47 protein-coding genes and 1 pseudogene are annotated in these 57,382 nt (G+C 68.4%); 21 read left to right on the top strand and 27 right to left on the bottom strand.

Features of this window, described 5'->3' with window-relative positions:
• Nucleotides 1-225 precede the first annotated feature (225 nt).
• Nucleotides 226-876 (bottom strand): NADPH-dependent FMN reductase, encoded by a 651-nt coding sequence (locus LGM42_RS31860; protein WP_226234311.1) that lies wholly within the window; start codon nucleotides 874-876, stop codon nucleotides 226-228.
• Between the two features lie 310 nt (nucleotides 877-1,186).
• Nucleotides 1,187-1,492, bottom strand: coding sequence for an NIPSNAP family protein (locus tag LGM42_RS31855; protein WP_226234310.1), 306 nt, complete (start codon nucleotides 1,490-1,492; stop codon nucleotides 1,187-1,189).
• Nucleotides 1,493-1,771: 279 nt separating this feature from the next.
• Between LGM42_RS31855 and LGM42_RS31850 the strand changes: the two genes are divergently transcribed.
• Nucleotides 1,772-2,560, top strand: a complete 789-nt coding sequence (locus LGM42_RS31850; RefSeq protein ID WP_226234309.1) for a GNAT family N-acetyltransferase — start codon at nucleotides 1,772-1,774, stop codon at nucleotides 2,558-2,560.
• A gap of 165 nt (nucleotides 2,561-2,725) precedes the next feature.
• Here LGM42_RS31850 and LGM42_RS31845 read toward each other — a convergent pair whose 3' ends face one another.
• Entirely contained in the window at nucleotides 2,726-4,081 is a 1,356-nt protein-coding gene (locus LGM42_RS31845) for a DUF3999 domain-containing protein (protein ID WP_226234308.1), read from the bottom strand.
• Entirely contained in the window at nucleotides 4,078-7,455 is a 3,378-nt protein-coding gene (locus LGM42_RS31840; RefSeq protein ID WP_226234307.1) for a DUF2339 domain-containing protein, read from the bottom strand. The genes LGM42_RS31845 and LGM42_RS31840 overlap by 4 nt, the downstream gene beginning before the upstream one ends.
• A gap of 487 nt (nucleotides 7,456-7,942) precedes the next feature.
• Here LGM42_RS31840 and LGM42_RS31835 point away from each other — a divergent pair.
• The 6 genes and pseudogenes from LGM42_RS31835 to LGM42_RS31815 form a co-directional block, all read left to right on the top strand.
• A pseudogene (locus tag LGM42_RS31835) lies at nucleotides 7,943-9,231 on the top strand (quaternary amine ABC transporter ATP-binding protein); the annotation flags it as partial.
• Nucleotides 9,224-10,120, top strand: coding sequence for a choline ABC transporter permease subunit (choW, locus tag LGM42_RS31830; RefSeq protein ID WP_059575424.1), 897 nt, complete (start codon nucleotides 9,224-9,226; stop codon nucleotides 10,118-10,120). The pseudogene LGM42_RS31835 and the gene choW, both read left to right, overlap by 8 nt.
• Nucleotides 10,121-10,227: 107 nt before the next feature.
• A complete protein-coding gene (locus tag LGM42_RS31825; RefSeq protein ID WP_059575422.1) occupies nucleotides 10,228-11,226 on the top strand; it encodes a GlxA family transcriptional regulator in 999 nt (332 codons plus the stop codon).
• Nucleotides 11,227-11,330: 104 nt separating this feature from the next.
• Nucleotides 11,331-12,278 (top strand): choline ABC transporter substrate-binding protein, encoded by a 948-nt coding sequence (locus LGM42_RS31820; RefSeq protein WP_060314054.1) that lies wholly within the window; start codon nucleotides 11,331-11,333, stop codon nucleotides 12,276-12,278.
• Between the two features lie 169 nt (nucleotides 12,279-12,447).
• Complete coding sequence (locus LGM42_RS33130; protein ID WP_264168444.1) at nucleotides 12,448-12,576, top strand: hypothetical protein; 129 nt, start codon at nucleotides 12,448-12,450, stop codon at nucleotides 12,574-12,576.
• Nucleotides 12,573-13,199, top strand: coding sequence for a trimeric intracellular cation channel family protein (locus LGM42_RS31815; RefSeq protein ID WP_226221300.1), 627 nt, complete (start codon nucleotides 12,573-12,575; stop codon nucleotides 13,197-13,199). The genes LGM42_RS33130 and LGM42_RS31815 overlap by 4 nt, the downstream gene beginning before the upstream one ends.
• An 8-nt stretch (nucleotides 13,200-13,207) precedes the next feature.
• On the opposite strand, the gene LGM42_RS31810 is transcribed toward LGM42_RS31815, so the two are convergent.
• Nucleotides 13,208-13,633, bottom strand: a complete 426-nt coding sequence (locus LGM42_RS31810; RefSeq protein WP_060314061.1) for a PACE efflux transporter — start codon at nucleotides 13,631-13,633, stop codon at nucleotides 13,208-13,210.
• Between the two features lie 146 nt (nucleotides 13,634-13,779).
• Here LGM42_RS31810 and LGM42_RS31805 point away from each other — a divergent pair, with 146 nt between their 5' ends.
• Nucleotides 13,780-14,724 (top strand): LysR substrate-binding domain-containing protein, encoded by a 945-nt coding sequence (locus tag LGM42_RS31805; RefSeq protein WP_226234306.1) that lies wholly within the window; start codon nucleotides 13,780-13,782, stop codon nucleotides 14,722-14,724.
• Here LGM42_RS31805 and LGM42_RS31800 read toward each other — a convergent pair.
• The 3 genes from LGM42_RS31800 to LGM42_RS31790 form a co-directional block, all read right to left on the bottom strand.
• Nucleotides 14,711-15,859, bottom strand: a complete 1,149-nt coding sequence (locus LGM42_RS31800) for a WD40/YVTN/BNR-like repeat-containing protein (RefSeq protein ID WP_226234305.1) — start codon at nucleotides 15,857-15,859, stop codon at nucleotides 14,711-14,713. The genes LGM42_RS31805 and LGM42_RS31800 overlap by 14 nt on opposite strands.
• Nucleotides 15,860-15,933: 74 nt before the next feature.
• Nucleotides 15,934-16,203 carry a MoaD/ThiS family protein gene (locus LGM42_RS31795; protein WP_104012525.1) on the bottom strand — a complete coding sequence of 90 codons (270 nt, stop codon included), beginning with the start codon at nucleotides 16,201-16,203 and terminating at the stop codon, nucleotides 15,934-15,936.
• Between the two features lie 112 nt (nucleotides 16,204-16,315).
• Nucleotides 16,316-17,005: an aspartyl/asparaginyl beta-hydroxylase domain-containing protein gene (locus LGM42_RS31790; RefSeq protein WP_226234304.1), complete on the bottom strand. Its 690-nt coding sequence runs from the start codon at nucleotides 17,003-17,005 to the stop codon at nucleotides 16,316-16,318.
• A 211-nt stretch (nucleotides 17,006-17,216) separates the two neighbouring features.
• Between LGM42_RS31790 and LGM42_RS31785 the strand changes: the two genes are divergently transcribed.
• Complete coding sequence (locus LGM42_RS31785; protein WP_059575591.1) at nucleotides 17,217-17,561, top strand: DUF4148 domain-containing protein; 345 nt, start codon at nucleotides 17,217-17,219, stop codon at nucleotides 17,559-17,561.
• 71 nt (nucleotides 17,562-17,632) lie between these two features.
• Nucleotides 17,633-17,908 (top strand): DUF4148 domain-containing protein, encoded by a 276-nt coding sequence (locus LGM42_RS31780; RefSeq protein WP_226234303.1) that lies wholly within the window; start codon nucleotides 17,633-17,635, stop codon nucleotides 17,906-17,908.
• 216 nt (nucleotides 17,909-18,124) lie between these two features.
• On the opposite strand, the gene denD is transcribed toward LGM42_RS31780, so the two are convergent.
• The 8 genes from denD to LGM42_RS31740 all read right to left on the bottom strand — a co-directional run bounded on the left by denD (nucleotide 18,125) and on the right by LGM42_RS31740 (nucleotide 26,298).
• Nucleotides 18,125-19,096: a D-erythronate dehydrogenase gene (gene denD / locus LGM42_RS31775; RefSeq protein ID WP_226234302.1), complete on the bottom strand. Its 972-nt coding sequence runs from the start codon at nucleotides 19,094-19,096 to the stop codon at nucleotides 18,125-18,127.
• A 28-nt stretch (nucleotides 19,097-19,124) separates the two neighbouring features.
• Nucleotides 19,125-19,901 (bottom strand): 2-oxo-tetronate isomerase, encoded by a 777-nt coding sequence (otnI, locus tag LGM42_RS31770; RefSeq protein WP_226234301.1) that lies wholly within the window; start codon nucleotides 19,899-19,901, stop codon nucleotides 19,125-19,127.
• A gap of 75 nt (nucleotides 19,902-19,976) precedes the next feature.
• Entirely contained in the window at nucleotides 19,977-21,302 is a 1,326-nt protein-coding gene (locus LGM42_RS31765) for an MFS transporter (protein WP_226234300.1), read from the bottom strand.
• 122 nt (nucleotides 21,303-21,424) lie between these two features.
• On the bottom strand, nucleotides 21,425-22,066 hold the full coding sequence (locus LGM42_RS31760) for an aldolase (RefSeq protein WP_059643797.1): 642 nt from the start codon (nucleotides 22,064-22,066) through the stop codon (nucleotides 21,425-21,427).
• A complete protein-coding gene (otnK, locus tag LGM42_RS31755; protein ID WP_226234299.1) occupies nucleotides 22,063-23,361 on the bottom strand; it encodes a 3-oxo-tetronate kinase in 1,299 nt (432 codons plus the stop codon). Before otnK ends, LGM42_RS31760 begins: the two co-directional genes overlap by 4 nt.
• 19 nt (nucleotides 23,362-23,380) lie before the next feature.
• Nucleotides 23,381-24,271 (bottom strand): L-threonate dehydrogenase, encoded by an 891-nt coding sequence (ltnD, locus tag LGM42_RS31750; RefSeq protein ID WP_059575397.1) that lies wholly within the window; start codon nucleotides 24,269-24,271, stop codon nucleotides 23,381-23,383.
• 58 nt (nucleotides 24,272-24,329) lie between these two features.
• Nucleotides 24,330-25,034: a FadR/GntR family transcriptional regulator gene (locus LGM42_RS31745; RefSeq protein ID WP_226234298.1), complete on the bottom strand. Its 705-nt coding sequence runs from the start codon at nucleotides 25,032-25,034 to the stop codon at nucleotides 24,330-24,332.
• 190 nt (nucleotides 25,035-25,224) lie between these two features.
• Nucleotides 25,225-26,298 (bottom strand): GlxA family transcriptional regulator, encoded by a 1,074-nt coding sequence (locus LGM42_RS31740; protein ID WP_059643859.1) that lies wholly within the window; start codon nucleotides 26,296-26,298, stop codon nucleotides 25,225-25,227.
• A gap of 286 nt (nucleotides 26,299-26,584) precedes the next feature.
• Here LGM42_RS31740 and LGM42_RS31735 point away from each other — a divergent pair, with 286 nt between their 5' ends.
• From LGM42_RS31735 to LGM42_RS31705, 7 genes are all read left to right on the top strand, one after another.
• Entirely contained in the window at nucleotides 26,585-27,970 is a 1,386-nt protein-coding gene (locus LGM42_RS31735; RefSeq protein ID WP_059575392.1) for an L-serine ammonia-lyase, read from the top strand.
• Between the two features lie 15 nt (nucleotides 27,971-27,985).
• A complete protein-coding gene (locus LGM42_RS31730) occupies nucleotides 27,986-29,230 on the top strand; it encodes a sarcosine oxidase subunit beta family protein (RefSeq protein ID WP_034204196.1) in 1,245 nt (414 codons plus the stop codon).
• Nucleotides 29,231-29,255: 25 nt separating this feature from the next.
• Nucleotides 29,256-29,555 (top strand): sarcosine oxidase subunit delta, encoded by a 300-nt coding sequence (locus LGM42_RS31725; RefSeq protein ID WP_011547035.1) that lies wholly within the window; start codon nucleotides 29,256-29,258, stop codon nucleotides 29,553-29,555.
• The gene (locus LGM42_RS31720; RefSeq protein WP_226234297.1) at nucleotides 29,552-32,563 is read left to right on the top strand and encodes a sarcosine oxidase subunit alpha family protein; all 3,012 of its coding nucleotides are present in this window, start codon (nucleotides 29,552-29,554) and stop codon (nucleotides 32,561-32,563) included. Before LGM42_RS31725 ends, LGM42_RS31720 begins: the two co-directional genes overlap by 4 nt.
• On the top strand, nucleotides 32,553-33,185 hold the full coding sequence (locus LGM42_RS31715) for a sarcosine oxidase subunit gamma (RefSeq protein ID WP_226234296.1): 633 nt from the start codon (nucleotides 32,553-32,555) through the stop codon (nucleotides 33,183-33,185). The genes LGM42_RS31720 and LGM42_RS31715 overlap by 11 nt, the downstream gene beginning before the upstream one ends.
• Nucleotides 33,182-33,622 carry a dihydroneopterin aldolase gene (locus LGM42_RS31710; protein WP_226234295.1) on the top strand — a complete coding sequence of 147 codons (441 nt, stop codon included), beginning with the start codon at nucleotides 33,182-33,184 and terminating at the stop codon, nucleotides 33,620-33,622. The genes LGM42_RS31715 and LGM42_RS31710 overlap by 4 nt, the downstream gene beginning before the upstream one ends.
• 64 nt (nucleotides 33,623-33,686) lie before the next feature.
• Nucleotides 33,687-33,902: a hypothetical protein gene (locus LGM42_RS31705; RefSeq protein WP_226234294.1), complete on the top strand. Its 216-nt coding sequence runs from the start codon at nucleotides 33,687-33,689 to the stop codon at nucleotides 33,900-33,902.
• Nucleotides 33,903-33,929: 27 nt separating this feature from the next.
• Here LGM42_RS31705 and LGM42_RS31700 read toward each other — a convergent pair whose 3' ends face one another.
• From LGM42_RS31700 to LGM42_RS31675, 6 genes are all read right to left on the bottom strand, one after another.
• On the bottom strand, nucleotides 33,930-34,616 hold the full coding sequence (locus LGM42_RS31700; protein WP_226234293.1) for a lytic transglycosylase domain-containing protein: 687 nt from the start codon (nucleotides 34,614-34,616) through the stop codon (nucleotides 33,930-33,932).
• A 158-nt stretch (nucleotides 34,617-34,774) separates the two neighbouring features.
• Nucleotides 34,775-35,170, bottom strand: coding sequence for an NAD(+)--rifampin ADP-ribosyltransferase (gene arr, locus LGM42_RS31695; protein ID WP_226234292.1), 396 nt, complete (start codon nucleotides 35,168-35,170; stop codon nucleotides 34,775-34,777).
• A gap of 32 nt (nucleotides 35,171-35,202) precedes the next feature.
• Nucleotides 35,203-35,970 (bottom strand): ABC transporter permease, encoded by a 768-nt coding sequence (locus LGM42_RS31690; protein WP_226234291.1) that lies wholly within the window; start codon nucleotides 35,968-35,970, stop codon nucleotides 35,203-35,205.
• Entirely contained in the window at nucleotides 35,967-36,920 is a 954-nt protein-coding gene (locus tag LGM42_RS31685) for an ABC transporter ATP-binding protein (RefSeq protein ID WP_226234290.1), read from the bottom strand. The genes LGM42_RS31690 and LGM42_RS31685 overlap by 4 nt, the downstream gene beginning before the upstream one ends.
• The gene (locus LGM42_RS31680; protein WP_226234289.1) at nucleotides 36,917-38,095 is read right to left on the bottom strand and encodes an ABC transporter permease; all 1,179 of its coding nucleotides are present in this window, start codon (nucleotides 38,093-38,095) and stop codon (nucleotides 36,917-36,919) included. The genes LGM42_RS31685 and LGM42_RS31680 overlap by 4 nt, the downstream gene beginning before the upstream one ends.
• Nucleotides 38,092-39,015 carry an ABC transporter substrate-binding protein gene (locus LGM42_RS31675; RefSeq protein ID WP_226234288.1) on the bottom strand — a complete coding sequence of 308 codons (924 nt, stop codon included), beginning with the start codon at nucleotides 39,013-39,015 and terminating at the stop codon, nucleotides 38,092-38,094. Before LGM42_RS31675 ends, LGM42_RS31680 begins: the two co-directional genes overlap by 4 nt.
• A 166-nt stretch (nucleotides 39,016-39,181) precedes the next feature.
• Here LGM42_RS31675 and LGM42_RS31670 point away from each other — a divergent pair, with 166 nt between their 5' ends.
• Nucleotides 39,182-40,111: a 2-hydroxyacid dehydrogenase gene (locus LGM42_RS31670; protein ID WP_124658480.1), complete on the top strand. Its 930-nt coding sequence runs from the start codon at nucleotides 39,182-39,184 to the stop codon at nucleotides 40,109-40,111.
• A 234-nt stretch (nucleotides 40,112-40,345) separates the two neighbouring features.
• Here LGM42_RS31670 and LGM42_RS31665 read toward each other — a convergent pair whose 3' ends face one another.
• On the bottom strand, nucleotides 40,346-42,316 hold the full coding sequence (locus LGM42_RS31665) for a Xaa-Pro dipeptidyl-peptidase (RefSeq protein ID WP_060314110.1): 1,971 nt from the start codon (nucleotides 42,314-42,316) through the stop codon (nucleotides 40,346-40,348).
• A 553-nt stretch (nucleotides 42,317-42,869) separates the two neighbouring features.
• Between LGM42_RS31665 and LGM42_RS31660 the strand changes: the two genes are divergently transcribed.
• Entirely contained in the window at nucleotides 42,870-43,682 is an 813-nt protein-coding gene (locus LGM42_RS31660) for a hypothetical protein (RefSeq protein WP_226234287.1), read from the top strand.
• A 26-nt stretch (nucleotides 43,683-43,708) separates the two neighbouring features.
• Here LGM42_RS31660 and LGM42_RS31655 read toward each other — a convergent pair whose 3' ends face one another.
• Complete coding sequence (locus LGM42_RS31655) at nucleotides 43,709-44,977, bottom strand: lipoprotein-releasing ABC transporter permease subunit (protein WP_226234286.1); 1,269 nt, start codon at nucleotides 44,975-44,977, stop codon at nucleotides 43,709-43,711.
• A 302-nt stretch (nucleotides 44,978-45,279) separates the two neighbouring features.
• Between LGM42_RS31655 and LGM42_RS31650 the strand changes: the two genes are divergently transcribed.
• Both LGM42_RS31650 and pbpC read left to right on the top strand, forming a co-directional pair.
• On the top strand, nucleotides 45,280-51,276 hold the full coding sequence (locus LGM42_RS31650; protein WP_226234285.1) for an MG2 domain-containing protein: 5,997 nt from the start codon (nucleotides 45,280-45,282) through the stop codon (nucleotides 51,274-51,276).
• A 54-nt stretch (nucleotides 51,277-51,330) separates the two neighbouring features.
• A complete protein-coding gene (gene pbpC, locus LGM42_RS31645) occupies nucleotides 51,331-53,754 on the top strand; it encodes a penicillin-binding protein 1C (protein WP_226234284.1) in 2,424 nt (807 codons plus the stop codon).
• Between the two features lie 21 nt (nucleotides 53,755-53,775).
• On the opposite strand, the gene LGM42_RS31640 is transcribed toward pbpC, so the two are convergent.
• From LGM42_RS31640 to LGM42_RS31630, 3 genes are all read right to left on the bottom strand, one after another.
• Nucleotides 53,776-55,182 carry a methyl-accepting chemotaxis protein gene (locus LGM42_RS31640; RefSeq protein ID WP_059575353.1) on the bottom strand — a complete coding sequence of 469 codons (1,407 nt, stop codon included), beginning with the start codon at nucleotides 55,180-55,182 and terminating at the stop codon, nucleotides 53,776-53,778.
• Between the two features lie 228 nt (nucleotides 55,183-55,410).
• Nucleotides 55,411-56,481, bottom strand: coding sequence for a porin (locus LGM42_RS31635; RefSeq protein ID WP_059575351.1), 1,071 nt, complete (start codon nucleotides 56,479-56,481; stop codon nucleotides 55,411-55,413).
• A 212-nt stretch (nucleotides 56,482-56,693) separates the two neighbouring features.
• The coding region (locus LGM42_RS31630) for an AMP-binding enzyme (protein WP_226234283.1) at nucleotides 56,694-57,382 on the bottom strand (689 nt) is incomplete at its 5' end.

The following is a 57,382-nucleotide window of genomic DNA, read 5'->3' as shown; positions in this document are numbered from 1 at the left end:
GCGGAAAAAGTTCGGACTTTCAGCGTACGCAAACCCGCCGGTCGGGTGAACCAATCTTTCGGCCAATGCAAATGACGCGGCGGGCTGAATCGTTATCGGGGCGGGACGCGGAACGGTGTTGTCGGGAGCCGGGACGACGCGCCCGCATGTCGGCACGCGTCGGAAGACGCGCCGCGCGCCCTCGTCGAATCCTGTCGAGCGAGGGCGCGCGGCGGAATGCGGGGATTACTGGTTGGCGACCTTCAGCACGGGGGCGAGCGCATCGACCGACGCCGCGTGCGAGGACGCCCGATGCGACGCGAACGCGAGCGCGAATTCGGCCGCTTGCGCGCCGACCGTCTCGAGTTGCGCGACGACCTTCGGATCCGAGCAGCTGTCGGCGCTCTCGAAGCGCGTTTCCAGCGTGTTGACGGTCGCGCCGAACGGCGTCGGCCAGCCGCGCAGCGCATGGACGATCGAGCGCAGCGACGTCAGCACGGTGCCGGCCGCCTGCCAGCCGTAGGCGGTGACGATCAGGCCGACCGCGCGGCCGTCGAGATACGGGCGTTCGTCCGCGCGCAGCTCCTCGAGCGTGTCGAGTGCGTTCTTCACGAGGCCGGACACGCCGCCGTGATAGCCGGGCGTCGCAATGATGATCGCGTCGGCCTGGCGCACCGCGTCGATCAGCTCGCGCTGCGCGTCGGTCAGCGTCTTGTGTTCGGGGGCGTAGTGCGGCAGCGTGTGCAGGAACGGGCCGTCGAACAGGCGCGTACGCGCGCCGGCGGCCTGCGCGCCGCGCAGGGCGAACGACAGCGCGCGTTCGGTGGACGACGCGGCCCGGGTGGTACCGCCGATGCCGACGACGAACGGGCGGCGGTGTTGATCGAATGCAGTCAAGGGGCGCTCCTGGGAGTGGCTTGCCCGGCTAAGCACAGGCTTAAAACCAGATGGTAACGACCCCGTCGCCACTCTGAAAACGACTTTTCGTTCTATCGATATGCCGCGCGGCGGGGCAATCGTGTGCGCGGCCGCGCAGATCGATAGCAGAAATGCTTGGTTGGGACGGTGCACCACGGTCGATAAGATGGGTGCGTCTCCTCCATGATGTCTCTACTGACATGGGTTGGCCCCGCCACGCGGATGCGGCGGGGCTTTTTTTCGTCCTCGGCCGGAAAACGGGGCCCGATGCGTGCCGCGGCGTGGCCGGTTACGCGAACACTGGCCGGAAGAAGCTGCGCTCGTAGCTGACGATGCAACGCGTGTCCTCCGCGTAGCGGAACGCGGCCTGGCAGGGCGGGTCGTCCTTCGAGCGTTCGCGGTAGCGCTCGTAGTCGGCGAGGCTCGGGAACGAGAACATTGCCAGCGCGATGTTGCTCGCGCCTTCGGATGGCAGGAAATAGCCATGATGCGTGCCGCCGAACCGTTCGACGAGCGGAATCCACATCTTGCCGTAGGTCTCGAATTCGACGAGTTTGTACGGGTCGACGACGTAGCGAAGGAAGCAGGTGATCATGGGCGCTCGCGATGCAGTGGCGGAGCCGCGAGTCTGGAGCGCGGGGCGGCACGTGTCAACGGCGTGCACGCCGGCGTCGGTTTCATTGCTTGATGCGTTGCTTGCGCGAGCAACGATCGGCACTTCGATGTGTTCGCCATGACGTGCGCACAGCCTCGAAATACACCGTACTCGCCACCTCCGCCAGCCGTGCTACCCGTGGATTTTTACGACATTTTTTCTTGCGACGGCGACCGGCGCGCTCCTAGACTTCGGGCATCTTCACCACGGAGCATGGCCATGTCGATACCCTGGAACGCGATCGCCGAACCCACCGCCGCCGCGCCGCTTTCCGCAGGCGCCGATCGGGTGATCGTCCGGCGCTTCGATCCGGCAATCGACAGCTACGCACAACTCACGCCGATGCTGCACCGTGCGTTCGCGCGGCTCGGTGCGATGGGGCTCAACTGCACGTGCGTCGATCAGGACGAAGACGTCACGCGCCACCGTGCGGAAGCAGGCGAGTGCTACGTCGCCGTGTGCGGCGGGCGCGTCGTCGGCACGGCCACGCTGTACGCGACCGATCCGTCGTCGGCCTGTTCGCTATACCGCCGTGAAGGCGTCGCGAGCGTGCGCCAGCTGGCGGTGGACCCGGCTTGCCAGAGCCGCGGGATCGGCGCGTTGCTGCTGTCGTTCGCCGAGCAGTGGGCCGTGTCGCGCGGCTATGCGCTGCTCGCGCTGGATACGCCGCATCCCGCCGCGCACCTGCTGGCGTTTTACGGCGCGCAGGGCTTCGAGGTGGTCGACGTGATGCGCTTCGCCGGCAAGCGCTACGACAGCGCGATCCTGTGCAAGCGGCCCGTTGCACGCCCCGTGCGCCGGGTGTCGTCGGCGTCGCGGCTGGCTGCGCGTGTGGCGGCAGTGCGGCGTGTCCTGCATGCGTGGGCGCCGCGCATTGTCGTGTTGGCCCGGCGCGAGGCGGGTTTGCGTCGCGCCGGACGTTTCGCGGCGCGCCGCGCGGCCGGTGCGGCCAGTTGCCGGTCGTCGCCGTGGCGGCCGCGTCAGCACGGCCGTTTCGTGGCCCGATAGCGGCGGGCGGACTCCGGTTCGTGCCGTTCGCCCGTCGCGTGGGCTTCACGCGAGGACGGGACGCGGGCCACTCGACCAATCGGCGCAATCACGCGTTCCGATGGCCAGGAGAACGAACCGGCTCGACGAACGGCGCGCCAAGCGGCACGCAACTGCTTGCGTACGTCACTCGTCGCGGCCGCGGGCGTCGCCGCCGCCTTTCGCAAGGCGCCACGCGATCGTGCCGAGCATGCCGACCGCCACCACCAGCGCGCCCCACAGCACGTAGCGGCGCGCGGCGTCCGTGTCGGCGGCGGCCACCGGCGCGACCGCCGACGCCGGCAGCGCCGCGCCGACGCGCGCGGGCCGTACTTCGGGCGCCATGCCGACCAGCAGTGCGTCGCGGCTCACGGCCGACGACCCGAGCGACGCGTCGCCGACGCCGAGCGTAAACGGCGGCGCGCCGCGCGCGACGAAGGTCAGCGCGGCCGGATGCCAGCCGATCGCGACGGCCGGCTGCCCGCCGCCGAGCCCCCCGTTGCGCATGTCGACGACGATTCGCCATGTGCGGTCCGTATTCGCGACGAACTCGAGCGGCGGATTGCGCTGCTCGCCGCCCTTGCCCTGCAGCCGGAACAGCACGGCGCCCGCGACGTCGCGCCACGGCGCCTGTGCGTCGGCACGGCTTTGCAGCGCCGCGCGTGCGACGGTGTTCGGTTGCGGCAGGCCGATGCGCACGCGGTCGACCGGATACGCGCCGTCGGTGTCGAACAAATACTCGCCCGGCGCACGGCCGGCGCGTACCCGCACGGCGTCGCGCCACTGACGCGGCGCGGATGCCGTATCGGTGCCGCGAGCGTCGCGCGGATGCGTCTCGACGTCGATCGACGCGATCGCAGGCGCGTCGTCGAGCCAGTCCAGCCGCAGGTAGCGCGGCGCGGCGCCGTCGAGCGCGATGCGCTCCTGCACCAGCATGTCGCTGCCGCGGCCGACCTTCAGCAACTGCGTGCTGCCGAGCGGCCGCCAACTGCGCAGGTCGTCGCTGGCTTCGACGGACACACGCCCCTGGTAGCTGTCGTCGCTCACGTGCACGAGCAGCGCATCGATGCTGCCGTCGGTATGCGACAGGTCGACGAGGTCCGCGCCGTGCGTGGTGTGCGAAGGCGTCGCGACGGCCGCGCGCAGCGCGCCGTCCGGGCCGACCGTCACGCCGAGCGGCGCGTTGGCGTTCCCGGCGCGGGCGGGCGGCAGCGGAAACCAGTGCACCGGCGTGCGGGACGGCGGCACGGCAGGAGCGGCGGCGGGCGCGTCGAGCGAGTACGGCACTGGCTCGCCCGCGCCGTTGAAGATGCGCACGTCGCCGAGATCGTCGCGCCGGCTCGCCGCATACACGGGCTGCGGCACGGTGAGCTGGTAGTACGCGGCGCTGCCGTCGAGGTCGAGCGCGAAGCGCTGCGCGACGCGGGCTGCGTTCGGGGCATCGCCGGCCGCCGCGAACGACGCGAACAGGCTCAGCCCGAGCAGGGCGGCGAATCGTTTCATGGCCGGCCGTCCTGTTGCGCGGCTGCCTTCGGCGGCAGCGGCGAGAAATAGCCGATCAACAGCAGCAGCACGCCGATGCCGATGAACGACACGATGCGCTCGATGCCGGTGACATGCGACAGGTCGAACAGGAACAGCTTGACGACCGTGAGCGCGAGCAGCGCGGCGCCGACGAACCACAGCGGCCGCAACCCGCGGCGCGTGGCCCAGATCGCGATCGCGAGCGCGCAGACCGTCCAGTACACGGATACCGACGCCTGCACGAGCGTCGATTCGGCCATCGCGCGGAATTCATACGGCACGCCGGCCCAGTGATGCAGCGTGCGCAGCAGGATCGCGTTCAGCCACAGGAAGCCGGTCGCGCCGGCCGCACCCAGCAGCTCGACGCGGTACCTGCCGAACGACCAGCCGAGCTTGCGCGCGCGCACGAACCACGACGCAGCGAGCGCGTAGACGACCGCGAGCACGAGATCGAGCGGATTGAACAGCGGCACGCGCGCCCAGCTTCCGCCGTCCTGCGTGAAGTTCGCGTAGAACGTCCACGCCCACATCACGACGATCAGCGGCAGCGACGCGAACGCGCAGAGACGGGCGATGCCGTCGCGGCGCGTGAGCCACATCCCGGCGAACGCGAACAGGCTCCAGCCGACCATGAACACCTGCTGGACGCCGAACGACGAGACCACGGTGTCGATGTCGTAGCCCAGGTGGAAGCGGTGATGCAGCGTGCGCAGCATCAGCGCGTTGAACCACAGGAACACGGTCGCGATCGCCGCATAGTCGACGACGCGCGGATGCCACGCGATGCCGAGCGTTTTCAGGCGGCGTAGCCACGCGGCGAAGGCGACGAACACGAGACCCTGCGCGACGTCGAGCGGATTGAGCAGCGGCAGCCAGAAAAGCGGCGCTGCGTCGCCGTCGCTGACCGTGCTGGCGAGGCTCCACAGCCACAGCAGCGCGGCGAGCGGCGCGGCCCCCCACACCTGATACGCGCGCGGGAACGCCGCGACGGGCCAGCGCAGGCGCGAGCCGGGGCCCGACACGAGCAGGAGCAGCGCGCCGAATCCGTATGCCCATGCGCTCCAGCTCCACGCGCCTTCGGGGACGAACGCGTGCAGGCGCCAGAAGCCTTCGAGCGAGAGCAGCCCGCACAGGGTCCAGAACGTCAGCGTATGCAGCGGCGCGAGGATGCCTGCTGCAACGGCCGGCGCCGCGTCGTTCGCGGCAGCGGCGCGGCCCGTGTCGCGCGACTGGCGCCACAGCAGCGCGAGCCCCGCACCGACGGCCAGCGGCCACGCGAACGCACCCATGCCCGACAGCGGCGCTTCGTGCGCATCGAACACGCGCAGCGCGAGCAGCGCCAGCACCGGCGTGAGCGCGAGCGCGGGCCATTCGGCGAGCGGCCATGCGAGCCGGCGGCGTGCGACATGCGCGAGCCACGCGGTACCGGCCGCGAACAGTGCGGTCGTATCGACGACGAAGCGATCGGCATGCAGGTCGACGTGGCGGCTTGCGTGGACCAGGATCTCGTGCAGCCCACCGCTGACCCACCACAGCAGCCCCCACGCGGCGGCCGCGACACCGATCTCGGGCATCCATGCGTGCCATGCGCGCGCTTCGCCGCGCCCGTGCAGCCACCAGCCGGTGAACAGGCCGGCGAGCGCGATCAGCAGCATCGCGATGGTCGGGCCGTTGAGCACGGGCAGCGCGGTCGCGTCGGCCGGCGCGAGCAGGCTCGTGAAGAACGCGCCTGCCGCGGCGAGCTGCATCAGCAGCCCGAAGCCGAATGCGAGCAGGCGCTTCTGGCGCACGCCGAGCCACACGACGGCCGCGCCTTCGATGGCCCACGCGGCGCTGGTCGTCGGCCCCGAGAACGCGAGCGGCACCGCGAGCGTCGCGAAGATGACCGCGAGCGCGAGCATCGATTCGAACAGCAGCCCGAGGCGGTCGCGGCGCCGCGCGAGCCATGCGGCGACCGCGACGTAGAACGCCGACAGCGCGACCGCGCTCCACGCGAGCGCGAACGGCATGCCTTTCACGAGCGACGCCTGCAGCGCGGTCGCGACGATCGGCGTGCCGAACACGAGCGTGCCGTCCACGTAGTGCCGCAGCGCGAGTTCGCGTTTCACCGCATACAGCAGCGCGATACCGACATACATCAGGAAGAACAGGACGAGGAACGGCTCGGTGCTCGCGAACAGCGCGGGGCGATAGGCCGTCACGCCCCACGCGGAGCCGATCGTGAACGTGAACACGAAGCCGAGCAGGTTCAGCGGGCGCCAGGCCTTGAACCACGCGATCGCGAAAATGCCCGCGTTCAGCAGTGCGTAGTAGCTGAACAGCGCGACATGGTTGCCCTGGCCGGTCGACAGCAGGATCGGTGCGAGGAAGCCGCCCGCGCTGCCCATGAACGCGAGGGGCAGCGCGTTCTGCCGCACCGCGAGGAACGCGCTCAGCGCGCAGATCGCGACCATCAGCGGGAACGCGGCGCCGACGGGCAACAGCGCATAAAGCTTGGTCGCGGCGAAGATCGTCAGGTACAGGATGCCGACGCCGCCGCCTTGCAGCACGAGACCGTATGCGGCGCGGCGCGCTCGCACGCGCCAGCCGATCGCGAGCAGCGCGGCCGCGGCGAGCGCCGTGCCCGCGAGGCGGAATTCGATCGGCAGCATGTCGTTGTCGGCCGCGTACTTGAGCAGGAACGCGACGCCGAAGAACAGCACGATGATCCCGACACGCACCACCGTGTTGCCGCCGAGCAGCCAGTCGCGCGCGGCGCCGAACGCGCGTTCGGCGAGGCCGGGTTCGCGCGGCGCAGGCGGTACGGGCGGAGCCGCGCGGCTCGCGGTGGCGGGTGCGCTGGCGGTGGTGTGGGCGTGAGCGGACGCAGTGGCGGTGCGTGCCGTGGTTGCCGGTGCGGGAGCCGCTGCGGGTGCCGGCGTCGAAGCCGATGCCGGTGTGTCGACCCGTGCGGCGGCAGGTTGTTGGGCGGGCGTGGCCGGAACGTGGGCCGGTAGCGGCGCGGAGGCACCGGCCGACGCCGTTTGCGCGAGGCCGCCGGAGGTCGCCGCGCCGGCCTTCGCGCCCGCCAGTTGCGCGCGCAGCGAATCGAGTTCGCGCGTGAGCGTGTCGACGGTGGCTTCGAGGCGCGCGACGCGATCGGCGAGGGGTAACGGGGTGGGAGGCGGCGCCGCGGAGATCGCGAATGAATCGGGCGCGACGGGCGCGTGACGGAGCTTGCGTTGCCGCAGCGCATGCCCGACGCAGAACCCGACGGCGGCCCCGAGCAGCGAGCCGCTTCCGGCCGAGAAATCCCCGATCAAGGCGGCGATGCCGCCCACGATGAAGCCGATTACGGCGAATGCCCAGTTCAACGCCTTGCTCCCTCTCACTATCGTTATCGTCCTTCGATCGCGGATCGCACCGGATCGAGGCGGTTTCAGCACGGCCGGCAGGCGAACCGGCATGCGCGCGTCGTACGGCCGGGCCCTCGTGCGAAAGGCCCGCGACGGCGTCGCGATTGGCGTGTTTGCGGGGAATGTATCACAGCGCGCATGCTCCGATTTGCGGGGTTGGCGTGGTATCGCGGCGTGCGCCGTCCGGTGTCGCCATCCGGCTTTCTGCACGGTCATGCTTTTTACCGACGAATGCAGTGCGCGTTTTCGTCTGAACGAATCGACGCCGGAACGGACGTGAACTTGTCGCAAAACGACGCGTGCCCGATACGCGCTGGCGCAAAACCTCATGTGATGCGCGCCGCGTTGCTGCGCACAAGTCCGGCGCGGAATGCCCGCCGTTGCGGGCCGTGCGCGTATTGCGCCGCCGCAATCGGCTGCGCGGCCCGCCGGGCGGGGCTGCGGGCCGTGTCGTATTTGCGCAAGCGTTTGTCGTAATTCGTCGGCAGGCCGGGGTTTTTTCTGGCAACTATGTAGGCACGCTATGACAAGCGCGAGTCCCCGCTACACGAGGAGAAGGTTTCGATGGATGCCCCCAAGGTTGTGGTCGAAGGTCTGTGCAAGGTGTTTGGAAGCAATCCCCAGCAGGCGCTCGACATGCTCGCCGCCGGCGCGACGAAGGACGATGTGCTCAAGCGCACCGGTCAGGTCGTCGGCGTGCACAACGTCTCCTTCGATGTGCAGGAAGGCGAAATTTTCGTGCTGATGGGCCTGTCCGGCTCCGGCAAGTCCACGCTGATCCGCCTCGTGAACCGGCTGGTCGATCCAAGCGCCGGCAAGGTGCTGATCGACGGGCTCGACGTCGCGTCGGCGCGCCGCTCGGCGCTGACCGCGCTGCGCCGCAAGGACATGAGCATGGTGTTCCAGTCGTTCGCGCTGATGCCGCATCGCACCGTCGTGTCGAATGCCGCGTTCGGCCTCGAAGTCGCGGGCATGGGCAAGAAGGAGCGCGAGCGCCGTGCGATGGAAGTGCTCGAGCAGGTCGGCCTCGCGCCGTTTTCACACAAGCTGCCGTCCGAGCTGTCGGGCGGCATGCAGCAGCGCGTCGGCCTCGCCCGCGCGCTCGCCGTGAACCCGTCGCTGATGATCATGGACGAGGCGTTCTCCGCACTCGATCCGCTCAAGCGCCGCGAGATGCAGGACGTGCTGCTGCAACTGCAGAAGGAGCAGCGCCGCACGATCATGTTCGTGTCGCATGATCTGGAGGAAGCGCTGCGCATCGGCAACCGCATCGCGATCATGGAAGGCGGCCGCCTCGTGCAGGTCGGCACGCCGCAGGACATCATCGCGAATCCGGCGGACGACTACGTGCGCGCGTTCTTCGACGGCATCGACACGAGCCGCTACCTCACCGCCGGCGACTTGATGCAGACGGGCGCCGTGCCGCTCGTGTCGAAGTGCGATGCCGCGAACGTCGCGGCGTCGCTGAACGGCAGCGCCGAATACGCGTTCGTGCTCGATGCCGCACGCAAGATTCGCGGCTTCGTCACGCGCGAGGCGCTCGGTCAGGACACGCCGTCGGTGCGGCCGATCGAAAGCATCCGGCGCGATGCGTCGCTCGAACATGTCGTCGCGCGCGTCGTCGCGAGCCCGAATGCATTGCCCGTCGTCGACGACGACGGCTGCTACTGCGGCTCGGTCGATCGTGCGCTCATCCTGAAGGCCATCACGCGTTCGCGAGGCTCCCATGTCTGAAATGATTCCGCTCGGTACCTGGGTCGACCAGTCCGTTCACTACCTGCTCGACCACGACGCGAAGACGTTCGACGCGATCGGTCAAGCGATCGAAGGGCTCGCCGCATTCGTCGAGCATGGCCTGCAGGCGATCCCGATGTGGCTGATGATGGCGATCTTCATCGGCGTCGGGCTGTGGCGGGTGGGCTGGCGCTTCGCGCTGTTCACGACCGCGTCGCTGCTGCTGATCTTCGCGACGGGCTTCTGGGACCAGACGGTCATCACGCTCGGCCTCACGCTGTCGTCGACGATCATCAGCCTCGTGCTCGGCATCCCGCTCGGGATCTGGGCCGCGAAGAGCAAGTGGGTGGCCGCGATCGTGCGGCCGATCCTCGACCTGATGCAGACGATGCCGGCCTTCGTCTACCTGATTCCGGCCGCGATGCTGTTCGGTCTCGGCCGCGTGCCGGGGATCCTGTCGACGGTGATCTTCGCGATGCCGCCGGCCGTGCGCCTCACGAGCCTCGGCATCCGCCACGTGAACCGAGAGATCGTCGAAGCCGGCCAGGCATTCGGCTGCACGCCGTGGCAACTGCTGTACAAGGTGCAGTTCCCGAACGCGCTGCCGTCGATCATGCAGGGTGTGAACCAGACGATCATGATGGCGCTGTCGATGGTGATCATCGCGTCGATGGTCGGCGCGGGCGGCCTCGGCAACGACGTGCTCGCGAGTATCCAGCGCCTCGACATCGGTCTCGGCTTCGAAAGCGGTCTGTCGGTCGTGCTGCTCGCGATCATTCTCGACCGCATCACCGAGAGCTTCGGCCGCGCGCCGGGCACTGCGAAGGCGCCGCTGTTCTCGGGCCTCAAGCAGCTCTTTCGCGTGAAGGCTTCGCCCGCGCAGGCCTGATCTCCGGCGGCCGGCAACGCGCCGGCCGCTCACCCTGAATGGATAACGGCTCCCGCGGCTTCGGCCGCGGGGCTGGCTCCCCGCAACCTCCTCGCCAGGAGACCGATGTGACGTCCGCCGTCGCTGTCGCGCCCGCCGCCTGCGTTTCACCGGTTTCGTCCCTCGCCCATTTCGGCTTTCTGACGCTGCCGAACTTCTCGATGATCGCGTTCTCGAGCGCGGTCGAAGTGCTTCGGATGGCGAACTACGTCGGGCGGGCGGATCACTACAAGTGGTCGATCTACTCGCTCGACGGCGCCCCCGCGCATGCCAGCAACGGCATCGCGGTGCGGCCCACGCAAGCGCTCGACTACGACAACCTGCCCGACGTGATGATCGTGTGCGGCGGCATCCGCATCCGCGACGTGGTCGACGACGGCGCGCGAGATACGCTCACGGCACTCGCCGAACGCGGGCTGCCGCTCGGCGGCATCTGCACGGGTGCGTACGCGCTGATGTCGAGCGGGCTGCTCGACGGCTATCGCTGCACCGTGCACTGGGAGAACCTGTCCGCGCTGCATTCCGAATTCCCGCAGGTGGGTTTCGCCGACGAGTTGTTCGTCGTCGATCGCGACCGCCTGACCTGCACCGGCGGCACCGCGCCGCTCGACCTGATGCTGAACCTCGTCGGCATGCGGTTCGGCCAGCAACTGGCCGCGCAGGTCTCCGAGCAGTTCATCCTCGAGCGCATCCGCAGCTCGACCGATACGCAGCCGATTCCCGTCGATGCGCGGGTCGGCTTCTCGCGTGCGGAGCTGATCGAGGTCGTGCGGCTGATGGAGGCGAACATCGAGGAGCCGCTGTCGCTCGAGGAGCTCGCGCGGCTCGTGCGGTTGTCGCAGCGGCATCTGCAGCGCATGTTCAAGGTGTACCTGAACGTGTCGCCGACCCACTATTACCTGACGCTGCGCCTGAAGCGCGCACGCGACCTGCTGCGCACGACCGATGCGTCGATCGCACGCGTGACGGCGGTCTGCGGCTTTCATTCGCCGTGTCATTTCAGCAAGGCATACCGCGCGCAGTTCGGCCATGCGCCGAGCTACGAGCGCCGGCTGCCGGGGCGCTGAGCCGGGGCAATCGGACGGTCCGCGACGTCGCCGGGATCGCGGCGCGCGGCTTCAACAAACGATCCCGCATTCAAGCAAACGACATCACTTTGAGGAGAAGCAAGATGAAGCGCCTATTGATCGCAGCGGTGTGCGGAATCGGGATGACCGCGCCGATGTCGGCCGTTTATGCGGCCGATCCGCCCGTGTGCAAGAACGTGCGCTTCGCGGATGTCGGTTGGTCCGACATCGCGGCGACCACGGGCCTCGCGTCGACGATGCTGCAGGGGCTCGGCTACAACCCGACGAAGACGATCGCGTCGGTGCCGATCACGTTCGCGGGGATCAAGAGCAAGCAGATCGACGTGTTCCTCGGCTACTGGTCGCCGACGATGGACCCGATCATCCAGCCGTTCACGAAGGCCGGCACGATCAAGGTGCTCGCGACGCCGAACCTGACCGGCGCGAAATACACGCTCGCGGTGCCCGACTACGTGTACCAGGGCGGCCTGAAGTCGTTCGCGGACATCCAGAAGTACGCGGACAAGCTCAACGGCAAGATCTACGGGATCGAGCCGGGCAACGACGGCAATGCGCTGATCAAGAAGATGATCGACGGCAACCAGTTCGGCCTCGGCAAGTTCAAGCTGGTCGAGTCGAGCGAGGCCGGGATGCTGGTCGAGGTGAATCGCGCGATCCGCGACAAGCAGTGGATCGTGTTCCTCGGCTGGGAACCGCATCCGATGAACGTGCAGATGAAGATCGACTACCTGACCGGCGGCGACGACGTGTTCGGCCCGAACTACGGCGAAGCGAAAGTGCTGACGGCGACGCCGCCCGACTACGCGCAGCGCTGCCCGAACGTCGCGAAGTTCGTGTCGAACCTGCAGTTCACGACGGCGATCGAGAACCACGTGATGGTGCCGATCATGAACAAGCAGGACCCGAACAAGGCCGCCGCCGCGTGGCTGAAGGCGAACCCGGAGGCGCTCGACAAGTGGCTGGCCGGCGTGACGACGATCGACGGCAAGCCGGGCCTGCCGGCGGTGAAGGCGTATCTCGGCGCGCATTGACGGTGACGTGTCGGGCTGGGCGGCCGCGGCCCGAAGCCTGACCTGAATGTTGAGCCGGCGTAAGCAGGGCGACCTGCTTGCGCCGGCTTTTTGCTGCCCGCTTCATGCTCCGCCCGACGGTCGCCGGACGATGCGCTAGACTGCTCGATCCCCGATCGAGGAGACGGCAATGACCCGCAACCCGCTTGATGCATCCGGACGGCAACACGCGGCCGGCACGCGGCTGAATGGCGCGACCGCTTCGGCCGACGCAGGCTGTCACCGCGCGCTGCCGTACCGCGGCCAAACCTTCGCATGAAGCGCATCGAGCAAGTCGTGCTCGCGGCCGATCTCGCGGGCACGGCGGTGTTCGCGATCGAGGGCGCCAATGCGGCGATCGGCGCCGGACTTGACCTGTTCGGGGTGATGGTGCTGTCGCTCGTCGTCGCGCTTGGCGGCGGCGTGATTCGCGACCTGCTGATCGGCGCTCGCCCGCCGAGCGCCGTGAGCGACTGGCGTTATCCGGCGCTCGCGTTCGCCGCAGGACTGTTCGCCTTCGTGTTTCATGCGCGGGTCGCGTCGTTTTCGCCGTCGCTGCTGACGATGCTCGATGCGGCCGGCCTCGCGCTGTTCGCGGTCGCGGGCGCCGTGAAGGCGCTCGAATTCCGCGTCCACCCGTTCATTGCCACGCTGATGGGCGCCGTGACCGGCTGCGGGGGCGGCGTCGTGCGCGATCTGCTGCTCGCGCGGATACCCGTCGTGCTGGTCACGGACATCTACGCGAGCGCGGCGCTGCTCGGCGCGGTCGTCGTCGTGCTGTGCCGGCGACTCGGTTGCCCACCCGTCGTCGCGGCCTTGCTGGGCGGGCTAGCGTGCTTCGCGCTGCGGATGGCGGCGGTGCGTTTCGGCTGGCAGTTGCCGAAAATTGCCGCGGGGGCGTAGGCCCCGGCTCACGACCCCTTCGTCGCCGCCGGCACGTCGAACACGCGATCGAACGCCCACTGGAACACGAACGCGTAGCAGAAGAAGAACGCGAACAGCCCGATATCGACGACGAATGCGTCGAACCACGAGATGTCGAGCCACCACGATACGACCGGCACGAGGATGAAGATCAGCCCGCCCTCGAATCCGGTCGCGTGCAGGATCCGCCGCCCGAGCGTACGTGCCGGCTGCCGGCGCGATGCTTCCCAGCGCTCGAACAGCGCGTTGAAGATCAGGTTCCACAGCATCGCGATCGCCGACATCGTCGCCGACAGCGCGCCGGAATAGACGAGATCCTGCTTGAAGATCGCCGCGATCGCGGGCGAGATGCAGGAAATCGCGATCGCTTCGTAGAGCACCGCCTGCGTGATCCTGCGCGGTAGGCCTTGCACGGGTTCCTCCGGTTCGAGGTCGACCGTCGCGGCACCATGCCGCGACGTCCCGCAAGGCTAGTCGCGTTGCGCAGCCGCTTCAATTCACCTAATCTCACCCCGATTGAATCGAATTCAACCCGGCCGCATCCGGCCCGCGAGGCCCCGTGTTCTCGAAAATTCCCCTGACCGCATTGCGTGTATTCGAATCGTCGGCGCGGCTCGGCACGTTCAAGGCCGCCGCGGACGAGCTGTCCGTGACGCCGGCTGCCGTGTCGCACCAGATCAAGTCGCTCGAGAGCCGCGTCGGCGTGCTGCTGTTCGAGCGCGGCGCAGGCGGCGTGCGGCTGACGGAAGAAGGCGAGCGGCTGTTTCGCGCGAGTCACGATGCGTTGCTGGCATTGAGCCGCGGGCTCGATGCGGTGCGTCCCGATGCGGCCGACGAGCGCCCGCTCGTGCTGACCACCACGCCCGCGTTTGCGGCGATGTGGCTGATTCCGCGTCTCGGCGCGTTTCGACGCGTCGATCCGCACCTGCACATCAAGGTCGAAACAGGGAATGCGCTCGTCGATCTCGAACGCGATGCACGCGTCGATCTCGCGATTCGCGCGACGTCGCGCACGTTTCCCGCGCTGCACGAGATAGCGTTGATCGACGAGTATTTCGGCGCGTATGCGGCCGCCGGGTTCGATGCGCATCGCGCGGACGCGCCGCTCGACCTGATCGAGACCGTGTGGGATACGCCGCTGCCGGTGTCGGTCGACTGGGCGTCGTGGTGTCGTGCGGCGGGGCGAGAAGCGTGGCTCGAACGCGCGGTGTTTCGCCATTACGACGACGAGCATTACGCGTTGCAGGCCGTGCTGCACGGGCAGGGTATCGCGCTGCTCAGCTCGGTGCTGGCCGCCGAGCATGTCGAGCGCGGCGCGTTGATGCCGGTCGAGCCCACGGTGCGGCTCGACGGTGCGCGCTTCGTCGCGTTGTGCCGGCCGGGGCGCGAGCGCGAGCCGCAGGTCAGGCGGTTTCTCGACTGGCTCGAAGCCGAAATCGCACGGACGCGCGACGCGGTGGCGCGGATGGCGCCGGACGAGCACCGCGCCGCTACCCGAACCTGACGCAATACACCGGCGGCAAATGCGCCGATACCTGCTGCCAGCGCTCGCCGCCATCATCGGACGTCCATAGCCCGCCGGTCGTCGACGCCATCGCGAGCCGCGTGCCGGAATCGTCCACCGCGAGCCCGTGCCGGTACACGAGGTCGTACGCGGGCGCGGCCGGCAATCCGTTCGACAGGCTCTCGAAACTGCGGCCGCCGTCGCGCGTACGCGTGACGACGAACCGGCCGTTCACCGGAATCCGGCACGCGTCCTTCACGGCCGGCACGAACCACGCGGTATCCGGTTCGTGCGGATGCACGGCCACCGCGAAACCGAAGCTCGACGGTTGTGCTTCGATCCGCCGCCAGTGTTCGCCGCCGTCGGTCGAGCGGAAGATCGCGCAGTGATGCTGCGTCCACAGCACGTCCGGATTGGCCGCGCACTGCACGACGCGGTGCGGGTCCTGCATGTTCGGTTCGCCGCGTCGCTCGGGCGGCATGTAGTCGGCTTCCATGCCTTCCGCGGTCACGCGCCACGTCGCGCCGCCGTCCGCGGTTTGCCACACGCCGCCGCACGAGATGCCGACGGTGACGTGCCGGCTGTCGCGCGGATCGACCATCACCGAATGGATGCCCGGCGCGTCGTACCCGCCGCCGCCCCATTCGGCGCGTTCGGGGCGATCCCACAGCGCGCGGTTGAGTACCCACGAATCGCCGTGGTCGTCGGAGCGGAACAGGCCGCCGGGAATCGTGCCGGCCCACAGCACGCCGGGCTCGTCCGTGCCGCCGGTTTCGAGCGACCAGATTTGCTGAAGGGTCCACGGCGGCTGCGGCGACCCGGCGGGCTCGTCGTCGGTGTTGCCGCTGCCTGCGTGCGGATCGGCACGGGTAGGCGACGCGTCGGCGGGCTGCGGCGGATAAACGGGGGCTGCACATTCCTCCCAGTCGGTGGCGCCTGCGCGCAGGCGATGCAGTTTCACGCCGAAATGGCCGAGATTGAGCGCCGCATACAGCGTACCGTCGCGCGGGTCGGCGAGCGCCATGCTGACGGGCTCGCCGATGAAATGCGGTTCGCCGAGCGTCCAGCCGCCGTTGCCGTCGGGTTGCAGGACGAACAGGCCCTTGCGGGTGGCGACGAGCAGTCGATCGTTCATATGCGATGTCTCCGGATGGTCCGCCTTGGCGCGACGGCGCTTGGTATCGGGAATGCGTCCGTGCATCGGTCCCTTTATCCGCCCGTCAGCGCCTGCACGACATACACGCGGCTGGCGTCGCCGAGCGCATCGGACAGATGCTGCCGGTCGCGGATCGGCTGGCCGTCGATGAATACCGACAGGTGCTTTCGCAGCGCGCCCTGGTCGTCGACGATGTAGCCGCGCAGCCGCGGCTGCTCGCTGAAAATGGTGTCGAATGCTTCGCCGACCGTATGCGCGTCGATGTCGCGCTCGGGCGTTTCGACATGCCGCTGGATCGACGCGGCGAAAAAGAGGTGCGCCATGGCGGTAGCTGGCAGGAGCCGCACGAAGGGACGGCTTGTAGTGTAGGCGATCCGGCGGGCGCCGACAGGTGGAACGGAGCCGCCGTGCGCGGCGCGCGCGGGGTGGCGGCGGCTAAACCGGAATCGACCGCCCCCTGATCCGGATCCCGAGCCGCACGACGCCGATCACCGCATTCGACAGCCACGTGAGCCAGCGCGGCATCCCGCGCCGGCGGATATCGAGCAGCAGCACGATCCGCACGGCGTCGCTGTCGTTCCACACCTCGTGCGTGAACGTGTCGTCCCACAGCAGGAAGCGGCCTTCGTCGAGCCGGTATTCGTGGCCGTCGACCTTCAGCACGGCGGCCGGCGTGCCGTCCGCGCGCCGCGGCATCGACAGCACGAGATAACCGCGCAGGATGCCGCGAAACGGCCCGCGATGCGGCGGGATGTGCTTGCCGGGCGCGAGGAACGACAGCGACGCGGACAGCACGTCCGGCGACGCCGCGACGAGCGACGCGACGGTCGGGCAGCGCGACAGGTTGCGCGCAAACGGCTGGCCGTACGCCTGCATGATGAACATCCGCCAGTCGCGCGCATCGTTGGCCGAGATGTCGTACTGCTCGCGCATGATTTCGTGAAAGCGCGGGATGCGCGGCATGTCGCGTGCGACGTCGAGCGCCTCCGCGCGGATCGCGGGCCATGCGCGCACGAAACGCTCGGCATCCGGGAATGCGGCCGCGTCGAGCACCGCGCCGCTGTCGATATGGCGGTCGTACAGCGTGCGCAGCAGGGCGGTTGCATGGTCGTAAGCGGCGGACATGGTCGATCGACGGGTGGCCCGGATGAAGAGGTGATCAGTCTGCCCGAAGCACGGCGGGCATTGCGTTACGTCAGGTTACGCCGGCTGACGAATGAATGACAGTTCGATGAAGGTCCGGCAGGCGCGAATGGAAAGGCCGGGAATAAACCTCGTTCCTCCGTCGTCATACGCGTGTAGCACGTCGTCTCATTGACTGATGAAGGAGTGGAACATGAACACGCACTGGCTGGTGGCCGCCACGGTGGCGGCGATTTCTCTCGCAGGTGTCGCGACGCAAGCGTCGGCACAGGCGCTCACGCGCGAGCAGGTCCGGCAGGAACTGATCGATGCCGAAAACAACGGACTGCGCTTCGTGACGGATACGTCGTATCCGGACGTGAGCCCGCTGTTCCAGCAGCAGGCCGAACGGATGCCGGAGCGTCAGGCCAGCACGGCCGTGGGCGGCGATCCGGCCACGTCGTCCGAAGCGGGCAAGCCGGCGGCGACGTCGCCGCGTCGAGGCGCCGCCGCATGCGTCGGCCCCGCGAGCTTCTGCGCGATCTATTTCGGAAGCTGATTCACCTGCCTGCCTCCGCAGGTCATGCATGTCCCGTGGTTGATCGATACGTCCTATTGAAGGAGCTCATGATGAAAACATATATCGCACTACTGACAATGATCGGTGCGATCGTCGGTCAGTCGGCATTCGCGCAATCGGCTGCGCCGCTGACGCGTGCGCAGGTTCGCGACGAACTGATTCGCCTCGAAGCGGCCGGGTACGACCCGGCGAAGGGCGACGAAGGCGAGTATCCGGCCGACATCCAGGCCGCTGAAGCGAAGCTCGTCGAGCAGGATCTGGCGCGGATGGCGGCGTCGATTACGCGGGCGGCCGAACCCGGCATGCCGGCGCCGATCGGCAACTAGGTGCCGACATGGACCTGTGTTGCGTGATGCCGTCGGCGTCGCGACAGAACGAGGCACGTGCGAAGCGTGTCGCGCGGAGACGAATCGTGGGGAGCGGTGGTGCGGCGTCGTCGCGGCGCCGATGCGCGCTTCATGCAGGCGGGCGGGGTGCGACGCGCGTCGTCGCGCGTCGAAAAAACGCCCGGGCCGCATTAATGCGGCCCGGCGCGCCGCAAATCAGCGCCGTTCGTCCGCGATATGGCTGCGGATCACGTCCGCGAACGACGTGTCGCCCTTCAGCCCGAGCGCTTGCGCGCGCGACGTATCCCAGCGGCCCGGCCAACTGCCGACGATCTTCTCGACGCGTTCGTCGGGCACGTGGCGGATCAGCTTCACGACCTCGTCGCCCGCGACTTCGCGCAGCGCCGCGATCATCTCGTCGACCGACACCGACAGCCCCGGCAGGTTGATCACGCGCTTGTTGCCGAGCTGCGCGCCGTCGATCTCGCAACCGGCGACGAGCGCGTCGATCGCGCCGCGCGGCGACAGCAGCCACAACCGCGTCGAGCCGGGTACCGGGCACACGCTTTCCTCGCCGTTCAGCGGCTCGCGGATGATGCCGCTCGCGAACGACGACGCGGCCGCGTTCGGGCGGCCCGGCCGCACGCTGATCGTCGGCAGCCGCAGCACGCGGCCGTCGACGAAGCCGCGCCGCGCGTAGTCGCACAGCAGCAGTTCGGCGATCGCCTTCTCGGCGCCGTACGACGATTGCGGGTTCAGCGCGGTGTCGTCCTGCACGACGTCGGGCAGCGCGCCGCCGTACACCGCGACGGAGCTCGTGAACACGACGCGCGGCCGGTGGCCGCGTGCGCGGCACACTTCGAGCAGCGTGCGCGACGCGTCGAGGTTGATCCGCATGCCGAGATCGAAGTCGGCTTCGGCCTGCCCGCTGACGATCGCCGCGAGGTGGAAGATCGCGCCCGTCTGCGTGTCGATCGCGCTGTCGAGCACCGCGCGATCGGCGATGTCGCCGATGATCGACGTCACGCGCGCATCACCGAAATCGCTGCCCTTGACGACGTCGAGCAGCATCAGCTCGTCGATCTTCTCGATACGGCCGTCGGGGCCGGTGAGTTCGCCGCGCTCGAGCAGCTTGCGCGCGAGACGCTGGCCGAGAAAGCCGGCGCCGCCGGTGATCAGTACTTTCATGTTCGTTGCCCTATGTGGAATACGGGAATCACAGGTACGGCTTGATCCAGCCGAGACCTTCGGACGTGCCGGCCTTCGGCCGATACTCGCAGCCGATCCAGCCGTCGTAGCCGAGCGCGTCGATCAGCGCGAACAGATACGGGTAGTTGAGTTCGCCGACATCCGGCTCGTGGCGTTCCGGCACGCCCGCGATCTGGATATGGCCGATGCCCGCGAAATCGCGTTTGAGCTTCATCGCGAGATCGCCTTCGACGATCTGGCAGTGGTAGCAGTCGAACTGCACCTTCAGGTTCGGCGCGCCGACTTCCGCGCGGATCGCCTGCGCGTCGTCCTGGCGGCTCAGGAAATAGCCCGGCATGTCGCGCTGGTTGATCGGCTCGATCAGGATCGTGACGCCGTGCGCGCCGGCGGCCTGCGCCGCATGGCGCAGGTTCGCCAGATAGGTGTCGCGATGGCGCGCGCGGTCGGCGCCCTGCGGCACCATGCCGGCCATCACGTGCAGCTTCTTGTTGCCGATCACGCGCGCATAGTCGAGCGCCCGGTCGATGCCGCGTCGGAATTCGTCCTCGCGGCCCGGCAGCGATGCAATGCCGCGTTCGCCCGCGGCCCAGTCGCCCGGCGGCGCGTTGAACAGCGCCTGTTCGAGGCCATGCGCGTCGAGGCGCGCGCGGATGTCGTCGGCCGCGAAGTCGTACGGAAACAGGTACTCGACGGCCTTGAAGCCGTCGTGGGCGGCAGCGGCGAAGCGTTCGAGGAACGCATGCTCGGTGTACATCATCGAGAGGTTGGCGGCGAAGCGTGGCATGGCGGCGGGTCCTGTGTATGAATGGGGCGGAGCGCCGTGCGCCCCGCGTCGAATGATGAATCGGCCAGCGGCGGATCAGCGGTTCACGAGCTTGGGCGGCGTGAGCCACACGGCGATCGCGCCGATCACGAGCATCGCCGCGAGCACGTACATGCCGGACGCGGTGCTGTGCGTGACGTCCTTCAGGTAGCCGATCACGTACGGGCTCGCGAAACCGGCGAGGTTGCCGACCGAGTTGATGATCGCGATCCCGGCCGCGGCCGCGGAGCCCGCGAGGAACGCGGTCGGCAGCGACCAGAACAGCGGCGCGCAGGTCAGCACGCCGCCCGCCGCGAGCGACAGGAACACGATCGACACCGCCGTATTGTGCGAGTACGACGCGGCGACCGCAAACCCGACCGCGCCCATCAGCGCCGGCACGATCAGGTGCCAGCGGCGTTCGCGGCGCTTGTCCGCGCTGTGGCCGAACAGGTTCATCACGACGATCGCGACGACGAACGGAATCGCCGACAGCAGGCCGATCTGCAGCGTGTCGGTGATGCCGGTCGATTTCACGAGCGTCGGCATCCAGAACGTGAGCCCGTACTGGCCGGTGACGAACGCGAAGTAGATCAGCGACATCCACCACATGCGGGGGTCCGAGAACACGGCCTTCAGCGAATGGCCGTGCTGCTGCTGTTCCTGCGGCTGCGCGGCGATTTCGTCTTCGAGCAATTGCTTCTCGCGCTCGTCGAGCCACTTCGCGCCGCGGATGCTGTTGTCGAGATACAGGATCGTCGCGATGCCGACGAGCACGGCCGGCACGGCTTCGATCATGAACATCCATTGCCAGCCGTGGAAACCCGAGCCGCCGTGGAAGCGCTCCATGATCCAACCCGACAGCGGGTTGCCGAAGATGCCCGACACGGGAATCGCGGACATGAACACCGCGATGATCTTCGCGCGGCGATGCGACGGGAACCAGTAGGTGAGATACAGGATCACGCCCGGATAGAAGCCGGCTTCCGCGAGGCCGAGCAGGAAGCGCAGCACGTAGAACTGCGTCGGCGTCTTCACGAACGCGAACAGCGCGGACAGCAGGCCCCACGTGATCATGATCCGCGCGATCCAGATGCGCGCGCCGATGCGGTGCATCAGCAGGTTGCTTGGCAGTTCGAATAGAAAGTAGCCGAGAAAGAAAATCCCCGCGCCGAGACCGAACACGGTTTCGCTGAACGCGAGATCCTGCGACATCTGCAGCTTGGCGAAGCCGACGTTCACGCGGTCGAGATACGCGACCACGTAGCAGAGCATCAGGAACGGCACGATGCGCCAGAACACTTTCTTGTAGGTGCGGTCGAGTTCGCCCGATTGGGCGGCCGCGGCGGGCGAGCGGCTTGCGGCCGCGTCGAGAGCAGTCATCGTCGTCTCCTGGACTATTGTGTGCCGGCGGCGCGTACGCCGCCGGATCGTGTGTGTGCTGACGGAAGGGCCCGCGCACACGGCGGGCATGGGAAGCAGTGCGTGATCCGTGCCGCGGCGCGTTACCAGCGCGCGCCGAAGGTCTCGCGCAGTTCGTCGAGCGCGGCGTCGGACAGCGGCTCGGGCTTCGGCTGCGTCATCAGCCACAGCCGCGCCGTTTCCTCCAGCTCCTCGAGCGCATACGACGCGTGCGACACCGACGGCCCCCACATCACGGGGCCGAGGCGATCGAGCAGCACGCCGCGCACCTGGTCGGCCAGCGCCGCGACTTCGGCCGCGACGGCCGGATCGCCGGGGCGGCGGTAACGGATCAGCGGAATGTGGCCGACCTTCATCACGTAGTACGGCGTGATCGGCGGCAGCACGTCGGTGTCGCGCCACACGCCCGCGAGCGTCAACGCGACCAGATGCGTCGAATGCGTGTGGACGACGCCGTTCGCTTCGGCATTGCGCGCGTAGATGCCGCGATGCAGCGCGAGCGTCTTCGACGGCTTGCCGCCCGATACGGGCTGACCGTCGGTGCCGACCTTCGCGATGTCGTTCGGGTCGAGCCGCCCGAGGCACGCGTCGGTCGGCGTGATCAGCCAGCCGTCATCCAGACGCGCGCTGATGTTGCCGGCGCTGCCGACCGCATGGCCGCGCGCATACAGGCTCGCGCCGATCACGCAGATCTCTTCGCGCAGTTTTGCTTCGTCGCTCATCATGCGGCTCCGTCGAGCGCGCGCAGCGCCTTGTCGAAAAAGTCCGTGGTGCCGAAGTTGCCGGATTTCAGCGCGAGGCCGAGCGGCTGCGCGTCGACGGTGGCCGTCGCCGGTACGCCCGGATCGATCTGCGCGCCGATCTGCAGCGACTTCACGTCGAGCGCCTGCACGACCGCGCCGGACGTCTCGCCGCCGGCCACGACGAACTTGCGCACGCCGAGTTCGCGCAGCCCGCGCGCGATCGCCGCGAGCGTGCTTTCGACGAGATGGCCGGCAGCTTCGACGCCGAGCGTTTGCTGCACGGCCTTCACTTCGTCGGGCGTCGCGGTCGCGTAGATCAGCACGGGCTGCGGCAGGTGCGAGCGCGCAAAGGCGAGCGCCTGGTCGACGACGGGCTCGCCGCGCGATGCCGCGAGCGGATCGATGCGGAAGCTCGGCCGCGTCGCGCGCCATGCGGCGACCTGCGCGTTGGTGGCTTTCGATGCGCTGCCGGCGAGTACGGCCGACGGGCCTTCGATGCGCGGCAGCGACGCCGCGTTGTCGCGCTCGGGCAGTTGCTCCGCGCGGCGGAAATTCGCGGGCAGGCCGAGCGCGATGCCCGAGCCGCCGGTGACGAGCGGCAGGCCGGCGCACGCTTCGCCGAGCGCGTAGAGATCGTGGTCCGACAGCGCGTCGGCGATCGCGAAACGCGCGCCTTCCGCGCGCAACTGGTCGATCCGCGCGCGCACGGCGGCCGCGCCGAGCGCGATCGTGTCGTAGCGGATCAGGCCGACCGCGGACTGCGTCTGCCGTTGCAGCACGCGCACGAGGTTCGCGTCCGTCATCGGCGTGAGCGGATGATTTTCCATCCCCGATTCGTTCAGCAGCACGTCGCCGACGAACAGGTGGCCGCGATAGATCGTGCGGCCGTTCTCCGGGAACGCCGGGCACGCGATCGTGAAGTCGCCGCCGGCCGCATCGAGCAGCGCGTCGGCCACCGGCCCGATGTTGCCCGCGTCGGTCGAATCGAACGTCGAGCAGTACTTGAAGAAGAACTGGAGGCATCCTTGCGCGCGCAACCATTCGTACGCGGCGAGCGATTGCGCGACGGCGTCGGCGGCGGGGATCGTGCGCGACTTCAGCGCGACGACGATCGCGTCGGCGTCGACGATCGTGTCGGCGGCGGCGCCGTCGGCGGGCACGCCGATCGTCTGCACGGTGCGCATGCCGCTCTTGACGAGCATGTTCGCGAGATCGGTCGCGCCGGTGAAATCGTCGGCGATGCAGCCGAGCAGGGGACGGGAAGCGGAAGCGGTCATGGCAGGCACGTCGTTCGAATCAGCGGGCGGGCGGCAGCGTGATGCCGGGGAAAGTCTTGATCACGGCGGAATCGTCCTCGCCGCCGTGGCCGGCGCTCGATGCGCTCATGAACATCTGGTGCGCGGTGGCCGACAGCGGCAGCGGGAATTTGCTGCGGCGCGCGGTGTCGAGCACGAGGCCGAGATCCTTCACGAAGATGTCGACGGCCGACAGCGGCGTGTAGTCGCCGTTCAGGATGTGCGGCACGCGGTTCTCGAACATCCACGAATTGCCAGCGCTGTGCGTGATCACGTCGTACAGCGCGTCGGCATCGACACCTTCGCGCAGGCCCAGCGCCATCGCCTCGGCGGCGGCCGCGATATGCACGCCGGCCAGCAACTGGTTGATGATCTTCACTTTCGAGCCGATGCCGTGCGCATCGCCGAGGCGGTACACCTTGCCGGCGATCGCGGCGAGCACGTCCTCGCAGCCCGCATACGCGGCGGCCGGGCCCGACGTCATCATCGTCATTTCGCCGGAGGCCGCGCGCGCGGCGCCGCCGGACACCGGCGCGTCGAGCATCTGCAGGCCGGCGGCCTCGATGCGTGCGCCGAGCGCGACCGCGAATTCGGGCGCGACGGTCGCGCTCGCGATCACGACGCCGCCCGGCTTCATCGCCGCGACCGCGCCGTGTTCGCCGAACAGCACCGTTTCCGTTTGCGCGGCATTGACGACGAGCGTGACGACGACGTCGCACCGCGCACCCAGTTCGGCCGGCGTCGCGCACGCGATGCCGCCTTCGGCGGCGAACGCCTGCAGCACGGTGTCGCGCACGTCGCATGCGTGCACGCGCAGGCCGGCGCGCAACAGCGAGCGGGCGACGCCCAGGCCCATCGCGCCGAGGCCGATGACTCCAACATTTCGTGACATGGTCAACCTTGATCGATTCGGTAGAGGTTCCGGACAACGGCGGCGGGCGCCGCCGGCTTCAGCAGATGCCGGCTTCCGCGAGACGGCGGGCGGCGTTGTACATGTGCGTGCGCGCCGCGTTGCGGGCGGCCATCGGGTCGCGCGCGCGGATCGCGTCGGCGATCGCCGCGTGTTCGTCGCGCACCTGGCGCGAGAAATCCTCGCGCGTCGCTTCGTTGCTGCGCGTGACCTTCACGCCGGCTTCGAGATACTGGTTCAGGAACTGCAGCGTCTTCAGGAAATACGGATTGCCGGTGACGGCCGCGATCGTGCGGTGGAACGCGACGTCTTCCGCGACGCCGTTGCGCCCTTCGGCCACCGCTTCGTCGATCTTGCGCAGCGCGTCGTCGATGTCGGCCATGTCGTCGTCGGTGTGGTGCAGCGCGGCTTCGGCGGCGACTTCGGCCTCGATCGCGCGGCGCACCGCGAGCAGATGCGGCAGCGAGCTTGCCTCGACGGCTTCCGCGTAGTCGATCCGCAGCGGCCGGATCGCGCCGTGCTGGTTCACGAACACGCCGCTGCCCTGGCGCGGCTCGACCACGCCTTCGTTCTTCAGCCGCGAGATCGCCTCGCGGATCACGGTGCGGCTCACGCCGAATTCCTGCGCGAGCACGGCCTCGGTCGGCAGCTTGCCGGTGGCCGAGAAGCTGCCCACTTCGATCTGTTTGAGCAGTTGCTGCGCGACATGGTCGCTCATCGCGCGGGCCGGAATTTTCTCGAACATGATGCTCTGGTTTGTAAGGTGATGTGGTCATCATACAAATTTGAGCGAGCATCAGCATCCGGGATAACCCGCGCTTTGCAGCGAGTAACGTTGGCTAAATTGATTGGAACCGGTTCCAAATCGCGCCTAAACCGATGCGAACGTGCGGGTTCCGCAATCGGTCAGAAAAGGGCGCGCACCCTTGGAGCGGTCAGTCGGCGATGTCCTCGACCGGGTCGGCCGACGCATCGGGCATCGCGGCCACTTCGGCCACGTCGCCGCCGCGCTCGCGATAGGTCGCCGGCGGCACGCCGAACTGCTTGCGGAATTCGCGCCCGAGGTGCGACGCATCGGCGAACCCGCAGCTCGATGCGATATCGGCGACGGTGCGGTCCGAGCTCGTCAGCAGCCACGCGGCCGTGCGCAGCCGTACCTGCTTCGCGAAGGCCTGCGGGCTCTTGCCGGTCTCGGCCTTGAACAGCCGTTCGAGCTGCCGCGTCGACAGGTCGAGCTTGCACGCGAGTTCCTCGAGCGGCAGCGCGCGCCCGACGTGCTGTTCCATCAGAAGAATCGCGCGCTTGACCTTCGGGTGTGTCGCCGGCTCGAGGCCCGGCGGATGCGGTTGCGGCGCATTGCCTTTCTGCATCTCGCCGACGAGCAGGATGCGCAGCGCCTTCTGCACGGTCGCGTGATCGAAATGGCGCAGCAGGATCGCGGCGGCGACGTCGATCGATGCGCGGCCGCCCGAGCACGTGATCCGGCGCCGGTCGATCACGAACAGGCGGTCGGCGATCAGCAGGTCGGGATCGGCGGACGGGAAGCGTTCGATGAAATCCCAGTAATGGAACCAGCTCACGCAGGTGCGGTAGCCGTCGAGCACGCCGGCGCGCATCAGCGCGAACACGCCGGTGCAGATGCCGACGACCGTCGCGCCGCCCGTCGCCGCGCGGCGGATGAAGTCGAGCGTTTCAGGGCCGGCCTGCGGCCCCGAATGCAGCAGCCCGCCGACCACCACCACGTAGTCGAACGGCTCGGCCGCGTCGAACGTCTCCCACGGCGTGATCTGGATCCCGCAGCTCGCGCGCACCGGCGCGAGCGTCTCGCCGATCACGCTCCATGCGCAGCGCACGGGCTTGCTGTAGTCGCCGTCGTCGGCCGACAGCCGCAGCATGTCGACGAAGCCGGAGAAGGCCGTCAGCGTGAAGTTCGGCAGCAGCACGATGCCGAAGCGGATGCGCCGCGGCGCGGGTTCTGCGAGGGGGGAAGCGGGTACGTCGGGGGTCATCGCGGCCAATCTCGTCACGCCGGGCAGGCGGTCTCACTCGTTTCAGTCTGTTTGCGGGTTGCGGCTGCCGGAGGCGGCGCGGATGCAGCCAGCGTCGCCGATCGGCCGCGGCCGGACTTGTGGTTTTCCGTCGCGAACCATCGCCAAAACGCACTTTCCGGGCGGCCGGCGCGGCGCTTGGCGGCGCTATCCCACGCCGATGCCGTTTTTGTTCTATCGGCCGATTTTACGCTTTGATGTACTGGGGCCCAACGACATTTCATGCATGCAACCCAAAGGAAGCCAGATGAACGTCAGCGCGTTCGACTTGTTCAAGATCGGCATCGGCCCGTCCAGTTCGCATACGGTCGGCCCGATGATCGCCGCGTGCCGCTTCGCGTCGCACGTCGAGGACGCGAACCTGCTCGGCTTCGTGCGCCGCGTGCGGGTCGAGCTGTACGGCTCGCTCGGCGCGACCGGCAAGGGCCACGGCACCGACAAGGCCGTGCTGCTCGGCCTCGAGGGCCACCTGCCCGACACGATCGATCCGGACCTGATCGAGCCGCGGCTCGCCGCGATCCGCGCGGAGAAGTCGCTGTCGCTGCTCGGCAAGCAGACGGTGCGCTTCGACGAGAAGGAACACATCGGCTTCTATCGCAAGCTGATGAGCGGCACGAGCATCGTGCATCCGAACGGGATGCGTTTCCAGGCATTCGACGAGCACGGCCAGCTGCTCGTCGAGAAGGAGTATTACTCGGTCGGCGGCGGCTTCGTCGTGAACCGCGACGGCGATCGCGTGAACGGCGTGCGCGCGGCCGTCGAAGTGCCGTATCCGTTCCGCACCGGTGACGACCTGATGCGCCAGTGCCGAGAACACGGGCTGTCGATCGCCGAGCTGATGCTGCGCAACGAATGCGCGCTGCGCCCTGCCGACGAAGTGCGCGCCGGGCTGCTCGCGATCTGGCGCACGATGGCTGCTTGCGTCGAACGCGGCTGCAAGGTCGAGGGCGACCTGCCGGGCCCGATGCGCGTGAAGCGCCGCGCGGCCGAACTGTACGGCCGCCTGCGCGCGCGTTCGGAAGAGTCGCTGCGCGACCCGCTGTCGATGCTCGACTGGGTCAACCTGTATGCGATGGCCGTCAACGAAGAGAACGCGGCCGGCGGCCGGGTCGTCACCGCGCCGACCAACGGCGCGGCCGGCGTGATCCCCGCGGTGCTGCACTACTACGTGAAGTTCGTGCCGGGCTCGAACGAAGCCGGCATCGTCGAATTCCTGCTGACGGCCGCGGCGATCGGGATCATCTACAAGGAAACCGCGTCGATCTCCGGCGCGGAAGTCGGCTGCCAGGGCGAAGTGGGCGTCGCGTGCTCGATGGCCGCGGCCGCGCTCGCCGCGGTGATGGGCGGCACGCCGGACCAGGTCGAGAACGCGGCCGAGATCGGCATGGAGCACAACCTCGGGATGACCTGCGACCCCGTGGGCGGGCTCGTGCAGATCCCGTGCATCGAGCGCAACGCGATGGGCGCGATCAAGGCGCTGAACGCGTCGCGCATGGCACTCAAGGGTAACGGCCAGCACTACGTGTCGCTCGATTCGGTCATCAAGACGATGCGTGAGACGGGTGCCGACATGAAGACGAAATACAAGGAAACGTCGCGCGGCGGTCTTGCCGTGAACGTCATCGAATGCTAACGAAGGATCACTAACATGAGCCGCTACTCGATATTCAGCCTGTTCCGCAACGGCCTCTCGTATCACGAGAACTGGGAAAAGCAGTGGAAGAGCCCGGAGCCGAAGAAGGAATACGACGTCGTGATCGTCGGCGGCGGCGGCCACGGCCTCGCAACCGCCTATTACCTCGCGAAGGAGCACGGCATCACCAACGTCGCGATCCTCGAGAAGGGCTGGATCGGCGGCGGCAACACCGCGCGCAACACGACGATCGTGCGCTCGAACTATCTGTGGGACGAGTCGGCCGCGCTGTACGAGAAGGCGATGAAGCTGTGGGAAGGGCTGTCGCAGGATCTGAACTACAACGTGATGTTCAGCCAGCGCGGCGTGATGAACCTCGCGCACACGCTGCAGGACGTGCGCGACACCGAGCGCCGCGTGAACGCGAACCGGCTGAACGGCGTCGACGCCGAGTTCCTGACGCCCGCGCAGATCAAGGAAATCGAGCCGACGATCAACCTGAACAGCCGCTACCCGGTGCTCGGCGCATCGATCCAGCGCCGTGCGGGCGTCGCGCGCCACGACGCGGTGGCCTGGGGCTTCGCGCGCGGCGCGGACCGCGCCGGCGTCGACATCATCCAGAACTGCCAGGTGACCGGCATTCGCCGCGAAGGCGGCGCGGTGGTCGGCGTCGATACGGTGAAGGGTTTCATCAAGGCGAAGAAGGTCGCGGTGGTCGCGGCCGGCAACACGACGACGCTCGCCGACATGGCCGGCATCCGCCTGCCGATCGAAAGCCACCCGCTGCAGGCGCTCGTGTCCGAGCCGATCAAGCCGGTGGTCAACTCGGTGATCATGTCGAACGCGGTGCACGCATACATCAGCCAGTCCGACAAGGGCGACCTCGTGATCGGCGCGGGTATCGACCAGTACACGGGCTTCGGCCAGCGCGGCAGCTTCCACATCATCGAAAGCACGCTGCAGGCGATCATCGAGATGTTCCCGGTGTTCTCGCGCGTGCGGATGAACCGCCAGTGGGGCGGCATCGTCGACGTGTCGCCGGACGCGTGCCCGATCATCACCAAGACCGACGTGAAGGGCCTCTATTTCAACTGCGGCTGGGGCACCGGCGGCTTCAAGGCGACGCCGGGCTCGGGCTGGGTGTTCGCGCACACGATCGCCCGCGACGAACCGCATCCGCTGAACGCGCCGTTCGCGCTCGACCGCTTCTATACGGGCCACCTGATCGACGAGCACGGCGCAGCCGCCGTCGCGCACTAACCACCGCACTGAAGGAGAAGGAAACATGTTGCTGATCGAATGTCCGTGGTGCGGGCCGCGCGCCGAATCCGAGTTCACGTGCGGCGGTGAAGCCGACATCGTGCGCCCGGTGGCGAACGAGACCATGACCGACCGCGAATGGGGCGAATACGTGTTCATGCGCGAGAACAAGCGCGGGCTGCACAAGGAGCAATGGCTGCATACGCAGGGCTGCCGCCGCTGGTTCAAGGTCACGCGCGACACGGTCACCTACGATATCAAGGGCTACGAAAAGTTCGGCGGAGCATCTGCCGGCAACGCACACGAAGAGGGTACGAGCAAATGAGCCAGAAAGACCGCCTCGGCACCGGTGGCCGCATCAATCGCGCGATTCCGTTGACGTTCACGTTCAACGGCCGCACGTACCAGGGCTTCCAGGGCGACACGCTCGCGTCCGCGCTGCTCGCGAACGGCGTGCACTTCGTCGCGCGCAGCTTCAAGTACCACCGTCCGCGCGGGATCGTGACGGCCGACGTCGCGGAACCGAATGCCGTCGTGCAGCTCGAAACCGGCCCGTACACGGTGCCGAACGCGCGCGCGACCGAAATCGAGCTGTACCAGGGCCTCGTCGCGACGAGCGTGAACGCGGAGCCGTCGCTCGAGAACGACAAGTACGCGATCAACCAGAAGCTGTCGCGTTTCATGCCGGCCGGGTTCTACTACAAGACGTTCATGTGGCCGCGCAACATGTGGCCGAAGTACGAAGAGAAGATCCGCGAAGCGGCCGGCCTCGGCAAGGCGCCCGAGGTGCTCGACGCCGATCGATACGACAAGTGCTACGCGCACTGCGACGTGCTCGTGGTCGGCGGTGGCCCGTCGGGCCTCGCCGCCGCGCATGCGGCCGCCACGGCCGGCGCGCGCGTGATCCTCGTCGACGATCAGCGCGAACTCGGCGGCAGCCTGCTGTCGTGCCGCGCGGAGATCGACGCGAAGCCCGCGATGCAATGGGTCGAGAAGATCGAAGCCGAGCTGCGCAAGCTGCCCGACGTGACGATCCTGTCGCGCAGCACCGCGTTCGGTTACCAGGACCACAACCTCGTGACGGTCACGCAGCGCCTGACCGATCACCTGCCGGTATCGATGCGCAAGGGCACGCGCGAGCTGCTGTGGAAGGTCCGCGCGAAGCGCGTGATCCTCGCGACCGGCGCGCACGAGCGGCCGATCGTGTTCGGCAACAACGACCTGCCGGGCGTGATGCTCGCGGGTGCGGTCTCCACCTACGTGCACCGCTTCGGCGTGCTGCCGGGCCGCAACGTGGTGGTGTTCACGAACAACGACCGTGCCTACCAGACCGCGCTCGACCTGAAGGCGTGCGGCGCGAAGGTGACGGTCGTCGATTCGCGCGCGTCGTCGAACGGCGCGCTGCCGGCCGCCGCGAAGCGGCAGGGCGTGACGGTGATGAGCGGCGCGGTCGTCACGGCCGCATCGGGCAAGTGGCGCGTATCGTCGGTCGACGTCGCGTCCTACTCGAACGGCCAGACGGGCGGCAAGATGCAGACGCTGCCGTGCGACCTCGTCGCGATGTCGGGCGGCTTCAGCCCGGTGCTGCACCTGTTCGCGCAATCGGGCGGCAAGGCGTGCTGGAACGACGAGAAGGCGTGCTTCCTGCCGGGCAAGCCGGTGCAGGCGGAAACCAGCATCGGCGCGGCGGCCGGCGAATTCGGGCTCGCCCGTGCGCTGCGGCTCGCGGTGGATGCGGGCGTGGAAGCGGCGAAGGCCGCGGGCTTCACGGCCGCGCAGCGTCCGGCCGCACCGCAGGTCGCCGAAACCGTCGAAGGCGCACTGCAGCCGTTGTGGCTCGTCGGCAGCCGCGAGGCGGCCGCGCGTGGGCCGAAGCAGTTCGTCGATTTCCAGAACGACGTCGCGGCGGCCGACATCCTGCTCGCCGCGCGCGAAGGCTTCGAGTCGGTCGAGCATGTGAAGCGCTACACGGCGATGGGTTTCGGCACCGACCAGGGCAAGCTCGGCAACATCAACGGGATGGCGATCCTCGCGGGCGCGCTCGGCAAGACGATTCCGGAAACGGGCACGACGACGTTCCGCCCGAACTACACGCCCGTGTCGTTCGGCACGTTCGCGGGCCGCGAGACGGGCGATTTCCTCGACCCGATCCGCAAGACGGCCGTGCATGAATGGCACGTCGAGCACGGCGCGATGTTCGAGGACGTCGGCAACTGGAAGCGGCCGTGGTATTTCCCGAAGAACGGCGAGGATCTCCATGCGGCCGTGAAGCGCGAATGCCTCGCGGTGCGCAACGGCGTCGGCATTCTCGATGCGTCGACGCTCGGCAAGATCGACATCCAGGGCCCGGACGCGGTGAAGCTGCTGAACTGGATGTACACGAACCCGTGGAACAAGCTCGAAATCGGCAAGTGCCGCTACGGGCTGATGCTCGACGAAAACGGGATGGTGTTCGACGACGGCGTGACCGTGCGCCTCGCCGACCAGCATTTCATGATGACCACCACCACCGGCGGCGCCGCGCGCGTGCTGACGTGGCTCGAGCGCTGGCTGCAGACCGAATGGCCCGACATGAAGGTGCGGCTCGCGTCCGTCACCGATCACTGGGCGACGTTCGCGGTGGTCGGCCCGAAGAGCCGCAAGGTCGTGCAGAAGGTGTGCCAGGACATCGACTTCGGCAATGAAGCGTTCCCGTTCATGAGCTACCGCAACGGCACGGTTGCCGGCGCGAAGGCGCGCGTGATGCGGATCAGCTTCTCGGGCGAGCTGGCCTACGAAGTGAACGTGCCGGCGAATGCGGGCCGCGCGGTGTGGGAAGCGCTGATGGCGGCCGGTGCCGAGTTCGACATCACGCCGTACGGCACCGAGACGATGCACGTGCTGCGCGCCGAGAAGGGTTACATCATCGTCGGGCAGGACACCGACGGCTCGATCACGCCGTACGACCTCGGGATGGGCGGGCTCGTCGCGAAGTCGAAGGACTTCCTCGGCAAGCGCTCGCTGACGCGCTCGGATACCGCGAAGGAAGGCCGCAAGCAGTTCGTCGGCCTGCTGACCGAAGACGAACAGTTCGTGCTGCCGGAAGGCGCGCAGATCATCGCGAAGGACACGCAGGTGTCGGCAACCGATCCGACGCCGATGATCGGCCACGTGACGTCGAGCTACTACAGCCCGATCCTGAAGCGCTCGATCGCGCTCGCGGTGGTGAAGGGCGGCCTGAACAAGATGGGCGAGAGCGTCGTGATCCCGCTGGCCAACGGCCGCCGCGTCACCGCGAAGATCTCGAGCCCGGTTTTCTACGATACCGAAGGGGTGCGTCAGCATGTGGAATGAAACGAGAAACCAGGCGCCGGTGGCGGGCGCGGCCGGCGTGACGCTTGAATCGCCGTTCGTCGGCGCGGCCGACGTGCTGAAGGCGCACCAGGCGCGCGCATCGAAGAAGTTCACGCTGCGCGAGCGGCCGTTCCTCGATCTCGTCAACGTGCGCGGCGAGTTGAGCGACCCGGCATTCGTCGCCGCGTTCGAGCGCGTGGTCGGCTGCCGGCCGCCCGCGACGCCGAACACGGTCGCGCGCGGCGCCGAGTACGACGTGCTGTGGCTCGGGCCCGACGAATGGCTCGTGCGGTCGAACGGGCCGGTTCAGGCCGGCGTGCTCGAGGCCACGCTGGCGGAAGCCGTGCAGGGCTTGTACGCGGCCGTCGTCGACGTCGGCAGCGGCTACACGGTGGTCGAGATCAGCGGCGAACGCGTGCGCGACGTGATCGCGCGCGGCTGCCCGCTCGACGTGCATCCGCGCGTGTTCAAGCCGGGCCAGTGCGCGCAGTCGCACTACTTCAAGTCGCCGATCACGCTGATCCCGACCGGCGACGACTCGTTCGAGATCGTCCTGCGTCGCAGCTTCGCCGACTATTTCGTGCGCATCATGCTCGACGCCGCGGCGCCGCTCGCATCATGAAGCCGTTCGACGAACCGTTCGTGGCGATCGACGCGCCGCGCCTGCGCGGGCGCGGCTGGAGCGTGTTCGTCGACGAACTGAAGGTGCCCGCGCGGATCGGCATCCATGCGCACGAGCACGAGGCGCCGCAGCCGATCGTGATCGATGCGCGGCTCGGGTATCGCTGCGAGCCGAGCGAGCAGGGCGAGTGGATCGACTACGACGGCTATTGCGCGCGCGTCGCGTCGTTCCTGTCGCACAAGCCGCATACGCGGCTGCTGGAGACGCTCGTTGCGGATATCGCGGTGCTGTCGTTTCGCGAATGGCCGGCGCTGGAATCGCTGACGCTGTCGGTGTACAAGCCGAAGATCCGGCCGGGGACGAAGCGCGTCGGCGTGTCGCTGGACTGGACGCGCGGCGATTACCTGCGGTGGACGCGAGCCGCGGGGCAGCTTTGATCGAAGGGGGCTGGATCAAGGCACGAGGGAGGTGATCCGGTGACTCCATGGGGCGGGGGCGCGAATGCGCCGCCGCACTCGTTTGTCTCGGCTCGAGAACGGCCGTGCCGTGGGGCTCGACAAACTGTTCAAGATACTGGACGGCCTCGGTCTCAATCTGCTCGTCGTACCCAAACGCGAAGTACCGGTCGCGCGCAGCGCATTGCGCGATCACGCGACGGCGCGCGTCACTGTCCCCGAGCCGAACGAGGGCAACAGTTACGCCCGCGATCAACGTTGAACTCTGCCGGCATCAGCCTGCATGCACTTACTTCGCGTTGCGGTTCGCGGCGGGCGCAGGGCCGGACGGATCGCTGACGGGCACCATATGCGCCTTCCCGTCGCTCACGGTATTCGCGCTTTTCGCGTCGTCATCGGGTTCGAGCACGAACCGGAACGAATCGACCCGCTGCATGACCTTCGCCGCATATGCACTGGATCCGCCGCTGTAGCTCTTCAGCCCTGCCAGCACGTTGCCGCCGGCCGCTTTCACGTAGCCCGACAGGATCCGCGAGCCGACCTCGACGTTCGCATTCGGCTCGGTGAGATCCTTCACGTCGCGCAGCATGCCGCGGTGCGCGGACGGCACGACCTGCATCAATCCGGTCGCGCCATGCTGGCCGCGCGCCTTTTCCTGGAAGCGCGATTCGATCGAAATAATCGCGTAAACGAGTGCCGGCGGCAGCGAATATTTCGTCGCAGTCACGCTCACGATATCCGCGAGCTTCGCGGCCTTTTCTCTTGCGACGCCGAATTTCTTCGTCAGGTAGGTGGTGATGCGGCGGTTTGCTTCGTCAGGCTGATCGTTGGCGTTCGCGAGCGGCGCGGAGGCGACGGTCGGCGCCGATGCCAGCGCGTCGGGCGCGGAGGCAGGCACTGCGGGCATTTGCTGTGCCGAGACCTGTTGCGCAATGCCGAGCGAGAGCACGATCAGCCAGAAAAACCGTCGTCGCATGGTGGAGTGCGGGGAAATGGGAGGCGCATAGTATATCGGCCAATTGCCACCGATGTTCGAGCGCCGGTTCGAATGAAAGCACGCTGTAGGCTTGTGTCGATTCGGGCGGGCCGGCAAGCCGATCGTTGCGCGGACACGCATCGCAGTCCGCACGAACGCTAGTTGATGATCTCGCCGATGCAGGTTTCGATGCGGCTTCTGAGCTGCTGAATGAACTCCGGATCGTAGGGTTCCCAGCTATCGAGTTCGCCAACGATCTTCAACGGCGATGTGCTTCGATACGATCGCGTCGGATTGCCGGGGAATTTCTTGTCCGTGACGTTCGGGTCGTTTTCGAATTCGCCGGTAGGCTCGACGATGTAGACCCGCGGCCGGCCTTCGCCTTTGGCCATTTCCGCCGCCAGGCCGGCGCCTTTGGGCAGCGCCGTGAAATAAATGTGATTCATCACGACGTCATCGCGATAATTCGATCTGAAGCCTGCCGTCAGCAAGTCGCCGATCCGCAAATCCGCTTTCGTGCCATGAAAAAACGGGCCGGTGTCTAATGCAGTCATCGCTTCTCCTTCGAAACATTCCGCAACGGTTTCTAGGCGCGCCGCGCGCTCGCCGCCCGCGCAACCGCGCCGATCGCATCGCTGACGAGCACCGCGAGCAAGCCGACGATCACGCCGCCTTGCAGCACGAACGCCGTATTCGACGTCTGCAGGCCCGCGATGATCACGTCGCCGAGCCCGCGCGCGGCGACCGTCGAGCCGATCGTCGCGGTGCCGAGATTGATCACGACCGCCAGGCGGATGCCGTTGACGATCACCGGGAACGCGAGCGGCAGCTCGACGGATACCAGTTGCTGCCACCCGCTCATCCCCATTCCGCGCGCGGCGTCGACGACGTCGCGCGGCACATCCTCGAGCCCCGCGATCGTGCTTTCGAAAACCGGCAGGAGCCCGTACAGCACGAGCGCGATCAGCACGGGTTTCAAGCCGAAACCGACGGCCGGCACGGCCAGCGCGAGCACGGCAACCGGCGGGAAGGTCTGGCCGATGTCGACGACGCTGCGCGCGACCGGCAGGAAATCCGCGCCGAACGGCCGCGTGACCGCGATGCCGGCCGCGACCGCGACGATCGTGCCGATCAAGCTCGACAGCGCGACCGTGCCGAGATGCGCGAGCGTGAGATCGAGCAGGCTCGCGCGATCGTAGATCACCGGCGCGCCGTTGTCCGCGAACGGCGCGAACAGACCCTGCAGCCACGCGGGGCGCAACAGCAGCACGAGCAGCAGCGCGAGCGCGGCCGCACGGGCGACGTACGCGGGGAGCGAAGACCGCTTGGGCCGCACGCTGCTGCGCATCGTCATGCGGGCTTCCTCGCATGCGAGCGGATCGCGTCGAGCGTGATGCGGCGAGGGCCGTGTGCGTGACGGTTGCCGTCGGCCGTATCGTCGACGGGCAGCGCATCGACACCGCGCCACAACAATTCGGATACCGCATCGCGCAGCGTGCGCGTCGCCGCGATCGGTTCGCCGTCGGCGTGGCCGGCTTCGGCCACCGTGTCGATCGGCGTCAACGCGAGCAGGCGCAGCGGCCGATCGACGCCCGCGACGAGCTGTTCGACGACACCCGCCGCCGGCTTGCCGAGAATCTCGGCCGGCGTCGCGACCTGCAGCAGCCGGCCGCCGTCCATCACCGCGATCGTGTCGCCGAGCTTCAGCGCTTCCTCGATATCGTGCGTGACGATCACGACCGTGATGCCGAGGCGGCGCTGCAGCGCGAACAGGTCGTCCTGCGCCTTGTTGCGGATGATCGGGTCGAGCGCGCCGAACGGTTCGTCCATCAGCAGCATCGCGGGCTCGGCGGCGAGTGCGCGCGCCACGCCGACGCGTTGCTGCTGGCCGCCCGACAGTTCGTGCGGCAGCTTGCCTGCGAACTCGGCCGGCGCGAGGTGGAACAGATCGAGCAGTTCGTTCACGCGCGCGTCGATGCGCTCGGCCGGCCAGCCGAGCAGGCGCGGCACGGTCGCGATGTTGCGCGCGACGCTCCAGTGCGGAAACAGCCCGTGCCCCTGGATCGCGTAGCCGATGCCGCGCCGCAACTGTTCGGGCGCGACGCTCGCCGTATCGACGCCGTCGATGCGGATCGTGCCGCTGGTCGGTGCGATCAGCCGGTTGATCATGCGCAGGAGCGTCGACTTGCCGCTGCCCGATGCGCCGACGAGCGCGGTGATCGTGCCGCGCTGCACCTTCAGCGATACGTCGTCGACGGCGACCACGTCGCCGAAGCGTTTGCCGACCCGCTCTATCTCGATCATCCTGCACGTCCCTTCGCGAGCGACGTCGCGGCTTCGAACACGACGGCGGCCGCCAGTGCGAGCGCGATCGTCGGGATCGCGCCGAGCAGCACGAGATCGGCGGCCGATTGCCCAATCCCCTGGAAGATGAAGGTGCCGAATCCGCCGCCGCCGATCAGCGCGGCCACCGCGGTCAGGCCGATGTTCTGCACGAGCACGATCCGCACGCCGCTGAGGATCACCGGCAGCGCGAGCACGAGATCGACGCGCAGCAGCCGCTGCATACGTGTCATGCCCATTGCGCGTGCCGCTTCGGTCACGTGCGGCGGCACCTGTTCGAGCCCGACCACGACGCTCGATGCGATCGGCAGCAGCGAGTAGAGGAACAGCGCGAATACGGCCGGCGCGACGCCGATGCCGCGGATGCCGAGCGCGGCCGCGAGCGGCACGTGCGCGGCGAGCAGGCCGAGCGGCGCCATCATCAGCCCGTACATCGCGATGCTGGGGATCGTCTGCACGACATTGAGCACGGGCATCGCGATCGTGCGCACCGTCGCGATGCGCGCGCAGGCGATGCCGAGCGGCACGCCCGCGACGAGCGCGGCGGCGACCGAGCCGCCGGCGAGCGATACGTGACGGATCGCTTCGCGCCAGAAATCGTCGCTGCGCACCGCGTATTCGCGCATCACCGAGAGGCCGTCCCACCAGCCGCTCGCGAGCGGCACCGAAACCGCCGCGATCGCGACGGCGAGCGCGGCGAGCCGCCGCCACGGGCCGAACGCGAGGCGCGCGAGCGCGTCGGCGATGAGCACTGCCCACGCGAACAGCAGCAGCCAGACGCCGGCGTCGGGCGACACGCGGGCCAGCATGTCGTCGGGCGCGACGACGTGCGCCGCGGCCGCGCCGATCGCGTACGCGAGCGTCGCGAGCCCCGCGCAGCCGGCCGCGAGCCGCCACGCGGGACGGCTCGCCGTCATCACCCACAGCGCGCCGACGGTCCACAGCGCGGCGAGCGCGGCGCCCTGCATGGCGGGCAGCGCGGCGAACACCGACAGCCCGGTGCCGGCCGCGATCCGGTTCGGCCGCAGCACCGCGAACGACAGGCCGAACACCGCGACGAGCGTGAGTACACCGATCAGGACACCAACCTTGTCGAGCGTGATGCGCCGCGCGGACGCCGCCGCGCGGCCCGTCATTTCACGAAACCCTTCGCTTTCAGATAGCTTTTCGCGACGCCGGCGGCCGGCTCGCCGTTGAGCTGGATGCGGGCGTTCAGCGATTGCAGCGTCTTCAGGTCGAGGCTCGCGAACACGGGCTTCAGCAAGTCGGCGATCTGCGGATGCGCTTTCAGCACGGCTTCCCGGATCACCGGCGCCGGCGCGTAGACGGGCTGCACGTGCTTGTCGTCGTCGAGCACCGCGAGGCCGCTCGACGCGATGCCGCCGTCGGTGCCGTAGACCATCGCGGCGTTCACACCGTCGGTCTGGTTCGCGGCGGCCTTGATCGTCGCGGCCGTGTCGCCGCCGGACAGCACGACGAGCTGCTCCGGCTTCAGCTTGAAGCCGTACGCCTTCTCGAACGACGGCAGCGCCGACGCGCTGTTCGCGAATTCGGCCGAAGCCGCGAGCTTCACCTTGCCGCCGCCGGCCACCCACTTGCCGAAGTCGGAGAAGGTCTTCAGGTGCTGCGACTGCGCGACGGGCGCGAGCAGCGCGACGCCCCACGTGTTGTTCGCGGGCGCCGGTGCGAGCCACACGAGATGGTTCGCCGCGTAGTCGAGCTTCCTGGCGGTGTCGTAGCCTTGGCTCGCGTTCTTCCATACCGGGTCGTCGGCCTTGTTGAAGAAGAACGCGGCGTTGCCCGTGTATTCGGGGTAGATGTCGATCTCGCCGCTCGTGAGCGCCTTGCGCACGATCGGCGTCGTGCCGAGCGCGATCTTTTCGGTGACGGGAACGCCGTGGGCCTTCAGCACCTGTGAAATGAGGTTGCCGAGCAGGTTGCCTTCGGTGTCGATCTTCGACGACACCACGACGGGCGTGTCGGCATGCGCGCCGGGCGCGACGATCGCGGCGGCGAACGCGAGGCCCAGGATCCGGGCGGGCAGGGCGAGCTTCATCGGGGCCAATCTCCAGGACGGGGGCGTACGCCGAAAGTTACTTGACTGAGCCGGCTTTGGCAAACCGCGTGCGGCCGCGTGCCCACAGACGGTGTGGGGATAACCCGCATCCATTGTGCGGGCTTGTTACACTGAAATTCACTCCCGCCTGCGGACATTTGCTGACATGAAGCCCGAGCTGCTGGTCCTCATCGCGCTGCGCGGCGACGCGCATCGCGAGATCGCCGCGTCGTTCGACGTGCGTTACGCGCCGACTCCCGATGCGCGCGAACGCGCGATCGCCGAGCACGGCAGCACGATCCGAGCGGTGCTGACCAACGGCAGCACGGGGTTGAGCGCCGCCGAGATCGACCGGCTGCCGCGCGTGACGTTCGTCAGCGCGCTCGGCGCGGGCTACGAACACATCGACGTCGTGCATGCGAAGGCGCGCGGCATCACGGTGGTGACGGGCGCCGGCACCAACGACGATTGCGTCGCCGATCACGCGTTCGCACTGCTGCTGGCGGCGGTGCGCAACGTCGTGCAGCTCGATGCGAAAACCCGCGCGGGCGTGTGGCGCGACGAGCTGTCGATGCCGCCGAACGTGTCGGGCAAGAAGCTCGGCATCGTCGGGCTAGGCAAGATCGGCGAGAAGTGCGCGCGTCGCGCGGCCGGCTTCGACATCGAGATCGGTTATCACAACCGCTCGGAGAAGCCGGTGCCGTACCGCTATTTCGACCGGGTCGACGCACTCGCGCAGTGGGCCGATTTCCTGATCGTCGCGACGCCGGGCGGTGCAGGCACGCGGCATCTGATCGATCGCGCGGTGCTCGATGCGCTCGGCCCCGGCGGTTTTCTCGTCAACGTGTCGCGCGGCAGCGTTGTCGATACCGCTGCTTTGGCAGACGCGTTGCGTGAACGGCGCATCGCGGGCGCGGGGCTTGACGTGTATGAAGGCGAACCGGCGCCGCCGCGTGCGCTGACCGATCTCGACAGCGTCGTGCTCACGCCGCACATGGGCGGCTGGTCGCCCGAGGCGCTCGATCGTTCGGTGCGGCAGTTTCTCGACAACGCGGCGCGGCATTTCGCGGGGCAGCCGGTGTTGACGCCGGTGTGATCGCCGGGCGGCGGCATCGAATCAGTCCGCCCGCTTGCAGAATTCCCGATAGAAATCCGGCGGGTTCGCCGGCCTGTCGGCATCGAGATCGATCCGGCCGAACGGGTTGTGCTCGTCGCTCAGCACGATTTCGCGACGATCGGCCTGGCACGCCCTTCATGTAGCGATCCCCGCCCGCATCGACGGGCATGCAGGCGGGGGAGGCGGTGCGCTACGCCGGCAGCGGGCGCACGATTACGCGCCCGTCGACGGCGAAGCCAGCGGCACCGTCACCGACGTGCCGGCCGGATCGAGCGTCAGGCCCGTGCCCGGCGTCGGCCGCAGCGTCGCCTCGTAGTCGCTGGAGAGGACGACGAGCCCCAGCCGGTGGCCGGCTTCCAGCTTGTAGTCGCGCGGCATGAACGTCAGCTTCAGGTCGTACGGCATGCCGGGCAGCACGGGCTGCGACACCCACTCGGACAGCCGGTTGCGCGGGTCGGTCCATGCGCGTGTGACGATCGTCGCCGTGCCGTCCGGTGCGCGGTCGACCAGCAGCGCCGTCACGTTCGCCACGCCCGTGAAGGTCAGCCTGACGCGCGCGGTCGCCGTGCCGGACAGGCGTGCCGCGGCCGTCAGCGGGGCCGTCTCGAAGCGGCTGCGGTTTTCGCCCGTCGCCGTGTTCGCCAGCGTCAGCGCGGGAATGCGCGCATCGTCGGTGAAGCGCGCGAGCGGGCCGCCGGTCGGCTGCCGCAGCAGCGTGCCGGTGCTCGCGCCGTCGCCGCCGGCGAAGTACGTGACCGGCGTCGCGCGACGCGCGGCCCAGTCGGCTTCCTTCAGCAGCGAGCCGTCGGCCTGCGCGATCACCGCGCGCGGATCGTGCTCGACGCCGTTGTCGTAGCCGATCAGGTAGCGCGTGAACCAGCGGTTCACCTCGGCGGTCCACGCGTCGGCCATCCCCGGCACGCGGGTCGGATCGGTGTGCTTCAGTCGATGCAGCCACAGCTGGGTCGGCACGCCCTGGCGCCGCATCGCCAGATACCACGACGTCGACTGGTCTACGCGCACGTTGTCGTCGGTCAGCCCTTGCGCGACGAGCGCCGGCGCGACCGCGAACGCGGTCGGAATGTCGCGCGCGGCCCAGAACGGCGAATAGTCGCCGGTCTTGCGGTCTTCCTGCTGCAGCGCTTCGTCGATCAGGTGCGTGCAGCGCTCCGGATGCGCGTTCGTCAGCAGCGCCTTGATGTACACGTCGACATCCTCGCCCTGATAGCCTTCCGGCGCGCGCACGAGGCCGCCCGAGCGGTAGTAGCCGTACATGTTCGACAGCCCGGCGATCGGCACGATCGCGTCGAGCCCGCGCGTGCGCAGGCTCGCGACCATCTTCGGCAGCGTGCCGTCGTACGACACGCCGTACATGCCGACGTGGCCGGTCGACCAGTTCGCGACGACCGTCTTGCCGTTCGCGTCCTTCGCGGTCGCGTCGCGGCCGAGCCAGCGGATCACCGACGCCATCGCGACCGATTCGTCGCGCGTGAGGATCGTCGGGCAGCCGTCCGAGCCGGCGGTGCCGAGCGAATCCGCATAGACGATCGTGAAGCCGCGCGGCACGAAGTAGCTCTCGATCCACGAGCGGCCGGCGGCCGCCGCCTCGACTTGCTGCAGCATCCGGGTTTGCGGTGCGGCGGCCAGGATGCGCGTGGACGCCGATGCCGCGGCGCCGGCGGTCGCGGCCGGATGCGGGGTGCCGTCGAGTTCGACGTCGACGTCGTGGTTGGGGCTGTCGGCGAGCCCCGCGTAATACGGGCTCGCGAGCACGATGACCGGCGTGCGCGCGCCGTTCGCGGTCTCGGCCGGCCGCACGATGCGCACGTGGATGCGGTCGCGCGTGCCGTCGCCGTCGGAATCGACCGGCGTGTCGACCCACGCGTTCTCCTCGATCGTGCCGCCCGACAGCGACGGCTGCACCTGGCCGTTGCTGATCACCGGCTTGTAGCGTCCGCCGCTCGCCGGATTCGCGTACGGGACGCCGGACGGTGAAAAGCGCGACGCGAGCGATTGCGTATTGGACTGATCGGCCGCGGCGGCGGCCCCCTCCTGTTGGCCCTGTGCGAGCGCTGACACGCCCGCCACGCTACCGCCGTCGTCACCGCCGCACGCGGCGAGCGTCGCGGCCGCCACGAGCGCGGGCAGCCACGCGCGCCGGAATCCGGTTCGATGAATGTTCATTGCAGCGACCTCGTCTCTTGTGATTGTGTGGAACCGGTCGGCTCGCGATACGCCCCCTGCGGCCTGGCCGGGTACTGCATCGGATGAAGCGGAACTGCACCATCAAAAACGGCGGGCGAGACGGAAGGGGATCTCGCCCGATGCCGGCGTGCGTCAGGCGGCGCGCATCCGGCTGGCGTCGAGGCGAGCGCGTCGCCCCGAGCGGAATGCGTCAGTGCGGCGGTTCGATACGAAAGCAGGAGTGCGAATCAAACAGAAGCATGCCCGAGCTCCCTTCAGGTTTCGGATGAAACGGAACGGCACGATGCGAAGAGGCGGAAATGTTGCGAACGGCGGTGCTGCAACGGCAGGAAAGCGCGACGCGATCCGGCACGCTGTTGGCCGGGATTGCTTTCCGGAAGCTTGCGCAAAAGTTATCTCAGTGAAATGCGCGTGTCAAACTTTTTTAGCTTAAGTCAAACAAAGTTTCTGTATGCGTGTGGCCGGCGACCTCAACTTCCATGGAATCCGTCCGTAAACAGCAAAAAACAGGCTGAAAACGAGAGAGAGGGCAATGACGATTCCAGTCACGGCGGCGGGCGACCTGTCGCTCGCGCAAATGGCGCAGGCGGTGCTCGACGGGCGCCAGGCATCGGACACGACTGCGTCCGGCGCGTCGCCAGACGAGCCGATCGGCGTTCGGGCAGTCGATCCGCAGGCGATGCAGGCGGCGCTGGCGAAACAGTTGTCGATGGTGGGCGACCTGACGATGAAGCTGCGCGGCGTCACCGACGCGCTCGCGACGAGCCTGCAGGACATCGTCGCGAAGCGCCCCGATCTGGCCGACGCGCCATTCGACTTCGTGACCGACGACGGCCGGATCAAGGTCGTATCGAAGACGCTGACCGACAGCGATCGCGCGTGGGTCGAATCGACGCTGAACGCGAACGCCGGCCTTGTGCTCGCGACGCGCGATTTTCACGAGCAGGCGGTCGATATCGCCGCGCAAGGCGCGGCCGTGCGCGGCGACACGTTCGCGGACAGCGAGCGCGCGGCGGCCAGTCAGGGCGCCGATGCGCGCTTTCATTTCATGAGCCTGCTCAACCGGTCGGTCGCGGACAATCCGCCGCCCGTGCCGCCGGGCGGGCACTTCACCACGCAGGACGGCACGACGCTGCAGATCGAGCCGTCGGCCGGCACCGCGCGCGGCACGCTCGCGCTGCTGAATACCGCGCGCCAGTTGTCGTCGGGCGCGGCGATCTTCGTCGACTCATCCGGCAAGAAGTCCTACGGGATGCGCGCGGAACTCGTCAACGTCGGCTTCGTCGTGCTCGCCGCCTACGCGCCGGACGGCGGCAACAGCGTCGGTTTCCACGAGATCGCGTAACGCCGCGCCAATCGAGCCGCTCGCGGCTACTCGTCGCGCAGCGCGTCGGCCGGCCGCACGCGCGCGGCGCGCCAGCTCGGGTACAGCGTCGCGACGCACGACATCAGGAACGCGGCCGATGCGATCTCGATCACGTCGAGCGCCGACAGCTTCGACGGCAGCGCGCTGAGGAAATAGACGGACGGTGTCAGGAAGCGGATGCCGAGCAACTGCTCGATCGCCGGCAGCACCACCGGGATGCTTACCGCGATCGCGCAGCCGAGCGCGACGCCCGCCAGCGTGCCGGCGAGGCCGATCGTCATCCCCTGGATCGCGAAGATCTTCATGATCGAGCGGGGCGGCGCGCCGAGCGTGCGCAGGATCGCGATGTCGCCCTGCTTCTGCGTGACCGTCATCACGAGCGACGACACGAGGTTGAACGCGGCGACCGCGACGATCAGCATCAGGATCAGCGACAGCATCCGCTTCTGCAGCCGCTCGGCTTCGAACCACGTGCGGTTCTGCCGCGTCCAGTCGCGGATGTACAGGTTGCCCGACAGCGTGCGCGACAGCGCGAGCGCGATCTCCGGCGCGCGCTGCAGATCGTCGATGCGCAACCGGATGCCGGTCGGCGCGCTCACGTTGGACAGTTGCTGCGCGTCGCGGATGTGAATGTACGCGAGCGCGCTGTCGTACTGGTAGTGGCCGGACTCGAACGTGCCGACCACGTTGAACTGGCGGAACCGCGGCAGCGCGTCGCCGAGGCGAGCGGTGTTGCCGGGTGCGAAGAACGTGATGCGGTCGCCGATCTTCACGTGCAGCGCGTCGGCGAGCGCGGCGCCGAGCACGATGCCCATCTCGCCCGGCACGAGCGCGTCGAGGCGCCCGGTCTTCAGCTTGCGCGCGATCTCGGACACGCGCGGCTCAAGCACCGGATCGATCCCGCGCAGCGCGACGCCCGTCACGTTGCCTGCGTTCGTCAGCAGCGCCTGTGCGTCGACATAGGGCGCGACGGCGCGCACCGAAGCATTCTGTAACGATTCGTGCGCGGTCAGCCGCCAGTCGGGCATCGCGCCGGCCGGCGAAAAGATTTCCACGTGCGCGAGCACCGACAGCATCCGGTCGCGCACCTCGGTGCGAAAGCCGTTCATCACCGACAGCACGACGATCAGCGCGGCCACGCCGAGCGCGATGCCGGCCATCGCGGCGCCGGCGATGAACGACACGAAGCCGTCGCCGGCCGAGCGCCGGCCGCCGCGCGCGTAGCGCAGCCCGATCTGCCATTCGAACGGGAGTTTCAAGCGGTTTCCTTTCATTTCGGTTCGATCCTGCCGAGCCGCGCATTCTAGCGAACGCGGCGCGACCGTGTGCAAAGGTCGGGCGGCGGCCTGGAATTCGCCCGGCGCGACCCCGCGTGGCCCGACCGGCCGGTCATCGGCCGGCGTTGCGCGCCGGCACACCGCTGTTTCCATCGTTTCGGGTCTGATCGATAATGGCGCCCAGCATCCGGTCGATACCAAGTACTCACGGCGCAACCGGGCCGCGCCGTCACAAGACCCATAACGATTCGGGGAAGGTTGCCGCTTGGGCAGCATGTCCTTGACAAGGAAATAACAAAATGGATTTGCTGCGTTTCCTGCTGCTCCTGCCGATTCGCGTGGCGGGCTTCGTCTGTTGGCTGCTCGGCTGCGCGCTGCGGCCGCTGGTCGGCGACGTGTCGTGGACGGCGCCTGCGTGGATGGGCGTCACCGCCGCGGCCGTGCGCCGCCGCCCGTGGCATGCCGGCGGCATCGTGCTGCTCGCGGCCGCGCTCGGTTATGGCGGCTACTGGTTCAAGCATCGCCCGAAGCCGCCCGAGCCCGAAACCGTCGGCTTCACCGTGAAGGCGCCGGCGATCACGACCTACGAGGTCGACGACTCCGACAAGCCGAAGATCACCGTGCATCCGCTCGAGGTGGCGTTCTCGCGATCGGCCGCGCCGATCGAACAGGTCGGCAAGCCGGCCGGCGACGGCATCGAGATGACGCCCGCGCTGAAGGGCGCGTGGGAGTGGGTCGACGACAAGACGTTGCGCTTCACGCCGGCGGCCGACTGGCCGGTCGGCGCGCACGTCGAGGTGCGCTTCGCCGTGCATCGCGTGTTCGCGCCGCAGGTAACGATGCACGACGACCGTTTCGCGTTCGACGTGCCGGCGTTCGCAGCGACGTTCGGCGACAACCAGTTCTACCAGAACCCCGACAATCCGGCGGAGAAGCAGGCGCTGTTGCAGTTGCGTTTCAACTACCCGGTCGATCCGGCCGAGTTCGAGAAGCGCATCGGCCTGGTGCTGGTCGGCCGCGACGGCAAGACCGTGTCGCCGCTGCGTTACACCGTCAACTACGACAAGATGAAGACGAGCGCGTGGGTCTACTCGCAGCCGCTCGAGATTCCGCGCGATCCGCTGACGGCACGGCTCGACGTCGACAAGGGCGTGAAGAGCGCGCGCGGCGGCAACGGCACGCCCGACATGCTGCACGCATCGGTCGGCGTGCCGGGGCTGTACAGCCTGACGATCGACAACATCGCGCCGACGCTCGTCGACAACGAGCGCTACGAGCCCGAGCAGGTGCTCGTCGCCGAAACCTCCGACGGCGTGCGCGACGCCGAGCTGGCCGCCCGCGCGAAGGCGTGGGTGCTGCCCAAGCGCAAGCCGGGCGTCGAGCAGGCGGACGACGATCCGCCGTACGAATGGAACGTGGCCGACATCAGCGACGCGGTGTTGAAGCAGTCGAAGCCGCTGCCGCTCGAAGCGGTGCCGACCGAGAACGACTACGCGACGCTGCAGAGCTTCAAGTACCGCGCGACGCCGGGCGAGCGCGTCGTCGTGCGGTTCGAGGGCGACCTGAGATCGGCGGGCGGCTACCGGCTCGGCGCGCCGGTGACGAACGCGTTCACGGTGCCCGATTATCCGAAGCTGCTGCGCTTCATGGCCGACGGCTCGCTGCTGTCGATGAGCGGCAGCAAGCGGCTGTCGGTCGTGTCGCGCAACCTGCCGGGCATGAAGGTCGAGATCGGCCGCGTGCTGCCCGACCAGATCCAGCATCTCGTGAGCTTCAACAACGGCACGTACGCGCGGCCCGAGCTGTCGTATTCGTTCAGCGAGGATCACATCGTCGAGCGTTTCGTGCAGACCCGTGCGTTCCCGGCCGGCGACCCCGGCCGAGCCCATTACGAAGGCATCGACCTCGGCCAGTACCTGAAGGGCGACAAGCGCGGCGTGTTCCTGCTGCATCTGTCGAAGTACGATCCGGCGGCCGAGAAGAAGAAAGCCGACGATGCGAAGGACGGCGATTCGGCGTCCGGCGACGGCGGCCAGGATTCATCCGACAACGCCGATTCGGGCGACAGCGGCGGCAACGGCGACGACAGCGACAACGCACTCGGCGACACGCGCCTGATCGTCGTGACCGATCTCGGGATGCTGGTCAAGAAGGCGCTGGACGGCAGCCAGGACGTGTTCATCCAGTCGATTCGCACCGGCAAACCGGTTGCTGGCGCAACCGTGTCGGTGCTCGCGGTGAACGGCCAGGCGTTGTTCACGCAGACGACCGGCGCCGACGGCGTCGTGCATTTCCCCGCGTTCAAGGGGCTCGACCGCGAGAAGCGTCCGCAACTGTATGTCGTGAAGAAGGACACCGATCTGTCGTTCCTGCCGGTGGCCGGCCGCGATCGTCAGCTCGACTTCTCGCGCTTCGACGTCGACGGCGAGCGCAACGCGACGGGCCAGGGGCAACTGTCCGCGTACCTGTTCTCGGATCGCGGGCTGTACCGGCCCGGCGATCCGTTCCATATCGGCCTGATCGTGCGCGCGGCGAGCTGGGCGCGCAGCCCGGCCGGCGTGCCGCTGCAGGCGGAGATCGTCGACCCGCGCGGGATGACCGTCGAGCGCAAGCCCGTGATGGTCGACGCGACGGGCTTCACCGAGCTCGGCTACACGACCGCCGAAACGGCACCGACCGGTACGTGGACCGTCAACCTGTATATCGTCAAGGACGGCCAGCCGGGCGCCGAGCCGATCGGCAGCACGACGGTGCAGGTGAAGGAATTCCTGCCCGACCGGATGAAGGTCGACGCGAAGCTGTCGCAGCAGGTCGTCGAAGGATGGGTGAGGCCGAAGGGGCTGAAGGGCCTCGTCGATGCGCAGAACCTGTTCGGCACGCCGGCTGAAAAACGCCGCGTCGCGGCGACGCTGACGCTGCGCCCCGTGTGGCCGTCGTTCCGCAGTTGGCAGGGTTATCACTTCTTCGACGCGCGCCGCGCGAAGGAGGGCTACACGACCGCGCTGCAGGACGGCACGACCGACGACAAGGGCCATGCCGAGTTCGACCTCGATCTCGACAAGTACGCGGACGCGACCTACCAGCTCTACTTCCAGGCGAAGGCGTACGAAGCGGAAGGCGGGCGCAACGTCGCCGCGAACGCGCAGACGCTCGTGTCGAACAACGACTGGCTCGTCGGCTACAAGTCGGTCGACGATCTCGGGTACGTGAAGCGCGGCAGCCCGCGCACGGTGCGGCTCGTCGCGATCGATCCGGGCGCGAAGGCGATCGACGTGAAGGACCTGCGCGCGCAGCTCGTCGAGCAGCGCTACGTGTCGGTGCTGACCAGGCAGGATTCCGGCGCGTACAAATACGATTCGCGCTTGAAGGAAGTACCGGTCGACGAGAAGCCGCTGTCGATTCCGGCAGCCGGGCTCGACTACGCGCTGCGCACCGACAAGCCGGGCAGCTACGCGCTCGTGATCCGCCGCGCCGATGGCGCCGCGGTGAACCGGATCGAGTATTCGGTCACGGGCGCCGCGAACGTCACGCGTTCGCTCGATCGTAACGCGGAGCTTCAGGTGAGCCTCGCGAAGCACGACTTCAAGCCGGGCGAGCAGGTGGAAATCGCGATCCGTGCGCCTTACGCGGGCAGCGGCCTGATCACGATCGAGCGCGACAAGGTGTATGCGCACGCGTGGTTCCACGCGGACACGACGAGCTCGATCCAGCACATCACGGTGCCGGCCGGCTTCGAGGGCAACGGCTACATCAACGTGCAAACCATCCGCGATCCGTCGTCGGACGAGATCTTCATGAGCCCGCTGAGCTACGGCGTCGTGCCGTTCTCGGTGAACCTCGACGCGCGCCGCAACGCGGTGACCGTCGATGCGCCGGCGCTCGTGAAGCCGGGCGATACCGTCAATTTCGTCGTGCATTCGGCGAAGCCGGCGAAGGTCGTCGTGTTCGCGGTCGACGAGGGCATCCTGCAGGTCGCGCGCTACAAGCTCGGCGATCCGCTGAAGTTCTTCTTCCGCAAGCGGATGCTCGAAGTCGGCACGTCGCAGATCCTCGACCTGATCCTGCCGGACTTCGAGAAGCTGATGGCGATGGCCGCGCCCGGCGGCGACGCCGACGATGCGATCGGCCGCCAGCTGAACCCGTTCAAGCGCAAGCGCGACAAGCCGGTCGTCTACTGGTCGGGGATCGTCGACGTGAACGGCGACACGCGCCTGAGCTACACGGTGCCCGACTATTTCAACGGGAAGCTGCGCGTGATGGCCGTGTCGGTGTCGCCGGACCTGGTCGGCACGTTCGAAGGCGCGACGACGGTACGCGGCGATTTCGTGCTGTCGCCGAACGTGCCGACGACGCTCGCGCCCGGCGACGAGGCCGACGTCAGCGTCGGCGTCGCGAACAACCTGACGGGCGTCGGCAACCAGCCGGTGCCGGTCGCGGTCACGCTGAAGACGGGCCCGCAGTTGCAGGTGATCGGGCCGGCGACGCAGAACGTCGCGCTCGCGCCGCAGCACGAAGGCGTCGCGCTGTTCCGCGTGAAGGCGACCGACACGCTTGGCTCGGGCGCGCTGTCGTTCGGCGCGCGCTACGGCGCGAAGGGCGCGCAGCAGCGGGTCGACGTGTCGGTGCGGCCGGCCGCCGCGTTCCGCACGCAGCTCGACATCGCGCGGCTCGAGCCGGGCAGGAAGGCGAGCGTGCCGAACCTGCGATCGATGTACGACGCGTATGCGTCGCGCGACGCGAGCATCTCGACCGCGCCGCTGGTGCTGTCCGAAGGGCTGTCGTCGTATCTCGTCAACTTCGAGCACGCGTGCAGCGAGCAGATGGTGAGCGCGGCCGTACCGCGCATGTTCGCGGCGAAGTGGCTGTCGGTGCGCGCGCTGACGAGCGCGATGCATGCGCCCGAAGCCGGCGCCGATGCAGCCAACGCGAGCGCGATCGCGCAATTCCTCGGCGTGCTGCGCGGCCGGCAGAACGCGCAGGGCGGCTTCGGCCTGTGGAGCGCGACGCCCGATGCCGATCCGTTCGTGTCCGCGTATGCGATGCACGTGCTGCTCGATGCGCGCGAGCGCGGCGTCGCGGTGCCGAAGGACATGCTCGATGCGGGCAATGCGTACTTGCAGCGGCTCGCCGCGAACGATTCGCTCGGCTCGCTCGACCTGCTGCGGCAGCGCGCGTACGCGGTGTACCTGCTCACGCGCCAGGGCAACGTGACGACCAACAACCTCGCGGCCGTGCAGAAGCGGCTGCAGGCGGCCTATCCGAACGACTGGAAGAACGATCTCGCGGCGGCGTGGCTCGCCGCGTCGTATCAGTTGCTGAAGCAGGACAAGGAGGCCGCCGCGCTGATCGCGGGCCCGCAGGCGTTGCTCGAACGCAAGCGCGCGTCCGGCGGGGACGATTCGACCGGCTACTACATCGATCCGCTGACGCGCGATGCGAGCGTGCTGTACCTGCTCGCGAAGCACTTCCCGGAGCGCGTGCGCAAGCTGTCGCCGCGCGCGATGGACAACCTCGCCGCGCCGCTCGTCGACAACCGCTACAACACGCTGTCGTCGGCGATGACGATTCTCGCGCTCGACGCGTACGCGGCATCGAACGCAGGGCAGCTCGACCAGCTCGCGATCAATGAGGTACGCGCGGGCGCCGCGCCGAAGGACGTATCGTCGATCCAGGCGAACCTCGTGCGCTCGGGCACATGGTCGGCCGGCGCATCGCGGGTCGACTTCGTGAACGGCAGCGCGTTGCCGGCGTGGTGGGTCGCGAGCCAGTCGGGCTACGACCGCGGCACGTCGACGAAGGCGATCAAGAACGGGCTGGAAATCGTGCGCGACTACACGGATACGGACGGCAAGCCGCTCGCCAGGATCACGCTCGGCCAGGAGATCGACGTGCACCTGAAGATTCGCGCGACCGGTTCGGCGAACATCGGCAACGTCGCGATCGTCGACTTGCTGCCGGGCGGCTTCGATCCGGTGATCGCGCCGCCGCCCGTGACCGATACGGAGGACGGCAACGGCGACGGCAGTGCGTCGGCGCCGGTGGCCGATGCGCCGTGGCATTCGCCGATCGGCGTGAAAGGCTCGACGTGGCAGCCGCAGTTCGCCGATATCCGCGAGGATCGCGTGGTGGTCTACGGCACCGCGACGACCGACGTGCGGGAGTTCGTCTACCGGATCAAGGCGAGCAACGCGGGTCGCTTCATTGCGCCGCCGGCCTACGGCGAATCGATGTACGACCGCCGCGTGCAGGCGCAGGCGCCGGGCGGCGCGGCGCTGACGGTGGAGCGCGTGCGATGACGAGGCGGCCGCACCGGCGTGGCAGGCCGCGCAGGTCGCCAGGAGCGGCCGGCCGTGGCTGACGCATCCGTGCTCCGGCGCGCGCTGCGCGGCGCCGGCCGCTGGCTGCATCGCTGGCAGAACTGGCTCGTCGGCGCATTGCTCGTGTTCGGCGCGCTGGCCGCGTGCCGGCTATGGCCGCATCCGCCGCTGCGCGACTGGAAACCGTCATCGGTCGCGGTGACGGACGCGCGGGGCCGGTTGCTGCGCCTGACGCTCGCGAAGGACGACCGCTACCGGCTGTGGGTGCCGCTCGAGCGGATGTCGCCGCAGCTTGTCGAAGCCGTGATGCTGCACGAGGACCGATGGTTCCGGTGGCATCCGGGTTTCAACCCGTACGGTCTGGCGCGCGGCGCATGGATCACCTACGTGCGCGGCGGCAATCCGCAGGGCGGCTCGACGCTGACGATGCAGCTCGCGCGCTCGCTGTGGAAGCTGAACACGCGCACGCCGGCCGGCAAGCTCGAGCAGGTCGCGCGCGCGGTGCAGCTCGAACTGTTCTACTCGAAGCGGCAGATTCTCGAAGCGTATCTGAACGACGCGCCGTACGGCCGCAACGTCGAAGGCGCGGGCACCGCGAGCGTCGTCTATTTCGACCGGATGCCCGACGCGCTGACGCTGCCCGAAGCGCTCGCGCTCGCGGTGATTCCGCAGGACCCGGCGCGGCGCGTGCGCGGCGGGCAGGACGCGATCAACCGGGCGCTGGCCGCGTCGCGCAACCGGCTGTATGCGCGCTGGCTGACGGCGCATCCGGGCGATGCATCGCTCGAGCCGCTGTTCGCGTTGCCGCTGGCGATGCGGCCGTTGTCCGCGCTCCCGTTCGATGCGCCGCACGCGGTCGATCAGGCGCTCGCCGCGCGCAGCGCGTGGCGCACGACGTCGAGCGGTGCGGCGGACGATGGCAACCGCGACAGCGATGGCGGCGCGCGGCTCGCGACGACCGTCGATCTCGACCTGCAACGCATGCTCGAACGGCAGATTTCACGTTATGTCGCGCGCAACGATACGCGCGGCGTGCGCAATGCGGCGGCCATCCTCGTCGATACGCGCGACATGGGCGTGAAGGCGCTGGTCGGCTCCGCGAACTTCTTCGACCGGACGATCGACGGGCAGGTGAACGGCACGCTTGCGCGGCGCTCGCCGGGCTCGACGCTCAAGCCGTTCATCTACGCGCTCGGCTTCGACCAGGGCGTGCTGCATCCGCAGACCGTGCTGCGCGACGTGCCGACCGCGTTCGGACCGTATGCGCCGGAGAATTTCGACGGTCATTTCCTCGGGCCGATCACGGCGACCGATGCGCTGAACCGCAGCCGCAACGTGCCGGCCGTGTGGGTCGCGTCGCAGCTCAAGTCGCCCGACCTGTACCGGTTCCTGCAGGACGCCGGCGTGCGCCGGCTCGCGAGCGCGCGGCACTACGGGCTCGCGCTCGTGCTCGGCGGCGGCGAAGTGACGATGCAGGATCTCGCGGCGCTGTATGCGATGCTCGCGAACCGCGGCGAGTTCCGGCCGCTGCGGCTGCGCGCGGACGAGCCGGCGCTGCCCGGCCGGCGCCTGCTGAGCGCCGAGGCGAGCTACATGACGATGGACATGCTGCGCCAGCACCTGCGTCCCGACGAGACGAGCGGCGCGCAGCCATCGAGCGTGCCCGTGTACTGGAAGACCGGTACGTCGTGGTCGTTCCGCGATGCGTGGACGGCCGGCGTGTTCGGCCCGTACGTGCTGGTCGTGTGGGTCGGCAATTTCGACAATTCGACCAATACCGCGTTCGTCGGTGTCGATGCGGCCGCGCCGCTGTTCTTCCAGGTCGTCGATGCGATGAACGCGGAACGCACGCTCGTCGAGCCGCCGCGCTCGGTGCCGCCGCGGCTGAAGCGCGTGCGCGTTTGCCTCGCGAGCGGCGATCTCCCGAACGAGTGGTGTCCGCAGCAGGGCTGGACGTGGTTCATTCCGGGCACGTCGCCGATTCGGGTGAGCACCGTGCACCGGCCCGTCGTGATCGACGACGCGACGGGGAAGGCTGCGTGCCCGCCGTACGACGGCAAGCGCACGCATACGGAGATCTTCGAGTTCTGGCCGTCGGATTTGCAGCAGGTGTTCGCGCAGGCCGGCATTCCGCGCCGGCGGCCGCCGCAGAATGCGGATTGTCGCGATGCCGGGCAGGTCGAAGGCGATCCGCCGCGCATCACGTCGCCGCTGCGCGGCAGTACGTATGCGATGCGCGTGAAGACCGCCGACGACACGCGCATCGCGTTCAACGCGACCGCCGATGCGAGCGCGCATGCGCTGTACTGGTTCGTCAACGACGCGTACGTCGGCCGCAGTGTGCCCGGCGATGCGCTGTTCTGGCAGCCGCGCACGGCCGGCAGCTATACGGTGCGGGTGGTCGACGATCACGGGCGCAGCGACCAGCGGCCGTTGGGCGTGGGGCTGGAGCAGTAGGCGCGGCCCGCTTGCGCCGGTTCAGACGCTGTAGCCGATCCGCAGGACGCCCCATGGCCGTCCGCCGACGACGATCGGCGCGGACACGTCCTTCATCAGCGCGAACTGGCCGTTGCCCATGTCGCGCCGATAGGTTTGCAACAGGAACGGCTTGTCGTGCGACACGGACATGCGCGCCGTCCGGTCCGTGTAGATCCGGCGATTCCGTGAGTTCGCCGCGTTCCAGGCGGCGTCCGCGCGCTGCGGCAGCGAAAACTTCCGGTTGTGGGTCGGCAGGTAGCACTGCCGGTCGAAACTCGCGCAGTAGACGATCCGTTCGTCGAGATCGAGCACCGGTTCCTGGATGGCCGGCAGCACGCGATCGGTGAACGCCGTGAAGCGCGTCATGAACTGCTGCGGGTCGGTGCCCGGAATCGGTTCGTAGTGCGTGTCGAAGAGCGCGTCGAGCGCGATATCGCCGCGGCCGACCGCGTCCTCGAAGAGCTTGCTGATCGCGGCGGCCGTGCTCCGCGCGGTGTCGATCAGGCGCGTGTCGGGCGATTCGATGCCGGTCGCGGCCGTGAGCTCGATCAGCGTTTCGGAAACGGAGAGCAGGTTGCCGAGCCGGTCCTTGGCCTGCGAGAAATTGTCGGCCGAGTTCTCGACGCCGGACGCCATCTCGCCCACCTGCTCGTCCAGACGGTGGCACTGCGCCTCGATCTCGTCCGTCAGCGATGCGATCTGTTCGGCCTCGCCCGCGAGCTCGGTGATCGCGTGCCCGGTTGCGTGCACGACCTCGCCGATCGTGCGGGTGCCCTCGCGCACGCGGTGCGCGCGGGCGGCGTTGTCGGTGCCTTCCGCGAGCAGGTGCTCGGTCTGCTCGGCGAGCCGCGCGAGCGTCGTCTCGATCTGGGCCGTGGCCTGCCCGGTCTTCGCGGACAGGTTCTTGACCTCGGCCGCGACGACCGCGAAGCTGCGGCCGGATTCGCCGGCGCGCGCGGCCTCGATCGCGGCGTTCAGCGCGAGCAGGTGAGTCTGTCGGGCGATCACCGAGATCTCCTCGGAGACGGCTCGCACGTGATCGAGCGCGTCGCGCAGCGCGCCCATCTGGTCGCTGATCGTGGTGACGCCCTCGACGAGGCCGTGAATGTCGGCGAGCGACGCCTCGATCGTCTGCTGCGACTGCCGGACCGCGTTCGATGCGTTGGCGCTGACGTCGCGCACCTGCTGCGCGGCCTCGGCGATCCGGTGGTTGCCGCGCAGCGTGAGGGCGGCCGATTCGCGCAGCGTGTGGCAGACCTCCGCCTGCCGGGCGACGCGGGCCGCGACTTCCTCGACGTGGCCCGATACGTCGCAGATCTCGATGCCGAGCCGGCCTGCCTGCTCGGCGATGTCGCCGACGAGCGCGCGCGACGAACGGCGGCCGCGGCCGATTCCGAAGAAGTTCACGTTGGTGGGTCTCCTTGAGGACACGCGCGCGGGGTTCCCGGCGGATGTTGGGTATGCGTTCCTGACTTGACGGCCGTACGGCCGCGGACTTGAGGTCGGGTAAACATCGAGATCGGCGTGCCGGATGGCGGGACCGGCGCCGGGAGGGGCGCGTTTGCGCCACGTTCGCGCGACGTTTCCGTGGCCGGACGGACGGCGCGTGGTGGCCGCCCGTCCTCGGGGGCTGTATCAGAACACGTGGTGGATGCCGGCGTTGACGCCGACCGTCGTGCCCGGCAACCCGTACAACGCGCCGCCCGTGATGCCGAGGCCCGTATTCATCGCGCCGTGGTTGTTGACCACGCCGACCTGCGCATACAGGCCCGTTCGTTTCGACAGGCTGTAGTCGGCGCCGACCGCGGCAAGCAGCGAATGGTTGTGCGAATCGTTGCGGTCGGTCGTGTACCACGCGCCGGTGTTCAGGTCGAGGGCCGGCGTGACGCGATAGTCGAGGCCGGCGCTGTACACGTTGTTGCTGAACGAACCGGCGACCTTGTAGCTCGTGAACGACGCCTTGCCGGTCACCGGCCCGAACGTGTAGGCGGCGCCGATCGTGCGGCCGACGAACGCGACCGTGCTCGGCACCGGCGTCGGGGACGTGCCGCCGTTGCCGTCGTAGAGCGCCGCGTTGAGCATGAAGCCGCCGTTCGTATAGGTAAGGCTGCCGGAATACTGGCGTCCCGCCTGGAAGTCGCCGGCCTTGCCGCCGAAGCCGAACATCGCGCTGGCCGTCAGCCCGGCGATCGTCGGGCTCGTGTACGAAATCGCGTTCGGGTTGAAGAGGCCCGTGACGAGCACGTTGTCGACGTACGGCACCAGCGCGGCGCCGAAGTGCGAGACGTTGCGCGGATCCGATCCGAGTATCGCGAGCACGAATGGCGAGAACTGCAGGCCGACCTTCGTTTCGCCGAAGCCGCCGTCGATCCCGACCCACGCCTGGCGGCCGAAGAAGTTGCCGTTCGAATGGCCGAACGCGCCGTCCGTGATGTTGAAGCCGCTCTCCAGCTTGAATCTCGCGTGCAGCCCGCCGCCGAGATCCTCGGTACCCGTGATGCCGAAGTTGGTCGGGGTCATGCCCGTGTCGGTCAGCGCGAATTGACGTCCGGCGTTGCCGCCGGTTGCCGAATCGAGCGATCGACTCGTATAGAGCAACGCGGCGTCGAGGTCGCCGTACAGCGTGACGCTGCTCTGCGCGAAACTGCTCGTGCTGGCGGCCGCGCCGAACAGCGCCGCGCAAATCGTCCATGTCCTGCTCTTCATCGTCTGTCTCCGTTTTGTGAGTGTTGTAATACGTACGACTAATTGAAAAGGCGGCGAAAGCGATGCGAGCCGCCTGCATGCCGTGCCGTCGGGGAACGCACGGCGATGCCTGTCGCCGGCGCGAAGGCGGCCGCGAGCCCGGCGTGGGAAACGGGATCGCGGCCGTGCCGCGGCGCCGCGTTGAAGCGATACGCCCGCCGTGGCGGGCGATGTCACATCGAGCGGTTCAACTGCTCGAGGATGGCCGGATTCTCGAGCGTGGACGTATCCTGCGTGATCGCCTCGCCCTTCGCGAGCGAGCGCAAGAGGCGCCGCATGATCTTGCCCGAGCGCGTCTTCGGCAGGTTGTCGCCGAAGCGGATGTCCTTCGGCTTCGCGATCGGCCCGATCTGCTTGCCGACCCAGTCGCGCAGCGCCTTCGCGAGCGCCGCCGCTTCGTCGCCTTCCGGACGCGAACGCTTCAGCACCACGAATGCCACGACCGCCTCGCCCGTCGTGTCGTCCGGGCGGCCGACCACCGCCGCCTCCGCAACCAGCTCATGCGACACCAGCGCCGATTCGATCTCCATCGTGCCGAGCCGGTGGCCCGATACGTTCAGCACGTCATCGATCCGGCCCATGATCGTGAAGTAGCCGGTCTCCTTGTCGCGCACGGTGCCGTCGCCGGCCAGATAAAGCGTGCCGCCGAGTTCTTCCGGGTAGTAACTCTTCTTGAAGCGCTCCGGGTCGCCCCAGATCGTGCGGATCATCGCGGGCCACGGACGCTTGACGACGAGAATCCCGCCTTGCCCGTTCGGCACGTCCTGGCCCGTCTCGTCGACCACCGCGGCCATGATGCCCGGCAACGGCAGCGTGCACGAACCCGGTACGGTCGGCGTCGCGCCCGGCAGCGGCGTGATCA

This window comes from Burkholderia sp. AU39826 (genome assembly GCF_020419965.1).
Taxonomy (GTDB): Bacteria; Pseudomonadota; Gammaproteobacteria; order Burkholderiales; family Burkholderiaceae; genus Burkholderia; species Burkholderia semiarida.
Note: the sequence above shows the minus strand (reverse complement) of the source record. Positions and strands in the feature narration are given on the sequence as shown.

What these genes read in the sequence shown, in the direction of transcription:
- LGM42_RS31790 (WP_226234304.1), bottom strand. Translation starts at nt 17,005, where the DNA reads ATGTCCGCCGCTTACGACCATGCAACCGCCCTGCTGCGCACGCTGTAC.
- LGM42_RS31815 (WP_226221300.1), top strand. Translation starts at nt 12,573, where the DNA reads ATGAAGCGCATCGAGCAAGTCGTGCTCGCGGCCGATCTCGCGGGCACG.
- LGM42_RS31820 (WP_060314054.1), top strand. Translation starts at nt 11,331, where the DNA reads ATGAAGCGCCTATTGATCGCAGCGGTGTGCGGAATCGGGATGACCGCG.
- LGM42_RS31765 (WP_226234300.1), bottom strand. Translation starts at nt 21,302, where the DNA reads ATGACTGCTCTCGACGCGGCCGCAAGCCGCTCGCCCGCCGCGGCCGCC.
- choW (WP_059575424.1), top strand. Translation starts at nt 9,224, where the DNA reads ATGTCTGAAATGATTCCGCTCGGTACCTGGGTCGACCAGTCCGTTCAC.
- LGM42_RS31705 (WP_226234294.1), top strand. Translation starts at nt 33,687, where the DNA reads ATGCGCCGCCGCACTCGTTTGTCTCGGCTCGAGAACGGCCGTGCCGTG.
- LGM42_RS33130 (WP_264168444.1), top strand. Translation starts at nt 12,448, where the DNA reads ATGACCCGCAACCCGCTTGATGCATCCGGACGGCAACACGCGGCCGGC.
- denD (WP_226234302.1), bottom strand. Translation starts at nt 19,096, where the DNA reads ATGAAAGTACTGATCACCGGCGGCGCCGGCTTTCTCGGCCAGCGTCTC.
- LGM42_RS31735 (WP_059575392.1), top strand. Translation starts at nt 26,585, where the DNA reads ATGAACGTCAGCGCGTTCGACTTGTTCAAGATCGGCATCGGCCCGTCC.
- LGM42_RS31855 (WP_226234310.1), bottom strand. Translation starts at nt 1,492, where the DNA reads ATGATCACCTGCTTCCTTCGCTACGTCGTCGACCCGTACAAACTCGTC.
- LGM42_RS31760 (WP_059643797.1), bottom strand. Translation starts at nt 22,066, where the DNA reads ATGATGAGCGACGAAGCAAAACTGCGCGAAGAGATCTGCGTGATCGGC.
- LGM42_RS31710 (WP_226234295.1), top strand. Translation starts at nt 33,182, where the DNA reads ATGAAGCCGTTCGACGAACCGTTCGTGGCGATCGACGCGCCGCGCCTG.
- LGM42_RS31655 (WP_226234286.1), bottom strand. Translation starts at nt 44,977, where the DNA reads ATGAAAGGAAACCGCTTGAAACTCCCGTTCGAATGGCAGATCGGGCTG.
- LGM42_RS31850 (WP_226234309.1), top strand. Translation starts at nt 1,772, where the DNA reads ATGTCGATACCCTGGAACGCGATCGCCGAACCCACCGCCGCCGCGCCG.
- LGM42_RS31680 (WP_226234289.1), bottom strand. Translation starts at nt 38,095, where the DNA reads ATGACGGGCCGCGCGGCGGCGTCCGCGCGGCGCATCACGCTCGACAAG.
- LGM42_RS31780 (WP_226234303.1), top strand. Translation starts at nt 17,633, where the DNA reads ATGAAAACATATATCGCACTACTGACAATGATCGGTGCGATCGTCGGT.
- ltnD (WP_059575397.1), bottom strand. Translation starts at nt 24,271, where the DNA reads ATGTCACGAAATGTTGGAGTCATCGGCCTCGGCGCGATGGGCCTGGGC.
- LGM42_RS31715 (WP_226234296.1), top strand. Translation starts at nt 32,553, where the DNA reads ATGTGGAATGAAACGAGAAACCAGGCGCCGGTGGCGGGCGCGGCCGGC.
- LGM42_RS31685 (WP_226234290.1), bottom strand. Translation starts at nt 36,920, where the DNA reads ATGATCGAGATAGAGCGGGTCGGCAAACGCTTCGGCGACGTGGTCGCC.
- arr (WP_226234292.1), bottom strand. Translation starts at nt 35,170, where the DNA reads ATGACTGCATTAGACACCGGCCCGTTTTTTCATGGCACGAAAGCGGAT.
- LGM42_RS31725 (WP_011547035.1), top strand. Translation starts at nt 29,256, where the DNA reads ATGTTGCTGATCGAATGTCCGTGGTGCGGGCCGCGCGCCGAATCCGAG.
- LGM42_RS31660 (WP_226234287.1), top strand. Translation starts at nt 42,870, where the DNA reads ATGACGATTCCAGTCACGGCGGCGGGCGACCTGTCGCTCGCGCAAATG.
- LGM42_RS31720 (WP_226234297.1), top strand. Translation starts at nt 29,552, where the DNA reads ATGAGCCAGAAAGACCGCCTCGGCACCGGTGGCCGCATCAATCGCGCG.
- LGM42_RS31845 (WP_226234308.1), bottom strand. Translation starts at nt 4,081, where the DNA reads ATGAAACGATTCGCCGCCCTGCTCGGGCTGAGCCTGTTCGCGTCGTTC.
- otnK (WP_226234299.1), bottom strand. Translation starts at nt 23,361, where the DNA reads ATGACCGCTTCCGCTTCCCGTCCCCTGCTCGGCTGCATCGCCGACGAT.
- LGM42_RS31795 (WP_104012525.1), bottom strand. Translation starts at nt 16,203, where the DNA reads ATGGCGCACCTCTTTTTCGCCGCGTCGATCCAGCGGCATGTCGAAACG.
- LGM42_RS31730 (WP_034204196.1), top strand. Translation starts at nt 27,986, where the DNA reads ATGAGCCGCTACTCGATATTCAGCCTGTTCCGCAACGGCCTCTCGTAT.
- LGM42_RS31745 (WP_226234298.1), bottom strand. Translation starts at nt 25,034, where the DNA reads ATGTTCGAGAAAATTCCGGCCCGCGCGATGAGCGACCATGTCGCGCAG.
- LGM42_RS31740 (WP_059643859.1), bottom strand. Translation starts at nt 26,298, where the DNA reads ATGACCCCCGACGTACCCGCTTCCCCCCTCGCAGAACCCGCGCCGCGG.
- LGM42_RS31800 (WP_226234305.1), bottom strand. Translation starts at nt 15,859, where the DNA reads ATGAACGATCGACTGCTCGTCGCCACCCGCAAGGGCCTGTTCGTCCTG.
- LGM42_RS31675 (WP_226234288.1), bottom strand. Translation starts at nt 39,015, where the DNA reads ATGAAGCTCGCCCTGCCCGCCCGGATCCTGGGCCTCGCGTTCGCCGCC.
- LGM42_RS31665 (WP_060314110.1), bottom strand. Translation starts at nt 42,316, where the DNA reads ATGAACATTCATCGAACCGGATTCCGGCGCGCGTGGCTGCCCGCGCTC.
- LGM42_RS31700 (WP_226234293.1), bottom strand. Translation starts at nt 34,616, where the DNA reads ATGCGACGACGGTTTTTCTGGCTGATCGTGCTCTCGCTCGGCATTGCG.
- LGM42_RS31690 (WP_226234291.1), bottom strand. Translation starts at nt 35,970, where the DNA reads ATGACGATGCGCAGCAGCGTGCGGCCCAAGCGGTCTTCGCTCCCCGCG.
- LGM42_RS31670 (WP_124658480.1), top strand. Translation starts at nt 39,182, where the DNA reads ATGAAGCCCGAGCTGCTGGTCCTCATCGCGCTGCGCGGCGACGCGCAT.
- LGM42_RS31785 (WP_059575591.1), top strand. Translation starts at nt 17,217, where the DNA reads ATGAACACGCACTGGCTGGTGGCCGCCACGGTGGCGGCGATTTCTCTC.
- otnI (WP_226234301.1), bottom strand. Translation starts at nt 19,901, where the DNA reads ATGCCACGCTTCGCCGCCAACCTCTCGATGATGTACACCGAGCATGCG.
- LGM42_RS31635 (WP_059575351.1), bottom strand. Translation starts at nt 56,481, where the DNA reads ATGAAGAGCAGGACATGGACGATTTGCGCGGCGCTGTTCGGCGCGGCC.
- LGM42_RS31650 (WP_226234285.1), top strand. Translation starts at nt 45,280, where the DNA reads ATGGATTTGCTGCGTTTCCTGCTGCTCCTGCCGATTCGCGTGGCGGGC.